Source organism: Amycolatopsis sp. NPDC049253 (assembly GCF_040678995.1).
In the GTDB taxonomy this organism is placed as follows: Bacteria; Actinomycetota; Actinomycetes; order Mycobacteriales; family Pseudonocardiaceae; genus Amycolatopsis.
Window position 1 is genome coordinate 1 of the sequence record NZ_JBFAQX010000026.1, and the last position, 53,851, is coordinate 53,851.

Annotated in this window: 61 protein-coding genes (1 of these 61 cut by a window edge); 20 read left to right on the forward strand and 41 right to left on the reverse strand. The window is 71.4% G+C overall.

Annotated elements, in window-relative coordinates; all coding sequences use genetic code 11:
- A partial coding sequence (locus AB0K15_RS37205) for a helix-turn-helix domain-containing protein (RefSeq protein ID WP_364061691.1) occupies positions 1-739 on the reverse strand: 739 nt, incomplete at its 3' end.
- A 133-nt stretch (positions 740-872) separates the two neighbouring features.
- Positions 873-1,712 (reverse strand): oxidoreductase, encoded by an 840-nt coding sequence (locus AB0K15_RS37210; RefSeq protein ID WP_364061694.1) that lies wholly within the window; start codon positions 1,710-1,712, stop codon positions 873-875.
- Positions 1,713-1,812: 100 nt separating this feature from the next.
- Here AB0K15_RS37210 and AB0K15_RS37215 point away from each other — a divergent pair, with 100 nt between their 5' ends.
- On the forward strand, positions 1,813-2,715 hold the full coding sequence (locus tag AB0K15_RS37215) for a LysR family transcriptional regulator (RefSeq protein WP_364061697.1): 903 nt from the start codon (positions 1,813-1,815) through the stop codon (positions 2,713-2,715).
- 17 nt (positions 2,716-2,732) lie between these two features.
- Here the strand turns inward: AB0K15_RS37215 and AB0K15_RS37220 are convergent, their stop codons facing one another.
- A complete protein-coding gene (locus tag AB0K15_RS37220) occupies positions 2,733-3,686 on the reverse strand; it encodes a TIGR03619 family F420-dependent LLM class oxidoreductase (RefSeq protein WP_364061700.1) in 954 nt (317 codons plus the stop codon).
- A gap of 97 nt (positions 3,687-3,783) precedes the next feature.
- On the opposite strand from AB0K15_RS37220, the gene AB0K15_RS37225 reads away from it, so the two are divergent.
- A complete protein-coding gene (locus AB0K15_RS37225; RefSeq protein WP_364061703.1) occupies positions 3,784-4,170 on the forward strand; it encodes a MerR family transcriptional regulator in 387 nt (128 codons plus the stop codon).
- A gap of 88 nt (positions 4,171-4,258) precedes the next feature.
- On the opposite strand, the gene AB0K15_RS37230 is transcribed toward AB0K15_RS37225, so the two are convergent.
- On the reverse strand, positions 4,259-4,681 hold the full coding sequence (locus AB0K15_RS37230; RefSeq protein WP_364061706.1) for a PPOX class F420-dependent oxidoreductase: 423 nt from the start codon (positions 4,679-4,681) through the stop codon (positions 4,259-4,261).
- Positions 4,682-4,964: 283 nt separating this feature from the next.
- Between AB0K15_RS37230 and AB0K15_RS37235 the strand changes: the two genes are divergently transcribed.
- The 4 genes from AB0K15_RS37235 to AB0K15_RS37250 are packed head-to-tail and all read left to right on the forward strand — an operon-like array spanning position 4,965 to position 11,492.
- Positions 4,965-7,736 (forward strand): AAA family ATPase, encoded by a 2,772-nt coding sequence (locus AB0K15_RS37235; RefSeq protein WP_364061709.1) that lies wholly within the window; start codon positions 4,965-4,967, stop codon positions 7,734-7,736.
- A 42-nt stretch (positions 7,737-7,778) separates the two neighbouring features.
- Complete coding sequence (locus AB0K15_RS37240; RefSeq protein ID WP_364061712.1) at positions 7,779-8,315, forward strand: (2Fe-2S)-binding protein; 537 nt, start codon at positions 7,779-7,781, stop codon at positions 8,313-8,315.
- Positions 8,302-9,288 (forward strand): xanthine dehydrogenase family protein subunit M, encoded by a 987-nt coding sequence (locus AB0K15_RS37245; RefSeq protein ID WP_364061715.1) that lies wholly within the window; start codon positions 8,302-8,304, stop codon positions 9,286-9,288. The genes AB0K15_RS37240 and AB0K15_RS37245 overlap by 14 nt, the downstream gene beginning before the upstream one ends.
- On the forward strand, positions 9,285-11,492 hold the full coding sequence (locus AB0K15_RS37250) for a xanthine dehydrogenase family protein molybdopterin-binding subunit (protein ID WP_364061718.1): 2,208 nt from the start codon (positions 9,285-9,287) through the stop codon (positions 11,490-11,492). The genes AB0K15_RS37245 and AB0K15_RS37250 overlap by 4 nt, the downstream gene beginning before the upstream one ends.
- A gap of 39 nt (positions 11,493-11,531) precedes the next feature.
- On the opposite strand, the gene AB0K15_RS37255 is transcribed toward AB0K15_RS37250, so the two are convergent.
- The 19 genes from AB0K15_RS37255 to AB0K15_RS37345 form a co-directional block, all read right to left on the reverse strand.
- Positions 11,532-12,110, reverse strand: coding sequence for a cation transporter (locus AB0K15_RS37255; RefSeq protein ID WP_364062019.1), 579 nt, complete (start codon positions 12,108-12,110; stop codon positions 11,532-11,534).
- Positions 12,111-12,229: 119 nt separating this feature from the next.
- On the reverse strand, positions 12,230-12,589 hold the full coding sequence (locus AB0K15_RS37260) for a metalloregulator ArsR/SmtB family transcription factor (protein ID WP_364061721.1): 360 nt from the start codon (positions 12,587-12,589) through the stop codon (positions 12,230-12,232).
- A 71-nt stretch (positions 12,590-12,660) separates the two neighbouring features.
- Positions 12,661-13,002 carry a DUF190 domain-containing protein gene (locus AB0K15_RS37265; protein WP_364061724.1) on the reverse strand — a complete coding sequence of 114 codons (342 nt, stop codon included), beginning with the start codon at positions 13,000-13,002 and terminating at the stop codon, positions 12,661-12,663.
- Positions 13,003-13,037: 35 nt separating this feature from the next.
- A complete protein-coding gene (locus AB0K15_RS37270) occupies positions 13,038-13,412 on the reverse strand; it encodes a DUF190 domain-containing protein (RefSeq protein ID WP_364061727.1) in 375 nt (124 codons plus the stop codon).
- A gap of 210 nt (positions 13,413-13,622) precedes the next feature.
- Entirely contained in the window at positions 13,623-14,540 is a 918-nt protein-coding gene (locus tag AB0K15_RS37275; protein ID WP_364061730.1) for a polysaccharide deacetylase family protein, read from the reverse strand.
- 33 nt (positions 14,541-14,573) lie between these two features.
- Positions 14,574-16,004: an MFS transporter gene (locus AB0K15_RS37280; RefSeq protein ID WP_364061733.1), complete on the reverse strand. Its 1,431-nt coding sequence runs from the start codon at positions 16,002-16,004 to the stop codon at positions 14,574-14,576.
- A 38-nt stretch (positions 16,005-16,042) separates the two neighbouring features.
- A complete protein-coding gene (locus AB0K15_RS37285; RefSeq protein ID WP_364061736.1) occupies positions 16,043-16,414 on the reverse strand; it encodes a cupin domain-containing protein in 372 nt (123 codons plus the stop codon).
- 20 nt (positions 16,415-16,434) lie between these two features.
- Positions 16,435-17,178: a GntR family transcriptional regulator gene (locus AB0K15_RS37290; RefSeq protein ID WP_364061739.1), complete on the reverse strand. Its 744-nt coding sequence runs from the start codon at positions 17,176-17,178 to the stop codon at positions 16,435-16,437.
- A gap of 382 nt (positions 17,179-17,560) precedes the next feature.
- Positions 17,561-18,259 (reverse strand): GntR family transcriptional regulator, encoded by a 699-nt coding sequence (locus tag AB0K15_RS37295; protein WP_364061742.1) that lies wholly within the window; start codon positions 18,257-18,259, stop codon positions 17,561-17,563.
- A 135-nt stretch (positions 18,260-18,394) separates the two neighbouring features.
- Entirely contained in the window at positions 18,395-19,069 is a 675-nt protein-coding gene (locus AB0K15_RS37300) for a GntR family transcriptional regulator (RefSeq protein WP_364061745.1), read from the reverse strand.
- Positions 19,070-19,177: 108 nt separating this feature from the next.
- Positions 19,178-20,326: an ABC transporter ATP-binding protein gene (locus AB0K15_RS37305; protein ID WP_364061748.1), complete on the reverse strand. Its 1,149-nt coding sequence runs from the start codon at positions 20,324-20,326 to the stop codon at positions 19,178-19,180.
- 24 nt (positions 20,327-20,350) lie between these two features.
- Positions 20,351-22,102, reverse strand: a complete 1,752-nt coding sequence (locus AB0K15_RS37310) for an iron ABC transporter permease (protein ID WP_364061751.1) — start codon at positions 22,100-22,102, stop codon at positions 20,351-20,353.
- On the reverse strand, positions 22,099-23,202 hold the full coding sequence (locus AB0K15_RS37315; RefSeq protein ID WP_364061754.1) for an ABC transporter substrate-binding protein: 1,104 nt from the start codon (positions 23,200-23,202) through the stop codon (positions 22,099-22,101). The genes AB0K15_RS37310 and AB0K15_RS37315 overlap by 4 nt, the downstream gene beginning before the upstream one ends.
- Before the next feature lie 95 nt (positions 23,203-23,297).
- The gene (locus AB0K15_RS37320; RefSeq protein ID WP_364061757.1) at positions 23,298-24,257 is read right to left on the reverse strand and encodes a PDR/VanB family oxidoreductase; all 960 of its coding nucleotides are present in this window, start codon (positions 24,255-24,257) and stop codon (positions 23,298-23,300) included.
- Complete coding sequence (locus AB0K15_RS37325) at positions 24,254-25,393, reverse strand: hypothetical protein (protein WP_364061760.1); 1,140 nt, start codon at positions 25,391-25,393, stop codon at positions 24,254-24,256. Before AB0K15_RS37325 ends, AB0K15_RS37320 begins: the two co-directional genes overlap by 4 nt.
- Positions 25,394-25,442: 49 nt before the next feature.
- Positions 25,443-26,435, reverse strand: coding sequence for a hypothetical protein (locus AB0K15_RS37330; protein ID WP_364061763.1), 993 nt, complete (start codon positions 26,433-26,435; stop codon positions 25,443-25,445).
- A complete protein-coding gene (locus AB0K15_RS37335) occupies positions 26,432-26,623 on the reverse strand; it encodes a hypothetical protein (protein ID WP_364061766.1) in 192 nt (63 codons plus the stop codon). Before AB0K15_RS37335 ends, AB0K15_RS37330 begins: the two co-directional genes overlap by 4 nt.
- A gap of 27 nt (positions 26,624-26,650) precedes the next feature.
- A complete protein-coding gene (locus AB0K15_RS37340; protein ID WP_364061769.1) occupies positions 26,651-27,931 on the reverse strand; it encodes a Rieske 2Fe-2S domain-containing protein in 1,281 nt (426 codons plus the stop codon).
- A gap of 52 nt (positions 27,932-27,983) precedes the next feature.
- A complete protein-coding gene (locus tag AB0K15_RS37345; protein WP_364061772.1) occupies positions 27,984-29,096 on the reverse strand; it encodes an alcohol dehydrogenase catalytic domain-containing protein in 1,113 nt (370 codons plus the stop codon).
- Between the two features lie 102 nt (positions 29,097-29,198).
- On the opposite strand from AB0K15_RS37345, the gene AB0K15_RS37350 reads away from it, so the two are divergent.
- The 3 genes from AB0K15_RS37350 (at position 29,199) to AB0K15_RS37360 (ending at position 31,853) form a co-directional block, all read left to right on the forward strand.
- Complete coding sequence (locus tag AB0K15_RS37350) at positions 29,199-29,900, forward strand: alpha/beta hydrolase family protein (RefSeq protein ID WP_364061775.1); 702 nt, start codon at positions 29,199-29,201, stop codon at positions 29,898-29,900.
- A 41-nt stretch (positions 29,901-29,941) separates the two neighbouring features.
- The gene (locus AB0K15_RS37355) at positions 29,942-30,277 is read left to right on the forward strand and encodes a muconolactone Delta-isomerase family protein (protein WP_364061778.1); all 336 of its coding nucleotides are present in this window, start codon (positions 29,942-29,944) and stop codon (positions 30,275-30,277) included.
- Positions 30,278-30,467: 190 nt separating this feature from the next.
- Positions 30,468-31,853: an amidase gene (locus tag AB0K15_RS37360; RefSeq protein WP_364061781.1), complete on the forward strand. Its 1,386-nt coding sequence runs from the start codon at positions 30,468-30,470 to the stop codon at positions 31,851-31,853.
- A 120-nt stretch (positions 31,854-31,973) separates the two neighbouring features.
- Here the strand turns inward: AB0K15_RS37360 and AB0K15_RS37365 are convergent, their stop codons facing one another.
- Positions 31,974-32,834: a helix-turn-helix transcriptional regulator gene (locus AB0K15_RS37365; RefSeq protein WP_364061784.1), complete on the reverse strand. Its 861-nt coding sequence runs from the start codon at positions 32,832-32,834 to the stop codon at positions 31,974-31,976.
- Between AB0K15_RS37365 and AB0K15_RS37370 the strand changes: the two genes are divergently transcribed.
- Both AB0K15_RS37370 and AB0K15_RS37375 read left to right on the forward strand, forming a co-directional pair.
- Positions 32,833-33,459, forward strand: a complete 627-nt coding sequence (locus AB0K15_RS37370) for an alcohol dehydrogenase catalytic domain-containing protein (protein WP_364061787.1) — start codon at positions 32,833-32,835, stop codon at positions 33,457-33,459. The two genes, AB0K15_RS37365 and AB0K15_RS37370, sit on opposite strands and share 2 nt — an antisense overlap.
- A 110-nt stretch (positions 33,460-33,569) precedes the next feature.
- Positions 33,570-33,806 (forward strand): zinc-binding dehydrogenase, encoded by a 237-nt coding sequence (locus AB0K15_RS37375; RefSeq protein WP_364061790.1) that lies wholly within the window; start codon positions 33,570-33,572, stop codon positions 33,804-33,806.
- A 24-nt stretch (positions 33,807-33,830) separates the two neighbouring features.
- Here the strand turns inward: AB0K15_RS37375 and AB0K15_RS37380 are convergent, their stop codons facing one another.
- The 3 genes from AB0K15_RS37380 to AB0K15_RS37390 are packed head-to-tail and all read right to left on the reverse strand — an operon-like array spanning position 33,831 to position 35,318.
- Positions 33,831-34,499 carry a hypothetical protein gene (locus AB0K15_RS37380; RefSeq protein WP_364061793.1) on the reverse strand — a complete coding sequence of 223 codons (669 nt, stop codon included), beginning with the start codon at positions 34,497-34,499 and terminating at the stop codon, positions 33,831-33,833.
- Between the two features lie 26 nt (positions 34,500-34,525).
- On the reverse strand, positions 34,526-34,897 hold the full coding sequence (locus tag AB0K15_RS37385) for a hypothetical protein (protein WP_360598572.1): 372 nt from the start codon (positions 34,895-34,897) through the stop codon (positions 34,526-34,528).
- A 52-nt stretch (positions 34,898-34,949) separates the two neighbouring features.
- Complete coding sequence (locus AB0K15_RS37390; protein WP_220247833.1) at positions 34,950-35,318, reverse strand: roadblock/LC7 domain-containing protein; 369 nt, start codon at positions 35,316-35,318, stop codon at positions 34,950-34,952.
- A gap of 845 nt (positions 35,319-36,163) precedes the next feature.
- On the opposite strand from AB0K15_RS37390, the gene AB0K15_RS37395 reads away from it, so the two are divergent.
- Positions 36,164-36,691 carry a hypothetical protein gene (locus AB0K15_RS37395; protein WP_364061798.1) on the forward strand — a complete coding sequence of 176 codons (528 nt, stop codon included), beginning with the start codon at positions 36,164-36,166 and terminating at the stop codon, positions 36,689-36,691.
- 156 nt (positions 36,692-36,847) lie between these two features.
- Entirely contained in the window at positions 36,848-37,684 is an 837-nt protein-coding gene (locus tag AB0K15_RS37400; RefSeq protein WP_364061801.1) for an alpha/beta hydrolase, read from the forward strand.
- A gap of 44 nt (positions 37,685-37,728) precedes the next feature.
- Here AB0K15_RS37400 and AB0K15_RS37405 read toward each other — a convergent pair whose 3' ends face one another.
- The gene (locus tag AB0K15_RS37405; RefSeq protein ID WP_364061804.1) at positions 37,729-38,682 is read right to left on the reverse strand and encodes an SDR family NAD(P)-dependent oxidoreductase; all 954 of its coding nucleotides are present in this window, start codon (positions 38,680-38,682) and stop codon (positions 37,729-37,731) included.
- 95 nt (positions 38,683-38,777) lie between these two features.
- Here AB0K15_RS37405 and AB0K15_RS37410 point away from each other — a divergent pair, with 95 nt between their 5' ends.
- On the forward strand, positions 38,778-39,344 hold the full coding sequence (locus AB0K15_RS37410; RefSeq protein WP_364061807.1) for a helix-turn-helix domain-containing protein: 567 nt from the start codon (positions 38,778-38,780) through the stop codon (positions 39,342-39,344).
- Between the two features lie 25 nt (positions 39,345-39,369).
- On the opposite strand, the gene AB0K15_RS37415 is transcribed toward AB0K15_RS37410, so the two are convergent.
- Positions 39,370-40,209, reverse strand: coding sequence for an SDR family NAD(P)-dependent oxidoreductase (locus tag AB0K15_RS37415; protein ID WP_364061810.1), 840 nt, complete (start codon positions 40,207-40,209; stop codon positions 39,370-39,372).
- Between the two features lie 91 nt (positions 40,210-40,300).
- Here AB0K15_RS37415 and AB0K15_RS37420 point away from each other — a divergent pair, with 91 nt between their 5' ends.
- Positions 40,301-40,918, forward strand: a complete 618-nt coding sequence (locus AB0K15_RS37420) for a helix-turn-helix domain-containing protein (protein WP_364061813.1) — start codon at positions 40,301-40,303, stop codon at positions 40,916-40,918.
- Positions 40,919-41,103: 185 nt separating this feature from the next.
- On the forward strand, positions 41,104-41,322 hold the full coding sequence (locus AB0K15_RS37425) for a hypothetical protein (RefSeq protein ID WP_364061816.1): 219 nt from the start codon (positions 41,104-41,106) through the stop codon (positions 41,320-41,322).
- Here the strand turns inward: AB0K15_RS37425 and AB0K15_RS37430 are convergent, their stop codons facing one another.
- From AB0K15_RS37430 to AB0K15_RS37450, 5 genes are all read right to left on the reverse strand, one after another.
- Positions 41,323-42,093, reverse strand: coding sequence for a GAF and ANTAR domain-containing protein (locus AB0K15_RS37430; RefSeq protein ID WP_364061818.1), 771 nt, complete (start codon positions 42,091-42,093; stop codon positions 41,323-41,325).
- A 267-nt stretch (positions 42,094-42,360) separates the two neighbouring features.
- Positions 42,361-42,645, reverse strand: coding sequence for a hypothetical protein (locus AB0K15_RS37435; protein WP_364061821.1), 285 nt, complete (start codon positions 42,643-42,645; stop codon positions 42,361-42,363).
- A gap of 64 nt (positions 42,646-42,709) precedes the next feature.
- Complete coding sequence (locus AB0K15_RS37440; RefSeq protein ID WP_364061824.1) at positions 42,710-43,309, reverse strand: hypothetical protein; 600 nt, start codon at positions 43,307-43,309, stop codon at positions 42,710-42,712.
- Positions 43,306-44,820, reverse strand: a complete 1,515-nt coding sequence (locus tag AB0K15_RS37445; protein WP_364061827.1) for a DUF4389 domain-containing protein — start codon at positions 44,818-44,820, stop codon at positions 43,306-43,308. The genes AB0K15_RS37440 and AB0K15_RS37445 overlap by 4 nt, the downstream gene beginning before the upstream one ends.
- A gap of 264 nt (positions 44,821-45,084) precedes the next feature.
- Positions 45,085-46,635, reverse strand: a complete 1,551-nt coding sequence (locus tag AB0K15_RS37450) for a GAF domain-containing protein (RefSeq protein ID WP_364061830.1) — start codon at positions 46,633-46,635, stop codon at positions 45,085-45,087.
- Positions 46,636-46,771: 136 nt separating this feature from the next.
- Between AB0K15_RS37450 and AB0K15_RS37455 the strand changes: the two genes are divergently transcribed.
- Positions 46,772-47,608, forward strand: a complete 837-nt coding sequence (locus tag AB0K15_RS37455; RefSeq protein WP_364061833.1) for a hypothetical protein — start codon at positions 46,772-46,774, stop codon at positions 47,606-47,608.
- A 113-nt stretch (positions 47,609-47,721) separates the two neighbouring features.
- On the opposite strand, the gene AB0K15_RS37460 is transcribed toward AB0K15_RS37455, so the two are convergent.
- On the reverse strand, positions 47,722-48,372 hold the full coding sequence (locus tag AB0K15_RS37460) for a response regulator transcription factor (protein WP_364062022.1): 651 nt from the start codon (positions 48,370-48,372) through the stop codon (positions 47,722-47,724).
- 105 nt (positions 48,373-48,477) lie between these two features.
- Between AB0K15_RS37460 and AB0K15_RS37465 the strand changes: the two genes are divergently transcribed.
- Complete coding sequence (locus AB0K15_RS37465; protein WP_364061836.1) at positions 48,478-48,870, forward strand: hypothetical protein; 393 nt, start codon at positions 48,478-48,480, stop codon at positions 48,868-48,870.
- A gap of 6 nt (positions 48,871-48,876) precedes the next feature.
- Here the strand turns inward: AB0K15_RS37465 and AB0K15_RS37470 are convergent, their stop codons facing one another.
- On the reverse strand, positions 48,877-49,182 hold the full coding sequence (locus tag AB0K15_RS37470; protein WP_364061839.1) for a hypothetical protein: 306 nt from the start codon (positions 49,180-49,182) through the stop codon (positions 48,877-48,879).
- Positions 49,183-49,307: 125 nt separating this feature from the next.
- Positions 49,308-49,538, reverse strand: coding sequence for a hypothetical protein (locus tag AB0K15_RS37475; protein WP_364061842.1), 231 nt, complete (start codon positions 49,536-49,538; stop codon positions 49,308-49,310).
- A 501-nt stretch (positions 49,539-50,039) separates the two neighbouring features.
- Here AB0K15_RS37475 and AB0K15_RS37480 point away from each other — a divergent pair.
- Positions 50,040-50,222, forward strand: coding sequence for a hypothetical protein (locus AB0K15_RS37480; RefSeq protein WP_364061845.1), 183 nt, complete (start codon positions 50,040-50,042; stop codon positions 50,220-50,222).
- Positions 50,223-50,232: 10 nt separating this feature from the next.
- Here AB0K15_RS37480 and AB0K15_RS37485 read toward each other — a convergent pair whose 3' ends face one another.
- Genes AB0K15_RS37485 through AB0K15_RS37495 form a run of 3 tightly spaced genes read right to left on the reverse strand, consistent with a single transcriptional unit; the run spans position 50,233 to position 51,820 of the window.
- Positions 50,233-50,832 (reverse strand): methylated-DNA--[protein]-cysteine S-methyltransferase, encoded by a 600-nt coding sequence (locus AB0K15_RS37485; protein ID WP_364061848.1) that lies wholly within the window; start codon positions 50,830-50,832, stop codon positions 50,233-50,235.
- Positions 50,829-51,323 carry an RNA polymerase sigma factor gene (locus AB0K15_RS37490; RefSeq protein WP_364062025.1) on the reverse strand — a complete coding sequence of 165 codons (495 nt, stop codon included), beginning with the start codon at positions 51,321-51,323 and terminating at the stop codon, positions 50,829-50,831. The genes AB0K15_RS37485 and AB0K15_RS37490 overlap by 4 nt, the downstream gene beginning before the upstream one ends.
- Entirely contained in the window at positions 51,320-51,820 is a 501-nt protein-coding gene (locus tag AB0K15_RS37495; protein ID WP_364061851.1) for a methylated-DNA--[protein]-cysteine S-methyltransferase, read from the reverse strand. Before AB0K15_RS37495 ends, AB0K15_RS37490 begins: the two co-directional genes overlap by 4 nt.
- A gap of 187 nt (positions 51,821-52,007) precedes the next feature.
- Here AB0K15_RS37495 and AB0K15_RS37500 point away from each other — a divergent pair, with 187 nt between their 5' ends.
- Complete coding sequence (locus AB0K15_RS37500; RefSeq protein ID WP_364061854.1) at positions 52,008-53,471, forward strand: amidase; 1,464 nt, start codon at positions 52,008-52,010, stop codon at positions 53,469-53,471.
- A 3-nt stretch (positions 53,472-53,474) separates the two neighbouring features.
- Here the strand turns inward: AB0K15_RS37500 and AB0K15_RS37505 are convergent, their stop codons facing one another.
- A protein-coding gene (locus AB0K15_RS37505; RefSeq protein WP_364061857.1) for a helix-turn-helix domain-containing protein crosses the window boundary here: on the reverse strand, positions 53,475-53,851 show its 3' end. 472 nt of this gene lie beyond the right edge of the window; only the last 377 of its 849 coding nucleotides appear in the window; its start codon lies beyond the right edge, outside the window — the gene reads right to left on this strand; it ends in the stop codon at positions 53,475-53,477.

Here is a 53,851-nt window from a genome sequence, read left to right on the forward strand (position 1 = left end):
GCGTGAAGGTCTCGCAGTCGACGGTCAGGTCACCGACGAGGGGGTGCCGCAGGCGGATCGCCCGGTAGGCGCGGTGGTGCAGCCGGCGTTCGTCCCACCACTGGCCGAACTCGGCGCTCCGCTCACGCAGATCGGTGATCAGCGCGGCCGTGCCCCGGTCTTGGGGGCCGATCTCCGTCCGCAGGGTCTCCAGCACCGCCCGGGCCTGGACCTCCCAGTCGGCGAACAGCGAACGCGCGTCCTCGGCCAGGAAGATCCACCGCGCGTAGTTGCGCTCGCCGGGCGGGACGAGCTCGAAGTCGGCGAACAGCGCCCGCGCCGTCCGGTTGGCGGCCAGCACCTCGGTGCTTCGGCCCAGGAGGAGGACCGGCCGGCGGTCGAAGGCGGCGAGGAGCCAGTCGCGGTCCGGGCGCACGCGCCGCACCGGTGGCCGGGCGCGGTTGCCCGGGCCGGCCATCCCGGCGAGGTCCTCGAGATGGGCCCGCCCCGCCGCGTCGAGGTTCAGCGCCCGGGCGAGCCCCTTGAGCACCGCCGGTGAGGGCACGGTGCCCTGTTCCAGCCGGGTGTAGTAGCCGGTGGAAATCCCGGCCAGCAGCGCCACCTCCTCGCGGCGCAGGCCGGGCCCGCGCCGGTTCCGCGAATCCGCCGGCAATCCGGCCCGGGCCGGGTCGCACCGGCTGCGGGCGCGGCGCAGGAAATCGGCGAGCTCCCGGTTCTTCTCGGGCAGGTGCCGGTCCACAATGGCCTTTCGGTCTCCAGGGCGGGCATCGACCCGGTTCGTCGCCGGAGCCGGTTTCCCGACGGGTTCGGGGAACCAGCTCCGGCGATCTCACTCACGGCAGACGACGCCATCCGTCCACAATGTCCAGCGGTCAGGAAATCGTGGTCGTCCGGCTGAGGGGCTCCCACGCCGCGACGTCGGCCAGCAGCGCCTCGTTGTGCTGGCGCAGGCCCTCGAGCGCGTCCTCACCGAGGAGGAAGTGCAGGGGCGGGTTCTCGGACTCGACGACCTTGACGATCGCCGCGGCACCCTTGGCCGGGTCGTTCGGTTCCTGGCCCACGACGTTCTTGACCATCTGCCGCAGTTCGCCCGAGGTCGCGTGGTACGCGGGGTTCTCGGGAGTCCACTGCAGACTGGTGCTGAACTGGGTGCGGAACATCCCCGGTTCCACCACCACGACCCGGATGCCGAGAGGGGTCAGTTCGAGCGACAGCGCCTCGCCGAGAGACTTGAGCGCGTGCTTGGTGGCGTTGTAGCCGCTCAGGCCCGGGAAGGTGATCAGGCCGCCGATGGAGCTCATGACCACGATCGTGCCGCTCCCCTGCTCGCGCATCACGGGGAGGACGGCCCGGGTCAGCTCCACGGCACCGAAGTAGTTGACGTCGAACATGCCGCGCAAGTACTCGACCGGGGTTTCTTCGACGGCACCGATCACGCTGACCCCGGCGTTGTTCACCAGCACGTCGATGCGGCCGAACACGGCCAGCGTCGCGTCGACCGCGGCGCGGACGGATGCCGGGTCCGTGACGTCCATCGCGGCCGTGCTGACCCGGTCACCGCCGGCCTCCGCGAGCTCGGCGAGGGTCTCCGGGCGCCGTGCGGTGGCCATCACCCGGTCACCGGCGGCCAGCGCGGCCCGCACGAGCTCGCGGCCGAAGCCGCTGGAGCAGCCCGAGATCAGCCAGACACGGCCCGGTGTTTCGTTCGTCATTCCCATGCCTTTCACGTTGGTGTCTACCGAGGTCGATGGTCGTCTCGGCAGCCGCGCGCCGTCCAACACCGGTTACCTGTCGTGGTTGTAGGCTTTTCCTGTGACCCCTGATCTTCGGCAGCTGAGGTACTTCGTCGCCGTCGCCGAGGAGTCCAGCTACACGCGCGCGGCCGAGCAGCTCCTGATCAGCCAGCAGTCGCTGTCGCAGCAGATCACCTTGCTGGAGCGCATGCTGGGCGTGAAGCTCTTCGACCGCGACACCCGCGGCACCCGCCTGACCGCGATCGGCGCGCTGTTCCTCCCCGAGGCCCGTGCCGTCCTCGCCCGGGCGGACGAAGCGTTCGACCTCGTCGCCCGGGCCACGCGCGGCGAAGTCGGCAGCCTGTGCCTCGCGTTCCTGGCGACCACCACGAACTACCTGCTGCCGCCGGTGGTGCGCGCGGTCCGGCACCGGCTCCCCGAACTGAGGCTGACCACCGAGGAGACGACGATCGCCCTGCTCGTCGAAGGGTTGCGGAAAGGCCGCTACGACGTCGCGTTCACCCGGCCGCCGCTCGTGGCCGGCCTGGAATCCCGGACGCTCGTGACCGAACCGGTGTGCGCCGTCCTGCCCGAAGGCCACCCGCTGGCCGGCCGCGCCGAAGTGGCGCTCGCCGAGCTGGCCGGCGAGCGCTGGGTCCTGACCCCGCGCAGCTCCTGGGAGCCGTGGCACGCGGCGTTCGACAACTCCTTCCGGACAGCCGGATTCACCCCGGACGTGGTCCACCGCGACGCGAGCGTTCAGGCGCTGCTCGGCTTCGTCGCCGCCGGAGTCGGCATCACCCGGCTCGCCCGGTCGGCCAGCAGCCTGCGCCGCTCCGGGGTGGTCTTCGTGCCGATCGCCGGCGAGTTCGTCTCCACCGAGATGGTCTGGTTGGCGGGCAACGACTCCGCCGCGCTGCACGCGCTGCTCGACGTCGTCACCGACGTCGCCGCCTCGACCGACTTCGCCGAAGCCGGCTGACCCGCGGGCACCGCCGATCAGGCGGCGGCCCGTTCGCTGATCTCCACCGCCTTCTCGAGCATCTGCGCGGTGCCGGTGAACCAGTCCTGCAGGTTCAGGTCCACGATGAGCTCGTCCGCACCGGCTTCTTCGGCCGTGTGGATGTCTTCCATGATCTGGTCGAGCGTGCCGACGAAGGCCGATCGGCCGGGTCCGGCCGGACGCTCGGTGAAGGTGACGTTTCCCACCACGACCAGCTCCATCCGGCTCGCGTCCCGGCCGTATCCGGTTGCCAGTTCCCGGATGCGGTCCCAGTCCGCGCGCAAGGCCGCGGCTCCGGCCGGCCCGGGCGTGGTGAGCAGCGGCAGCCAGCCGTCCGCCCGTTTCGCGATGCGCTGCAGGGCCGCGGAACTCGAGCGGCGGCCCAGATTACTGGCACCGCCGGCGAGCATCACGGGGATTTTCGAAGCCGGCTTGGGCAGGACCGAGGCGTTGTCGATGACGACGCGAGGACTCCGGAAGGTCACGGGGTCCGGGCCCCACACGGCGTCGAAGACGTCCAGCATCTCGTCGAGAAAGCGCCCGCGGTCCGCTCGGGTGGCGCCCGTGGCCCGCAGTACGTCGCTGGACCAGCCTGCGCCCAGGCCCGCGATGACGCGGCCGCCGCTGATCTGATCGACCGTGGCGAGCGCCTTCGCCAGCGGGACCGGGGTGTGCAGGGCCGCGATCAGCACGGCCGTGCCGAGGCGCACCCGCTCGGTCACCACCGCCGCGGCCGTGAGCACCGCGAGCGGGTCGGCGGTCTGGCGCCCGCTTTCCGGCCACGGCACGTTCGGCGGCGCATACGGTTCGATGGGATTCTCCGGGAACAGCAACTGTTCATAGGTCCACAAGCTCGAGTATCCGGCCGCTTCCGCCGTTCTGGCGGCCTCGACCACGTCGTGCTGCAGGTCGACTCCCAGCCGCTGGGGCAGACGAAGTCCGAGTTTCATCCGAAACCTCCGAGGTGATCGTGATTGTCGCGGGGAGGGTCCCTGTCGCGAGTCTCAACGCTCACATCGATGTGAAGGTCAAGGTAGGCTGGAACACATGAGAATCGGAGAGCTCGCGGAGCGCACCGGCGTATCCCGTCGGCTGCTGCGCTACTACGAGGAGCAGGGACTGATCACACCCACCCGGTCCCCCAACGGTTACCGCGAGTACGGCGAGCCGCACGTGGACGTCGTGCAGCAGATCAAGGGCCTGCTCGACGCCGGCCTCCCGACCCGCATCATCCAGCAGCTCCTGCCGTGCCTGGACAAGCCGCACACCATCTACGCGCCGTTCGTGACGCCCGAGATGATCGTCACGCTGCAACACGAACAAGCCCGGCTGTCCGAACGCATCGAATTCCTGACCCGCAACAGGGACGCCATCGCGGACTACCTCGGCACCGTTCTCACCGTCAGCGAACGCCGGGAACAGGTCACGTCCTGAATTGCCGAGTGCGCACCGGCGGGTCGCGCAGAGGCCGGGAACCGAAAACGCGACCGTGAAAAGTTTCTCGGTCGACAGGCAACCCGAGTCAGGCGATGGCCGCGTAGGCGCTGACGTGCTCGATGCGCATCCGCACGAGCAGCATGCCGGGGACACTGTTGCGTTCGCCGAACTCACGGGCGCGGTCTTCGCCCATGTATCGCGCCGCGATGCTCGTAGCCCAGGTGCGCAACTGCCCGGGGTCCTCGGAGATGTCCGTGTGTCCCCAGAGGACAGCGTGGGAGTAGGGCGCCACTTCGTCGTCGACGCAGATCGCCGCTCGTCCGTCGCGGACGAGGTCGTGGGCTTTCACCGTCGCGTTCTCGGTGGTGAACACGAGATCATCGCCGTCGAGGAGGAACCACACGGGTGCGATGTGCGGGCTGCCGTCCGCGCGCACGGTGGCCACCTTGCCCGTGCGGGTGCCTTCCGCGATGAAGGCTTTCCATTCGTTCTCGCTCATTTCGGTCATGCCGGCCAGCATCCGTCCGGGACTGCGGCAGGCGCAACGCCGCCACCTCGTTGCTCCGCCCCGACCTGCGAAAACGCGTGATGTGGAGCATTCGGCGCCGGTCGGCCGTTCCAGGCGGGCGCCGGGCGGGACCGCAGAGTCCACAATGGACCTCGGCAACGCGGCCGCGGTGCCTGCGGCAACGCGATCACCTCGGGGAAACTCCCCCGCGGCCCCCTGAGCCATAAACTGGTCGTCCCGCGGCGGCGCCCCGGCGCCGTCGGGCAGCCGTGGCCGAGAACCGGTGGACGGAGGCGATCAGGTGCTACTGGGCCGGCACCGCGAGTGCGCAACGCTCGACAGGCTCGTCGGAGCCGTGCGGGCGGGGCAGGGCCGTGCCCTGCTGCTGGTCGGCGAACCCGGTGTGGGAAAGACGGCGCTGCTGCGGTACGCCGCCGCCCACGCCGCGGACTGCCGGGTGTTGCGCACGGCCGGCGTCGAGGCCGAGAGGGAGCTGCCGTTCGCCGGCCTGCACCAGCTGTGCGTGCCCCTTCTGGACCGGCGGGACCGGCTGCCGGTCCCGCAGCGCCAGGCGCTGAGCACGGCCTTCGGCCTGACCGCGGGTCCGGCGCCCGACCGGCTCCTCGTCGGGCTGGCCGTGCTGGGCCTGCTGGCCGACGCCGGCGCGGAGCGTCCGCTGGTGTGCCTCGTCGACGACCTGCAGTGGCTCGATCACGCTTCGACGCAGGCGTTGACGATCGCGGCGCGCAGGCTGTTCGCCGAATCCGTGGGCTTGGTCTTCGCGACGCGAGAGCAGGTGCCGGTGTTGCCCGGACTCACCGAGCTGCCGGTCCCGGGTCTGCCCGCCGGGGACGCCCGGGCCCTGTTGCGGACGGCGCTGCCGGCACCGGTGGACGAGCGGGTGGCGGAGCAGATCGTCGCGGACGCCGGGGGAAATCCGCTGGCGTTGCTGGAGTTGCCGCGGAGCATGTCGCCCTCAGAGCTCGCCGGCGGCTTCGGGTTGCCGGCCACCCGGGACTCGCCGGGCCGGGTCGAGGCGAGTTTCCAGGAGCGGGTCACTCGATTGCCGGAAGCGTCCCGATGGCTTCTGCTGGTCGCGGCGGCCGACCCGCTCGGCGACGCGGTGCTGGTGTGGAGTGCCGCCGAACGGCTGGGGGTGGGGGTCGACGCGGCGGCCCCTGCCGTGGCGGCGGGCCTCGTCGACTTCGGCGCGCGAGTGGGGTTCCGGCACCCGCTCGTGCGGTCGGCGGTGTACGACGGCGCCACCGGGGAGCAGCGGCAGCGGGTGCACCGCGCGCTGGCGGAGTGCACGAACCCCGCGTCGGATCCGGACCGCCGAGCGTGGCACCGGGCCCGGTCCGTCGCCGGGCCGGACGAGGAGGTCGCGGCCGAGCTGGCCCGGTCGGCGACCCGCGCGCAGGCCCGAGGCGGCCTTCCGGCCGCGGCGGCGTTCCTGGCTCGCGCGGTCGAGCTGACCCGCGACCCGGTGATCCGGGCTGAGCGGGCGCTCGCCGCCGCGCGGGCGGCGTTCGACGCGGGCGCGCCCGAACTGGCGCTCGGTCTGTTGTCGGTGGCGCAGGCGGGCCGCTTCGACGACCTGCGCCACGCGAAGGCCAACCTGCTGCGAGCCGAGGTGGCGTTCGCGGTGAGCCGGGGCGCGGAGGCACCGATGCTGCTGCTCAAGACCGCTCAGCAGCTGGAGTCGTTCGACACGCGCCTGGCCAGGGACACCTATCTGCAGGCCCTGTCTGCGGCGCGGTTCGCGCTCCACCTCGCGGTGGGCGGCAACGTGGTGGAGGTGGCGGAAGCGGCGCTGCGCGCACCCACTCCGCCGGGTCCGCCCACCCCGGCGGACCTGCTCCTCGACGGACTGGCCGCTCGCGACACCGGCGAGCTCGCCGCCGGCAGCCATCTGATGAAACGGGCCTTGCGGGGGTTCTGCGACGAGGCCGACGCCGGCGTGGACGAACTGCGCTGGCTCTGGCTCGCCGGCACCACCGCACCCGACCTGTGGGACTACCTCAGCTGGGAGCGGCTCGCCACGCGCCATGTCGATCGAGCCCGTGCGGCCGGGGCACTCACCACGCTGCCGCTGGCCGTGACCTCGCGGGTGGCGGTGCACGTGGTCCTCGGTGAGCTGGCCGAGGCGGCCGCGTTGGCCGGCGAGATCGACGTCCTCGCCGAGGCGATCGGCGTCGGCCTCGCACCCTACGGAGCGGTCATGCTCGCCGCCTGGCAGGGCCGTGAAGAAGAGACTTCGGCGATGATCGCCGCCACCCGCGGCGAGGTGCTGGCCCGCGGTGAGGGCGCCGGGGCGCAGATCTACGCGTGGGCGAAGGCACTGCTGGGCAACAGCACGGGCCGCTACGCCGACGCGGTCGCCGCGACCGACCTCGCGGAGCAGGAACAGCTGCTGGTCGGAGCGGGCTTGTGGATGCTGGCCGAACGCGTCGAAGCGACGGCCCGGAGCGGGCAGCCGGGTGAAGCCGCCCGGGCGTTCCGGCGGCTTGCCGCGCACACGACGGTCAGCGGCACCGAATGGGCACTCGGCATCGAGGCCCGCTGCCGGGCACTGGTCACCGAAGGCTCGGTCGCCGAGGACAACTACAGGGAGTCCGTCGACCGGCTCGGCCGGACGCGCGTGCGCGGCGAACTGGCCAGGGCCCACCTGCTCTACGGCGAGTGGCTGCGCCGGAACCGGCGGCGACGGGCCGCGCGCGAGCAGCTGCGGACCGCACATGACCTGTTCACCGAGATGGGCATGGCCGCGTTCGCGCGCCGGGCGGAGCGGGAGCTGCGGCCGGGCCGGGAACTGCCGCGCCGGCCCGCCGCCGAAGGAAGTCCCGAGCTCACCGCGCAAGAAGTCCAGATCGCCTGGCTGGTGCGGGAAGGGCTGTCGAACGCCGAGATCGGGACCCGGCTGTTCCTCAGTCCGCGCACGGTGGAATGGCACCTGGGCAAGGTGTTCGGCAAGCTCGGCGTCTCGTCGCGCAAACAGCTGCGCACGCGGGCGTGGCCGGCCCACCCCGGGCCCGACCGGGGCCGACCGGGGTGACTCCCGGGTCCGGGGACGGCCGCCGCGGCCCACTCTGGACGGATGACCTCCACGCCCAAGCTACGCACGGCGTCGCGGCCTCTCGCCCCGGACGCCACCGAGATCACCACAGCACTCGTCGTGAACGGCGAACCGAGAGTGGTGGTCGCCGACTCGCGCGTCACGCTGCTCGACGCGCTGCGCGACCGGCTGGACCTCACGGGTACGAAGAAGGGCTGTGACCAGGGTGCGTGCGGCGCGTGCACGGTGCTCGCCGACGGGCGCCGGGTGCTTTCGTGCCTGACACTCGTCGCGCAGTGCGAAGGCCGTGAGGTGACCACCGTCGAGGGGCTCGCCCGCGACGGGCGTCCGCACCCGATGCAGGAGGCGTTCGTCCGGCACGACGCTTTCCAGTGCGGCTACTGCACACCCGGCCAGATCATGTCGGCCGTGGCGCTGCTGGCCGAAGGCCGCGCGAAGACCGACGAGGACATCCGCGAGTTCATGAGCGGGAACCTCTGCCGCTGCGCCGCGTACCCCAACATCGTGGCCGCGATCCGTGAAGTGGCGGACACCGGAGGTACCGATGCGCGCGTTTGAGTACGTCTCCACGTCCGAGGTGGAGGACGCGCTGGCGGCATCCGAGCGCGCCGGCGCCGCCTACCTCGCCGGCGGCACCACCCAGGTCGACCTGATGAAGGACGGAATCCTCACCCCCGAGCGGCTGGTCGACATCACCCGGCTGCCGCTGCGCGGGGTCCTCGGCACCGGGAGCTCGCTGCACGTCGGCGCGCTGACCACCATGGAGGAACTGGCCGCGGACCCGCTCGTCAAGCACCGCCTGCCCGTCGTGCGCGAGGCGCTCGTGCTCGGAGCGTCCGTGCAGCTGCGGAACATGGCCACGATCGGCGGCAACCTCCTGCAGCGCACGCGCTGCCGCTACTTCCGCGACCCGGCGGTCGCCGCCTGCAACAAGCGTGCGCCGGGGTCCGGTTGCGCCGCCGTCACCGGACCCGCCCGGATGCACGCCGTCCTCGGCGTCAGCGAGCGGTGCATCGCCCTGCACGCGTCCGACCTCGCCGTGGCCCTCGTGGCGCTCGACGCCCTGGTGCACCTCCAGAGCGCCCGCGGAACACGGACCGTGCCGCTGACGGAGTTCTACCTGGAGGCGGGCACGTCACCGGACCTCGAAACCGTGCTGGCCCACGGTGAGCTGATCACCTCCGTCGAGATCCCGCTGCCGGCGAAGACCACGCGCTCGGGCTACCTGAAGGTGCGAGACCGGGTGTCGTACGAGTTCGCCCTGGTCTCGGTGGCGGCCGCGCTCGAGATCACCGACGGGGTCGTGCGCACGGCACGGATCGGCCTCGGCGGTGTCGGCTCGAAGCCCTGGCGGGCCCGGGCGGCCGAGGAGGTGCTGAGGGGCGCACCGGCGACGGTGTCGAGCTACCGCGAGGCCGCGGACGCCGCGGTCACGGGGGCGTGGACCGTGCCGGGCACCGCGTTCAAGGTCGAGCTGGCCGAGCGGGCCGTGGTCCGGCAGCTCCAGACGGTGGCGGAGATGTCGCGATGACCACCTTCAAAGCGCTGCCGTTCATCGGCGCCGGGCTGAACCGGGTCGACGGGCCCCGCAAGGTCAGCGGCCGGGCGCCCTACTCATCGGACTTCAGCGCGCGCGGCCAGGCGCACGGCGTCCTCGTCCGCAGCACGGTCGCGGCCGGGCGGATCACCGCGATCGACTCGGCCGCCGCCGAATCGGCACCCGGCGTGGTCCGGGTGTTCAGCCACCTGAACGTGCCCCCGCTGGTGCGGGGACCGATGACCCCGCTGGGCTCGTCGCCGCCGGCTCCGATGCAGGACGACCGCGTGCTGCACCACGGGCAGCACGTCGCGCTGGTCGTCGCGGAGACCCGCGAACAAGCCGAGGCGGCCGCGACGCTGGTGCGCGTCGAGTACGCGGCCGCCGATCCGGTCCTCGACCCCGACGATCCCCGCGCGGTCATCGTCGACAACCCGTGGGGCCTGGACCTCGAGCGAGGTGACCTCGCGGCGGGTCTCGCCACGGCGCACGTGACGGTCGAGGCCGAATACACCACGTCGGACAACACCAACAACCCGCTGGGCCTGTTCGCCACCCTCGCCGAGTGGGAGGACGACCGGCTCACGGTGCACGACTCGACGCAGTGGCCGTCGATGGTGCAGGAGACGCTCGCCGTGGTTTTCGGGCTGTCCGAGGAGTCGGTGCGGGTGCTCAGCCCGTTCGTCGGCGGCGGGTTCGGTGCCGGCCTGCGGGCGTGGCCGCACGTGATCCTCGCCGCGATGGCGGCCCGGGAACTGGGCCGGCCGGTGAAGCTCGTGCTGACGCGGCCGCAGATGTTCACCGCGGTCGGCCACCGGCCCCGGGGTGTCCAGCGGGTGCGGCTCGGCGCGAGCGCCGACGGCCGCCTGCTGGCGCTGGAGCACCGCAGCCGCTCGCTGCTGGCCGTCGAGGACGACGACTACGAGCCCTTCGCGGCGGGCTCGGCCGTGGCCTATGCCTGCCCGAACGTCCGCACGTGGGACCAGCAGGTGCGGGTGAACATCCCGGCACCGGTGTCGATGCGGGCACCGGCCGAGGCACAGGGGAGCTTCGCGCTCGAATCGGCGATGGACGAACTGGCGCTGGCCCTGCGGATGGATCCGCTGGACCTGCGCCTGCGCAACTACGCCGGCACGCATCCCGGGCTGGGCCTGCCGTGGTCGGGCAAGGCGCTGCGGGAGTGCTACACCGTGGGGGCCGAGCGGTTCGGGTGGTCCCGGCGCCCGGCCGAGCCGCGCACTCTGCGCGACGGGCACTGGCTCGTCGGCCAGGGCATGGCGGGGGTGAGCTACCCGTGGTACCAGGCACCGTGCTCGGCACGGGCGACGGTGGCGGCCGACGGGCGGGCCACCGTCAGCAGCGCGGCCATCGACATCGGCACCGGGACCTCCACGGTGATGACCCAGCTGTCGGCGGAGCTGCTCGGCTTGCCACTGGAGCGAGTGCGCTTCGACCTCGGCGACTCGGCCCTGCCGAAGGCACCCCAGGCCGGCGGGTCGGGGCTCACCGGCGCGCTCGGCTCGGCCGTCCACGACGCGTGCGCGCGGCTTGTCGGCGCGGTGCTCGACCTCGTGCGCGACGACCCCCGATCACCGTTGCGCGGCAGTGATCCCGCGGACGTGGTCGCCATCGGCGGCCGGATCCAGCGGCGAGACCAGCCGGAGCGCGGCGAGACCTACACCGCCGTCCTCGCCCGCCACGGACTGCCGGACCTGTCCGCCGAAGGGCGCAGCACCCCGGCCGATCCCCATGACCTCGGGATGGCGCCCGCGGGCGCGTTCGGAGCGCACTTCGCCGAGGTCCGGGTCGACGAGGACCTCGGCCTGGTCCGGGTGACGCGAGTGGTGTCGGTGATCGACGGCGGCCGCATCCTCAACGAGAAGACGTCCACCAGCCAGATCATCGGCGGCGTGATCGGCGGGATCGGCATGGCGCTGTTCGAGGACACGGTCACCGACCCGGCCACCGGTCGCATCACGAACGCGACCTTCGGCGACTACCTGATCCCCGTGCACGCGGACATCCCCGACATCGACGTCACCTTCGTCGGCGAGCCCGACCGGATGAACCCGATCGGGACCAAGGGCGTCGGCGAGGTCGGCCTGGTGGGCGTGGCGGCCGCCGTGGCCAACGCGGTGCACCACGCGACCGGCGTGCGCGTGCGATCCCTGCCGATCACCCTGGACGCACTGCTGTGAGGGCCGCTGGGAGACCTGGCGGCGTGCCCGGGTCCGGGTTCAGCAGCAGTGGTCGCCGCGCCAGGCTTCGCGGCCTTCCTTGACCGCGACCGCGGCGATGACGAGGCCCACGACGGGATCGGCCCAGGACCAGCCGAACACCGCGTTGAGCAGGAGCCCGACCAGCAGGACGCCGGACAGGTAGGTGCACAGCAGGGTCTGCTTGGAGTCGGCGACGGCGCTGGCGGAACCGAGTTCGCGGCCGGCGCGGCGCTGGGCGTAGGACAGGAAGGGCATCACCAGCAGCGACACCGCCGCCAGCACGATGCCCACCGTGGAGTGCTCGGCCGGCTCCGCGCCGAACAGGCCGCGGATCGACTCGACGCTCACGTAGGCGGCCAGCGCGAAGAACGACAGCGCGATCACCTTCAAGGCGGTGCGCTCGCGGGCTTCCGGATCGCGGCCGGAGAACTGCCACGCCACCGCCGCGGCAGAGGCGACCTCGATGACCGAGTCCAGCCCGAACCCGACCAGGGCCGTCGACGACGCGAGCGACCCCGCGGAGATCGCCACCACGGCCTCGACGACGTTGTAGGTGATCGTGGCCCCGACCAGCAGCCGCACCCGGCGGGACAGCACAGCGCGACGTTCGGCGGGGACCTCGGCCGTCGGCCGGGGTGCCGGCGCGCAGCAGCCGTCCGTGCACCCGTCCGTTTCGGGCGTGGCCAGTGGCGGGTTCAGGCGCTCGCGGGCTTCGCTCACCGGGCCGCCTCCACACTCGCCGAAGACGCCGTGGGGGCAGCCTCGTTCAGGCACACCTCGTCGGTGTCCACCGCCAGCACCACGTGCACCAGCTCGCTCAGCGCCTTCGCCAGGTGCGCGTCCGCCAGCTCGTACCGCACCTGGCGCCCCTCGTAGGTCGCGACCACGAGGCCACAGCCGCGCAGGCACGCCAGATGGTTCGACACGTTCGAACGGGTCAGGCCCAGCTGCTCGGCCAGCTGCCCGGGATACCGGACCCCGTCCAGCAGCGCCACCAGGATCCGGCACCGCGTCGGGTCGGCCAGCGCCTTGCCCAGCCGGGCCAGCGCCGCGCCCCGCGTCTCGCACGTCAGCATGCGCCGAACAGTACAGCCAGCACTGATACAACAGCAAGGGCTGAACAGTGCCGCGGACGCCGGCGCGATGGTCAGGTTCGGCGGAGCCCTTCGGGACGGAGTACCTCGACCTCGTCGAGGAGCACGGTGCCGTCGGTGATGATCTCGTCGAGCTCGGGCAGGAACGCGCGGATCTTGTCTTCGGCATCGACGATGATCACGACCAGGGGAAGGTCCTCGGTGAGGCTCAGGATCTCGTCGGTGTGGATCAGCGACGTCGTGCCGAAGCCTTCGCAGCCGTGCAACACCGTCGCGCCGGCCAGCCCTGCTTCCCGGGCGCGTGTCACGATTTCGTGGTGCAGCGGCCGGTGCTGCCAGGTGTCGCCCTCACCGAGGAAGATCAAGGCACGCAAGGCCTTTCCGACGAGCCGCATCGGTCGCACCTCCTGCCGGGAGTACTCGTGCCGGGCTACCCGCGGTGATGCCACCAGTGGGCGTGGGGCCGCTCGGGCGCGAGGTAGCGGATGCCTTCGACCTCGTCGAGGGTCACCAAGCCGCTCATGTCGAGGTCGTCCAGTTGCGGCAGGAACGCCCTGATCCGCTCTTCGACGTCGGCGATCGTGATCAGCAAGGGGAGGTCGTCGCCGAGCCGGAAGGCGTGCTGGGTGTGGATGCGGGAGGTGGCGCCGTAGCCCTCGATGCCGCGGATGACGGTCGCGCCGGCGAGACCGGCGTCGTGCGCACGGTGGACGATCTCCGCGGAGAGCGGTTTGTGGTGCCAGAGGTCGCCGTCGCCGATGAAGATCGAAAGCCGAAGGACCCGCTTCGAGGTCTTGGTGTTCATCCGCTTCCTCCCGGCACGAGTGGTCGTCACACGTGTGCACCAGGAAGCCATCAGCCCCATGCGAGGCGGTTCGGCCCGGACGGCCCGGCGGGATCCATCGCCAGCTCAAGTACAACCCCGGGAGCCCGATCGCGTCAAGCTCCCCGGCACCGGGTGCGGGGCCGGCCGAAGGTGGTCTCCGGCCGGCCCGATCGCCGGTGGAGCCGGGGCCTAGGCCTGCCCGTCGACGAACTCCGCCGAGTGGTCATTCCACCAGCGGGCGATGTCGGCCCGGCGGGCGAACCAGACGCCACCCTTGGCCTGGGCGTATTCGATGAACTCCCGCAACGCCCCGGTCCGCGCCGCCTGTCCGACCAGGCGGGGGTGAAGTCCGATGGACATCATCTTGGGACGGCCCCGCGAGCCTTCGAGCCACAGTTCGTCGAAGCCGCGCTTCAGGTAGTCGAGAAAGAGGCTCGGCGAGCGGGTTCCCTGAATGTCGTTGTAGGTCAGCGAATAAGGGACGACGAGATGCCGGACGCCCTTGACGTCGACGTAATACGGGAGATCGTCGTTGTAGGCGTCCGAGTCGTACAGGAAACCGCCGTGCTCCACGACGAGCTCTCGCGTGTTGACCGAGGGGCCGTAGCGGCAGTACCAGCCGCTGGGTGCGTCCCCCCACGTCTGCTTGAACGACTCGACGGCCTTCTTGATCCGGTTCGCTTCTTCCTCGCGCGACAGGCGCCATTGCTCTTCCCAGCGCCACCCGTGGCCGAGCAGGTCGTGCCCGGCTTCCCGGGCCGCCGAGGCGACCTCCGGATTGCGCTCGAAGGCCACTGCGCAGCCGAAAAAGGTCGCCTTGACGTCGTACTCGTCGAAGAGCCGAAGCAGCCGCCACACGCCGACGCGGCTGCCGTACTCGTACATCGACTCCTTGGCCAGATCCCGCAGATGAGCCGGAAAGGCGTAGTCCACTTCGGCGAGACTGTCGTTCTCGCCGTCTCCCATCTCGTGGGAGTACTCGGAGCCCTCCTCGTAGTTCACCACGAGGTTGACGGCCACGTTCGCGTCATTCGGCCACCGGACGGCCGGGACGTCCTTGCCGTAGCCGACCAGGTCTCGGCTGAGATTGTTCGAAATGTCTTGCATCGACCGCAAATCCTCACTCACGAAGTTTTCGTTTTACTTGGCGGACCCGTGAAGAACCTCGAGCGGAACCCGATGGGTTTCCGGAACGAACAGCGCGGCCAAGCCCAGCCCCAAATACATCACCGCCACGATGGCGAACACCCAGAACTCGCCGACACCCTGCAGCAGAGAGCTGGCGATCAACGGCAGAAGGGCTCCGCCGACGAATCCGGTGTTGACGACGACGGCCGTGCCGAAACTGCGGACCCGGGTCGGGAAAAGCTCCGGGGCCCACGTCCAGATGGTGGTGTTGACGAGGAGCACGAAGATCTGGAACACGAAGCCCAGGGTCAGGATGAGCCCGTCGCCTTGGGCGAAGACGGCGAAGGCGAGCACGGCCACGGCCGCGCACACCGCACCCACACAGACCACGGTCCGGCGTGAAATCGCGAATCCGCCGTACGAGGCGATCGCGCAGCCGAGAAGACCGCCCAGGTTCTGCAACATCGTGAACGTCACGCTGCCCTGCACCGAATAACCCCGGTCGACCAGCATGATGGGCATCAGCAGCACCACGCTGAACTCCGCGCCCCACGCCAGGAACGCCGCGATCCCCAGAGCGACGGTGCGCCGGCGAAGTGGCTTGGCGAGCACGCTCTTCAAGGCCCGGGACGCGGGGCCGTCACCCTGCGCGCTCTCCGAGACGGCAGCGGTCTCGCTGTCGACGTAGGAGTGGACTTCACCGCTTCGCAGGCGCAGGCGTCCGGTCGCCAGCCGGGTGAGGGCCTCGTTCGCTTCCAGGATCTTGCCCCGGCTCAAGAGATAGGCCGGCGTCTCGGGCAGGTACCGCCTGAAGAAGAAGATCAAGATCGCGGGAAGGCCCAGCAGGCCGAAGGCCCACCGCCAGTCGTTGTGGCCGGCGCCGACCAACGAGGCGACGGGGCCGATCACGAGCAACGTGTAGGCGTAGGCCAGAAACAAGCCGACGCCCGCGGAGATCGTGTTGAACAGCGAGACGAACACGCCCCGGACCTTGGTCGGCGTCAGCTCGGACAGGTAGGTGAGCCCGACGGCGATCTCGCCGCCGACCCCCAGACCGGTCACGACCCGGGTGACGCCGAGAATGGTCGAGTTCGGCGCCAGGGCCGAGAGCACCGAGCCCAAGCAGTAGATTCCCAGGCTGACGGCCAGCAGGCTCCTGCGGCCCAGCAGATCCGCGACCACTCCGCCGACGATGCCGCCGATCACGATCGCGATGAGACTTACCGTGGAGAGCAACGCCAAAGCGGAGGCATCGATGCCGAGATCTTTTTGGAGTGAAGGGCCGAGCGCGGAGAGAATGAGCTGCTCGAAAACCTCGAAGAGGCCGCCCAGCACCACAAGGGTAAGCGCCAGATAATGAGTTCTGGTGAGCCCCATGTCATCGATGATTTCACCGAGTGACCTGGGTTTTCTGCCCATGGCGGCTTTCGCATCGAATGCCATGATTTGCACTTCCTACGTTCGAGTTGGTGATCCGGTGCTCAGGACACCCTTTTGGCGCGCGTTGACGGCCGCGAAGGAGTGGGGAAGGAGAACACGGAGACGAGGTCTTCGCCTCCGGTGTTTTCGAGCGCGTGCCACGAAGCCGCCGGGATGAAGATCGCCTGGCCTCGTTCGAATTCCAGCACGCCCTGGTCGGTGTGCAGGCGGCCGGCCCCTTGGGCGACGTACATGACCTCGGAGGTGGCGTGCGCGATCGTGTCCGTCTTGGGCGATCCCGGCGGGATCGTCACCACTCCGAGGCAGTTCTGGATCTCGGGGACATTGGCGGCACTCAGCAACAGGCCGTCGGCCGGCGGATTCGCGGGATCGTAGGTGACCTGGACGTACTTTCCCGTGACACTGTCAGTCATGATTCTTCTCCCGGATTCGGTCAGAGACCTGGCCACTCGACCCCCGCCTGTCCGGGGAAGAGCTGTTCCTTGTTCAGCCTCAGGTGATCCCTCATGGCGTCCTCCGCACTGCGCGGTCCGTCATGGCGAATCGCGTCGAGGATGCGCTGGTGGTCGTTGATCAGCTTGAGGCGGTTTTCGCGGTCCTGCAGCACGATCTGGTTGATCAGGACCCACAGGGGCTGCCGGTCGATCTCGACCAGTTCCAGCGCGAAGTGGCTGAGAATGTGGTTCGGGCACATCGCGGCCAGGTCGGCGTGGAACGCCATCGAGTGGTTGACGAAGTCGGGAAGCTGCGCCGGCTCGTCGATCAAGCGGGCGGCCAAGTCGAGCTCGTGCTGCACCTTGTCCAGGTCGAGATCCCCCGGATTCGCCGCCAGCAGCCGGGAAAGCGGTGGCTCGACCACCAGCCGAGCGGCGATGACGTGCTCGGGCGTCGAGCCGATCTCATGCCCGGAACGCTTGAACAGCCCCCGGCTCAGGTCCGCCACGTAGGTCCCGTCGCCGTGCCGCACCACGATGGCACCGCTCAGCTCCAGCGCGAACAGCGCCTCGCGCACACTCGCCCTAGACACCTCGAACTTGACGGAGAGATCGCGATCGGACGGCAGCCGAGCCCCGGCGGTCAGACCCCCCTGCTGGATCTCACTCAGAAGCGCCTGGGCCACGCGCAAGTACCGCCGCTGCGGCAGAGAGGTCCGCTCGGAGTGGTCTGAAGACTGCATCCTGAGAGGTTAGACCAGTGCCTCAGGGCGCACAAGAGCCGGTTCCTCGGTCTTCCGGCACCGCTTCCGACCGCCTGGAACTGCGGGTATTACGGAAAGTGGGTGCCGGATCGCGGACCGGAACCGGGTCGTCAGCCCGGGCCCGGCGTATTCGACGGTCCGGCGCACTTCCCGTGGAACCATCCGGCGGCACCCGCCGTCGGCGCGTCGCCCGGCGCGGTGCTCCGCCGCCGACTGAGTCAGCGCCGCGGAGTAGCCACCGATGATCACGACTTACCGGAACCAGCGTGAAAGCAGGGAAGCGGGCGGTCGCGGAAAGCGCTTGCTCAGCACCAAGATCGACGCACGGCCCGATCGCCGGAACGCACACTGAACGGGATCGTCAATTTTCCCTACCGGTCAGTTCCCGTGCTTCGCCCGCCGGGCTCTCGGTCGTCTGCTGCAGAGCCGAGAGCACAGCGCGCAAGTGGCGGCGCGTCGCGTCGGCGGCCCGGTCCGGGTCTCCGTCGCAGATCGCGGAGATGATGGCGAGGTGCTCGGTGAGGGATTCGCGGGCTCGCCCCGGCCGGGTGGTGAGGCGGAAGCGGTGCAGCACGGACTGCGCTCGCAGGCGTTCCAGGATGTGCGTCGCCGTGTGGTGGGCGCTCAGCTTGCGCACGAGCGTGTGCAGCTGGTGGTTGAGCTCGGACTGCCCGGCCAGATCCACGTCGTCGACGGCGGTGCGCATGGCCTCCCCGAGCGCGTGCAGTCGAAAACGCTCGGAGGCGTCGGCCCGCGTCGCGGCGAGTGACGCGCACAACGGTTCGAGCATCAAGCGGACGTCGCAGATCTCGACGGCCTCGTCCAGCGACACGGCGCGGACGCGGGCTCCCCGGTTCCGGACTCGCTCGATCAGCCCTTCGTTCATCAGTTCCAGCAGTGCGAGCCGGACCGCACTGCGGCTCGCGCCGAACTGGTCGGCCAGGTCGCTTTCGACCAGCCGCTGGTTCGGCACGAACTCACCGCGGAGGATCGCGTCACGGATGGCGTCGCTGATCGCGGGGGCCGCCGCGGTTCCGGTGTCCGCCAGGTCAGCCCGCACGCGACATCACCGTCCCGATCACGGACCCCGACAGGTCCTGTGTCCGGGCAGCCGCAACGCCACCGGTCCCCGCTTCGTGCTCACCCAAGCCGATCACCTCGTCGAACGGAACTCCACGCGGCCCGGCCGCACGCGTCACGAAGCCGGCGTGCGACCGAGCGTCGTCCTGGGCAGGCCGCCCAGCTCGCTGAGCTTCTGCAAGGACCCGACCAGGCTCGACAAGTGGGCTCGCATCGCGGCCTCGGCCCGGTCCCCGTCCCCCGAGGCGACCGCCTCGATCACGCTGACGTGCTCGGCGAGCCCTTCCTCGATCCGCCCGGGCAGCAGCGACACCTGGAACTGGTAGCGCACGCTGGGGTAGCGCAGCCGTTCCAGCACGTCGGTGGCCGTTCGCTGGTCGCCCAGCTCGCGGATCACGTGGTGCGACTCCTGGCTGAGGTCGTTGTAGGCGGCGATGTCGCCGGCCTTCACGGCCGCGCGCATCGCCTTGGCGAGCTTCTGGAGGCGGCGCCGGTCTTCCGCACCGATCACCGACGCGGCCTTGCGCGCGCACAGCCCTTCGACCACGGCACGCACCTCGGTGATCTCGATCGCCTCGCGCAGCGAGATCGGCCGCACCGACGCGCCGCGGTTGCGCTCACGGATCACGAGGCCCTCGTTCTCCAGCATAACCAGGGCCTCGCGCACGCTGCCGCGCGACGATCCGAACGTGGCCGCGAGATCGACCTCGACGAGCCGCTGGCCGGGAAAGAGCTCGCCGTGGACGATGGCGGTCCGCAACCGGTCGACGAGCGCTTCTCGGTTTTCCACAGGCGGCCGCCCTCCTTTCAAGGCCGGCCGTCCAGCCGGATCGTTGCCATTTTACCCTAACAGGATCGTTGGCAATCTGAGCGGACGATCGGGTGTTTCACCGACCGCTCAGTGCGGTTCGTCCTGGGCGTCGACCACCGACAAAGCCCGTCCGGGCACCGGGACCGACACCTCGTCGCCGGGACGCACGTCCGAGTGCCGGGCGGACCGGCACTCGATGCGCTCGTCGCCGACCGCCACGATGTGCCGGATGCACTCGCCCTCGAACGACTGGGCGATCACGGTGCCGGACAGTTCGTTGGCCTCCGCCGATCCGGGAGCGCCGTCGACGCGGCGCCGCGGCTCGAGATCTTCGGGGCGCAGCACGAGGACGACGTCGGTGAGACCGGCCGGCACCGCTTCGTCCAGCACGAGCGGACCGATGTCCGTGAGCACGGTCCGGCGGCCGGAGCCCTCGTCGATCTTCGCCGGCAGCAGGTTCGGCGACCCGATGAACCGCGCCACGAACAGGTTCTCCGGGTGGTCGTAGATCTCGCGCGGGGTGCCCTGCTGCATGATGCGCCCGCCGCTCATGATGGTGATCACGTCGGAGATCGCCAGCGCCTCGGCCTGGTCGTGGGTCACGTAGAGGGTGGTCAGCCCCAGTTCGCTCTGCAACCGCTTCAGTTCCAGGCGCATCGACGCGCGAAGCTGCGCGTCGAGGTTGGACAGCGGCTCGTCCAGCAGCAGCAGGCGCGGCCGGCCGACCATCGCGCGGGCGAACGCGAGGCGCTGCTGCTGGCCGCCGGAAAGCTTGGTGGCCGAGCGGTCGATGGCCTCGCTCAGCCCGACCGATTCCAGTGCCGCCACCACCAGCTTGTCGACCTCGGCCTTGGGCCGCTTGTCCCGGCCCACCCGCATCGGGAACGCGACGTTCTGCCGCACGGACATGTGCGGCCAGATCGCGTAGGACTGGAACACCATGCCGAGCCGGCGCCGGTCCGGCGAAAGGTCGACGGAGCGCTCGGCGGAGAAGAGCGTGTCGCCGCCCAGCTCGATCTCGCCGGAGTCCGGGTGCTCGAGCCCCGCGACCGACCGCAGCAGCGTGGTCTTGCCGCACCCCGAAGGGCCCAGCAGCGTGTGGAACTGCCCTTCCTCCACCCGCAGGCTCACCCCGCCCAGTGCGGGACGGTGCTTGTCGGTGTCGACACCCCGCCGCCGCAGCCGGCCGGATGAGGCGGGATCGTACTTCTTCACCACGTCGTTGATCTTGAGCATCACTTCGACCGCCTTGGGTTCGGGCTACTGGTTGCGCACGCCACGGCGCGCCGCGATGAGCTGCGAGATGACGACCAGGACCGTCAGCACGACGACGAGGACCACGCCGATCGCCGACACGAGGGTGGTGTTGCCGTCCTGGTACTCCTGGAAGATCGTGACGGAGAGGACTTCCTTGCCCGGGGTGTAGAGCAGGATGCTGCTCTGCAGCTCCCGGAAGCTGACGATGAGGATGTAGACCCATCCGCCGATCAGGCCCGGCGCGGCCAGCGGGAGCAGGACGCGCCGCATCGTCTCGAACCAGCGGGCCCCGGAGACGTGGGCCGATTCCTCGAGCTCGGCCGACACCGTGGAGAGCGCGGCGCCCGCGTACCGCATGCCGTAGGGGATGAACCGGGTCGTGTACGCGATGAAGAGGATGACCAGCGTCCCGTAGATCGGCAGTGACGTCCGCAGGTACACCACCGCCAGCGCGACCCCGAACACGAGGCCGGGGATCACCAGCGGCGAGAACGCCAGCGCGTCGAGCAGCCGCCGGCCCGACGATCTCGTGCGGACCACGACCCAGGACGCCACCGCGGACAGGACCATCGCCGCGGTGGCCGCGCAGACGGCGACGACCACGGTGTGCTCGAACGAATGGATGATCCCGCTGTCGCCGAACAGCGTGCGGTAGTTGTCCAGGTTCAGGTCGCCCAGGGCCTGGAGGCTGGGTTGCTCGTAGTTCTTCAGCAGCGAGGAGTAGAGCAGGATCAGCAGCGGCAGCACGACGGCGAGCACGAAGTAGCCCAGCACGAACAGCGCCGCGACCCACTTCCCCCGGCCGAGTTTCTCGCGCCGCGGCCGGAACGCCTTGCCGCTGATCGTCCCGGACTCACGCAGTGACCCGCCCGCGCGCCCCGCCAGCCAGACGCCGACGCACGCGATCACCAGCAGGCCGATCCCGATCGCCCCGATCGCCTGGTAGTCCGTGGGGTATTCCTGGTACAGGTAGTACAGCTTGCTGGTGAGCACGTAGTGACCACCCGAGAGCCCGAGGAACGTGGGGATCTCGAAGACTTCCAGCGACTGCACGAAGACGATGAGCGCGGCGCCCGCCAGCGCGGGCTTGACCATCGGCAGGGTGATCCGGGTCAGCACCCGCCACCGGCCGAGCCCGGCGACCCGGGCCGCCTCCTCCATCGACGGGTCCGCGGCGCGGAAAGCCGCCGACAGCAACAGGAAGACGATCGGCGCGGAGTGCAGGCTCTGCACCCAGATCATGCCCCACACCGAGTAGACGTCGAACGGCCGGATGCCGAACAGGAACCCGGTGACGTTGTTGAGCAGGCCGATGTTCGAGCTGCCGAGGAAGATCCACGCCGGCGCGTACAGGATCGCCGGGATGATCAGCGGGATGAGGGCCGAGAGGCTCAGCAGCCGCCGGAACGGGACGTCGGTGCGCTCGGCCAGGTAGGCGAACCCGCCGCCGATCACCATCGACACGACCATCGAGCCGAAGGCGAACGCCAGCGTGTTCCCGATCATCGCCCAGGTGTCGGAGTCGTTCGGGAACGCCCGCGCGAAGCCCCCGAGGCCGGCCGAGCCGTCGTCGGCGACGAAGGTCCGCCAGAGCAGGAAGCCCAGCGGCACCAGGACGAGGTAGCCGAGCAGCAGCACGACCACCGCCACGACCACGTGCTTGGCCTCGACGCGGGCGAGCACCCGGCGCAGCATCCCGGGGCCCGGCCCGGGGTCGTGACCGGCGGGCGGCCGGTCGAGAAGGGTCTGGGTCATCGCGGAAGCACCGGATCCTTGCCCTTGAGCAGGTTGCTCCACGCCTCTTGCCACGCGTTGCCCCGGTCGGAGGCCAGGGTCCGCCAGTCGTCGTACACGAAATCGGTTCCTTCCGGCAGGCGCGGCTGGTAGCCCGGGATCGCCGCGGGGTTGGTGGGGATGTACCCGGCGTCGTGCAGGTACTTCTGCGCCTCGGTGAGGTAGAAGTCGCAGAACAGCAGCGCGGCCGCCGGGTGGGCGGCGCCCTTCATCGGGTCGGCCCCCAGGATCTGCAGCGTGACGGGTTCCATGGCCGGCTGGAACGAAAGGTCCTTCGCCCGGCTGGGGACGTACTGGAGGAAGTCCGAAAGGAAGACCGGGAAGTCGCCCGCCTGCAGCAGCGTGGTGTTGGAGACGTGGCCGTCGACGACCCGGAAGTTCTTCGCGACGCCCTTCATCATGGCGGCGAAGTCGTGGTCGGACATGCCTTTCTGCTTCGTGTAGTAGTTGTACACGTCCTCGTACCAGTTGAAGTCGCCTTGGTCGACCGCGACCTTGCCGCGCCACTTCGGATCGGCGTAGCCCGCGAGATCGGGCGGCAGCTGGCCGGGCTGGACCAGCCGCACGTTGTGGATCGGCAGGGTGGCGATGTAGTAGGCACCGACCATGTCGTCGGTCTTCGCCTCGGCCGGGATCGTGCCGGCGATGTCGCTCTCGTACGGGGCGATCAGTCCTTGCCCGCCGAGGATCGCCATCTCGGAGTCCTTGGTCTCGACCACGTCGTTCAGGACCCGGTGCGCGCCCGCTTCCTGCAGGATCCGCCCGCGGACCTGTTCGGTCGTCGCGCGGTAGACCGCGACGTCGATCCCGTATTCCTTCTCGAAGGCGGGGACGATCTTCTTCTCGATCGCGGTGTTGGTGACGTAGATGACCAGCTGGCCCTCGGCCTTGGCCGCGTCGACGAGCTGGTCGTGGCGCGATTTCCCCTTCAGGGCGGCGAATTTCGCGTAGACCGCGACCGCCTCGGTGTTCACAGGGGGAAATCCGCACGCCGCTGTCAGGCCGCCGAGGCAGGCCACAGCGAGCAGGCAGGCAAGACGCTGCCGCGGCTTCTCGAGCATCGTTGCTCCTCATTCCGGTGACGGCTGCGCGCCGCGCACCCGCGTACAGAGACTACGTGATGTCGAACAATCTGACTAGCAATATTGTTGGACAATCAGAGGTCGACGACGAGCTCCGAGGTGGCCGCCCGGCTGCAGCACAACGTGATGACCGATCCGGACGCCTTCTCCCGCGGAGTCAGCACGACGTCGCGGTGGTCCGGCGTCCCCGAGAGCACCCCGACGACGCAGGTGCCGCACACGCCCTGCTCGCACGCCGTCGGGACGAACACGCCCGCCCGGTCGAGGACTTGGGCCGCGGTCTCGGTCGCGCCGACCTCCACGGTCACCCTGCTGCGAGCCGCGGTCAGCACGAACGGACGTCCTTCGGTGTCGGCCTCGTGCTTGAAGTGCTCGACCCGGAACGCCTCGGCCCCGATCCCGGCGGCGAGCGCGCCCTTGCGCGCGTACTCCATGAACGCCTCGGGCCCGCACACGTAGACCGTCGACTGTGGACCGGCCGCGCGCAGGACCTCCTCCGGGGCGAACGTGCTCCCGTCGGAGTCCGCTCCGACGTGCAGGGCACCGGGCGGGACGAGCGCCTCGAGCTCGGCGGTGTAGACCGCCCGGTCGGGCGTGCGCACGCGGTAGTGGAACTCGAAGCCGGCCCGCCGCGCGGCGAGCCGGCGCGCCATCGCCAGCAGCGGGGTCACGCCGATGCCCCCGGCGATCAGCACCGCGTGCTCGTCGTCCTCCCCCAACTCGAACGTGTTCTTCGGCTCGCTCACGAGGATCCGGTGCCCCGGCCGGAGCCGCTCGTGCACGAACCGCGAACCGCCCCGGGAGTCGACGGTCTTGAGCACCGCGATCTTCGCCGTCCCGGCCCCCGCGGACGCGGACAGCAGGGAGTACTGCCGGATCAGGCCGTTGGGCAGGTGCACGTCGACGTGCGCACCCGGCCCGTGGCCGGGCCACGGGCTGCCGTCGACCGGGCGCAGCTCGACCTCCAGGACACCGTTCCCGACGATGCGCCGCCCGCCGACCTCGACCTCGATCGTCCCCTCCGGCGCGGTCACGAACCCGTCCCCATGCGGTCGGCGGCCAGCCGCACGACCTGGCGCGACGACAGCGCCAGCAGCGGGTGCGCCCCGGCTTCGACGAGCGCGTCGAACCCCGGCCGGCGCAATGCGTCCTGGAAGCGGGGGTCGAGGCCGCTGGCCGCGATCACCGCGTCGGCGTCGCGGGCGTAGTCGTCGCGCAACTGCTCCTCCACGATCAGGCGGTGGAGGAAACGGTTGAGCGGCAACGACTCCGGCTCGGGGAACTTGTAGTACACGAAGTCCTCGCTGGTGAACTCGTACCCGCCGTATTTCGGCACCGCCACCTCGCGGCTCGCCTCGTGCACGGTGTCCTCGGCGGCCTCGGGCAGGAATTGCACGACGCCCTGGCCGTGGTGCGCCAGCTCCTGGTACGAGAGCAGGTGCCCGGGCTGCTCGCCGATGATGCCGAGCAGCACGAACCAGGTCAGCAGCTCGCTCTCGCCGACCTCGTCGAGGTTGACGGGGGTGAGGTCGAGCAGGTCCTGGTAACGGCCGGCGGCGGTCTCCTGGATGACCCAGCGGTCGAACTCGTAGTTCGGCGCCATGTACCGGGAGGTGCCCGGGAAGTGGGACATGCCACCGCTCGCGATGATCGCGATGCGCTCGTCGCGGGTCTCCAGCGCGCGGCCGATGGCCCGGCCCAGCTCGTAACAGCGGCGCGGGCTCGGGATCGGCGGCAGGTAGGTGTTCACCAGCAGTGGCACCACCGGAGCGTCGGTCTTGCCGAGGATGTACTTGAACGGCGTGAGGAACGCGTGTCCCAGCACGGCTTCCTGGGAGTAGGTGACGTCGAACCCGTCGGCGATCACCTTCTTCAGCAGGTCGACGGCGACCTCGGTGTGCACCTTCTTGTGCATCTGCTGTTCCATGTAGTGCGCCTCGCACTCCTGCGAGACCACCATCGTGAAGGTCGGCACCGCCTCCAGCCAGAAGGTCTCGAGGTGGTCGAGCCCGATGACGAGCACCGCGTCGGGCGCGGCTTCCTCGATGGCGGCGCCGAACGCCACCAGCGCGTCCGTGCTCTTGTCGAGCTTGTCGAGCTCCTCGTGCCGGGGCCGGCTCAGCAGCTGCGGCGCGTGGACCGCGGCCGCGGCCGCGACGATCTCAGCCATGCGTTTCTCCTTCGGGGGGATGTCGGGGGTGCGATCGGGGCGCGGTGGCCTACAGGTCCAGGGTCTGCTGGGCGAAGACTTCGTCGAGTGGCACCTCGCGCACGGCGATGCCCTGCTCGACCACGTACTGGCGCAGCCGGTCGAGCATCGTGCGGTTGGCCTCGATCCCGTACGGCACGGGGTCGGTGGCGGCGAGCCGGCGGGTGGCGTCCGCGGTCGCGGGATCCAGCAGCCGCCACGGTTCGAAGCTCCTCGCGGCCTCGGCCAGCACGGCCGCCTTGGCCTCGGTGAAGGCCGAGTACAGGTTCAGCACCAGCCACGGCAGCTCCTCGGCGAGCTCCCGCCGCACGGCGACACAGTGCGTGGCGTGCAGCCCGGTGCCACCGGCGAGGTAGCGCGCCCGTTCGGTTTCGGGGTCGAACAGCCGGCGCACCTTCAGCTCGGCTTCGCTGCGTTCGGGCGAACGGTCGACGAGGTTCTTCTCCGACAGGTACAGCAGGGATCCGGCGAGGTAGTCCTCGGCGAGCAGGGTCCCGATGTTCTCCTCCGGGGACATCACGTCGACGCGCACGCCCTCGGGCGGCCGGAAGTCGGTCGCCGCACCGTGGCTGTGGGCGGCACCGCGTTCCATGACCCAGTGGACGTCGGCGGGATCGACGCCGAAGTCGTGCTGCAGCACGCCGCGGCTCCACACCGCGGAGGTCTGCTGGTACTCCGGCACGCCGATCTTGCGCCCGCACAGGTCCGCGGGGCTCTCGATGCCGGAGCGCTCGCCGACGACGATGCCGAGGTGGCACAGCGTGCGGGTGGTGAACACGGGCAGGGCCACGAACCGCCGGTCGTCCAGCGAGGCCAGCCGGAAGCAGGTCGACAGCGACGCCTCGAAGACGTCGAACTCGGCGAAGTGCAGCTGCCGCCAGAACAGCTCCGACGGGTGGTAGGCCAGCAGTGTCGGGTCGACGCCGGCGATCCCGGCGCGACCGTCGAGCAGCGGGCGGGTGAACGTGTTGTCGGTGAGGGCGACGGTGAGCCGGCGCGTCATGCGCGCTCCCCCGCCTTGGTCAGGATCAGCAGCAGGTAGCCCGTGGTCGAGGAGTTGTAGATGATCGGCTGGATCCGGTCGAAGGTCCACCCCTCGGCGACGGCGTCGTTGAGCTCGCGTTCGAGCTCTTCGGACACGGCCTCGGGCGTGAGGCCGGTGGCGCGAATGGTCACGATCTTGTAGGTCATGGCTCGCTTTCGTGAGTTCGGCGGGGCTCAGTACCAGGCGGACTGCAGATCCTTGGCGGCCTCGCGCCAGGCGTCGCCCTCGGCCATGAGCAGGTCGGCCGCGCGGGTGTCGCGGTGGTCTTCGGGAGAGGCACCGACCATCGGCTCCCCTCGCCCGGCGCGGTCGGTCGCCTCGAGCAGCAGCTTGCGGGCGGTCGAGATCGCCAGGTCGGTGCTGCCGAGTGCTTCCTTGCTGCGGTCCACGATCCGGCCCATGCCGGTCTGGATGGCGAAGTCCTGGGTGTTGACGCCCTCGATACCGGTGAAGGTCCGCGTGCGCTGCACCTCGCGGTCGATCATGAAGTCGTTCTCCGGTTCGCGGACCAGCCAGTACGTCCCGGGTTTGAAGTCCTGCGGGCCGCGGCCCATCTCGTCCTCGTGCTCGGCGAACCACCCGTGCGGCATCGGCTGCTCGGGCCGCGCGGAGTAGGCGAAGTTGTAGATGGCGGTGTTGTGGTCGTCGATCGGCACCCAGATGTGGCCGTGCAGCGCGGGGTACTCGGCGTCCTCGCCCTGGCCGTGCCAGCTCAGCAGCACGCTGCGGATCTGCATGAACGGCATGGCGAACTGGTAGACGCGCAGGTACCGGCGCCCGCCGCCGACGCGGCGCAGGCTCGCGTAGGTGAAGCCGTGTGGTCGCAGCTCCACCTCGAGCTTCGGGTGCCGGTCCAGCGCCCGCAGCGACTTGGTGTTGGACAGGTCGTTGTTGTGCGCGAACGACGAGTGGGCGGTGTCGATGCCGCCTTCGATCGCCTGCAGGTAGTTGCACGGCTCGTTGGTCTTGGAGACGCCGCGGTGCGTCGCGGGCGCCCGCAGCCATTCGTAGTCCGGCGGTTCGGGCATCGTGTCGACCGGTCCCATGTAGGTCCACACGATCCCGCCGGCCTCGTACACCGGGTAGGCCTTGATCCCGGCGCGGAAGCGCAGCCGCGCACCGGGTTCCTCCGAGGGCGTGTCGAGGCAGTTGCCGTTCACGTCGAACTTCCAGCCGTGGTAGACGCAGCGCAGACCGCATTCCTCGTTGCGGCCGAAGAACAACGGCGCCCGGCGGTGCGAGCAGTAGGCGTCGAGCAGGCCGACCTCGCCGTTGGAGTCGCGGAACGCCACGAGGTCCTCACCGAGCAGCCGCACCCGCACGGGCGGGCTGTCGGGCTCGGGGACCTCCTCCGACAGGACGGCCGGGATCCAGTACCGGCGGAAGACCTGCCCCATGGGGGCCTCACCCTCGACCCGGGTGAGCCGTTCGTTCTGTTCTCGCGTGATGCGCATCTTGCCTCCGAGGGGAACTGTCAGGCTGCGGTGTCCGCAGCAGCGCGGGGTGTCACGGCCGCGCGACGGTGACGGTCGCGTGGATGACGTCGGCGACGGACCCGTGGCCACCGGTGGAGAGGATGGCGTCGGCCACCCGGTCGTACGGCACCGTCATCGTCGCGAGTGGACGGACGAGCTCGAGGTTGTCCTGCAGGATGCCGATGGCCGACTCCACCGCGTCGAAACTGTGCCCGCGCATGCCGACCACGGTCAGGCACTTCCGGGACAGGGCCCCGAGATCGATCCCGTCCTGCGGCTTGCGCTCGCGCACGGGCATCACCAGCCGGCCGGACTTGCGCAGCACGGCGATCGCGTCGTTGAACACCGCGGCGGTGCCGGACGCGGTGTTGACGACCAGGTCCGCACCCTCGCCGCCGGTGGCGTCGCGGATCCGCTCCACCAGGTCGGGTCCGCTGGTGAGCGTGTGGGTGGCGCCCAGGGACCGGGCCGCGTCCAGCCGGGCGCCGTCGCGTTCGAGACCGACCGCGACGATCACCGACGCGCCGGCGATCCGGGAAGCCAGGACGGACCCGAGGCCCTGCTGTCCCGGTCCGATCACGACGACCGCGGAGCCGGTGCCGACGCCGCCGCTGCGGTAGGCCCACTCGTACCCGTTGGCCACCGGCAGCGCGAGGGTCGCGATGTCGGACGGCAGTGAGTCCGGCACGCGGTGCAGCACCGTGCGCGGGTGCAGGTACTGCAGCTCGCTGAACCCGCCCCAGAGTCCCGGCGCCACGGTCAGCGAGGTGGTCCCGTACCGCAACGCGTCCGGCGTCGCCGATGGGTCGGATTCGAGGCACCACCGGAACTCCGAGGTCCGGCAGAACCGGCAGTGTCCACAAGGGAGGTACTCCTCCAGCAGCACGCGGTCCCCCGGCGCCACACCCCACCTCGCGACCGCGGACGCCGTCGCGTCCGCGACGACCCCCACGGTCTCGTGACCCATGATGCGAGCGGGCTCGTCGACCCGGTCGAAGGAAACCACGTCGGAACCGCAGATCCCCACCGCCTCGACGGCGAGCAGGCCGTCGCCACCGGTCAGGTCGGGGACGGGGAGCTCGCGGAACTCGACGGTCCGGCGGCCGGTCGTCACCGCGGCTCGGGCCAGACGCTCGTTCGGCACTGAAGGTGTCCTTCCCTCGTCGCTGATCTGGTTGTACTTTATTGTTAACAATCCTGTCGCGCAATCTGCGTGAGGATGTAGTTCGCATAACGAAGGGGCGGGATGAGCACCTACGTACTGGTTCACGGGGCCTGGCACGGCGGCTGGTGCTGGCAGCGGGTGACAGCCGAACTCCAGCGTCTCGAGCACCGGGTCTTCGCGCCGACGCTGACGGGGATCAGCGACCGGCGCCACCTGATCTCCCCGGACGTGGGGCTCGAGACGCACACCGAGGACGTGCTCGCGCTGCTGGAGGCGTGGGACCTGACGGACGTGATCCTGGTGGGACACAGCTACGCCGGGCAGGTCGTCACCGAAGTGGCGGCGCGCAACCGCGCCCGGATCGGGCGCGCGGTGTACCTGGACGCCTTCGTCGCCGACGCCGGCGAGCGCGCGATCGACCTGTTGCCCGACCATGTGGCCGGGCACTACCGGGAATCCGTGGCCGGACCCGGTTTCGGGTGGCTGATCCCGCCTCGCTCACTGGAAGTCCTCGGAGTGACGGAACAGGACGATCTGGACTGGCTGACCCCGCGGCTGTCACCCCATCCCTGGAAGACCTACCTCGACCCCGTGAGCGCCGCACTGCCCGGCGACCTGCCGGCGACCTACCTCGACTGCACCGACTGGATGGCCGTGTTCGCGCCCTACGCCAAGCGAGCCGCGGAGCGCGGGTACGACGTGCAGGAGTTGCGCACCGGGCACGAGGCCATGGTCACGGCTCCTGCCGAGCTCGCCGGCTCACTGCACCGCATCACCGTCTGAACCGGCCCACGCCGAGTCCACTCCGAACAGAGAGAACCTCCATGGAGTTCCTGGTCCGATCGACCACCAGCTTCCCCCCGCACCTCACCGCGGACCACATCGGCGAACTGCGAGCACAAGAGCGCGCTCTCGCCCTGCGGCTGCGCGCCGAGGGCGTCCTGACGAAACTCTGGCGGCTGCCCGGCAAACAGGGCACGCTCGCCCTGTACGAGGTCCGGGACGCCACGCACCTGCACGAGATCCTCACCTCGCTGCCGCTGTTCCCCTACCTCGACGTCGAAGTCGAGGCCCTCGCGACCCATCCGCAGGAGCTGCTGCCCGAGGTCGTGAACCTGGCCGCCGCGCCGGCCGGGACGAACGGCACAAGCAGGGCGTGACCACCGCCGGCGGATGGCGCCGACCGGCGGCGAGCGCGTCGTGCCCATCCGCCCGGCCGCCGTGAACATCACTCCGGCGATCCGCCACGATCGTGGCGTCTTCCCGTCCCGTGGCGCAGGATGTGGGCATGCTTGCGAATCCGATGTGGCACCGGTGTGGGACGAACGTCGAGACCCCGGAGGTGCACGCGTGACCGAACCGACGATGCCCGGGCAGCGGCTGCGGGGCTATGTGTCGCACGGCGAGGATCTGCGGTCCGGCCGGCTCAGCCCCCGTACCTACCTCGAAGAGACGCTGAACCGCATCGACCAGCTCGACGGCACGGTGGCCGCGTTCGTCGTCGTCAACCCGGAGGGGGCGCGGCGGGCCGCGGACGAGTCGGCGGAGCGGTGGGCCGCCGGGAAGCCGCTGTCGCCGATCGACGGCATGCCCGTGGCGGTCAAGGACATCATCGAGACCGCCGACATGCCGACGAGCCAGGGCTCGCCGCTGTGGGAGGGCACCGACTGGAAGCGCGACTCGGCGAGCGTGCACGCGTTGCGCGAGGCCGGCGCGGTCATCGTCGGCAAGACCACCACGACGGAACTGGCCTCGAAGCACCCGTGGCACGAGACCACGAACCCGCACGACCCGGGCCGCACGCCGGGCGGCTCGTCCAGCGGCTCGGCGGCGGCCGTCGGTGCCGGCATGGTCCCGGTGGGCCTCGGCACGCAGCTGCTCGGCTCGATCCTGCGCCCGTCGAGCTTCTGCGGCGCGGTGGGCTTCAAGCCGAGCGTCGGCGCCGTCAACCGGAGTGGCTCGCACGACCACTTCAGCCAGAGCTGCCAAGGCTCGATCGGCGCGACGCTCGCCGACACCTGGGCGGTGCTGCGCGCCATCGCCGACCGTGCGGGCGGCGATCCGGGGTATGCCGGCCTGGCCGGCGACGTGGACTTCACCCGGCGCACCAAGCCGGTGACGCTCGCCGTCCTCGAGACCGGCGGGTGGAGCGAGACGACCGAAGGCGCGCGCCGGGCGTTCGCCGCGGTGCGGCAACGCCTGCAGGACCACGGCGTCCAGGTGGTGGACCGGACTCGGGACGACCGGGTCGAAACCGTCGAAAAGGCGGTCGCCGACGCGCTGCGGCTGACGCAGGCGATCGTCGCGTGGGAAGGCCGCTGGCCGCTCAACACCTACGCCGACATGGACGCCACCAAGCTCAGCCTCGACGCCCGCGACCGCCTGAAAACCGCCGAAGCGATGACCCAGCAGGAATACCGCGAGCTCCTCGACCAGCGCGCCACGGCGCGCGCCGCCTACGAGAACGCCGCGGCGAACTACGACGCGATGATCACCCTCGCCGCTTGTGGCGCCGCCCCGACCGGCCTCGACTCGACCGGCAATGTCGCCATGAACGTGACCGCTTCACTGCTCGGCTGCCCCGCCCTGACCCTCCCGGTGCTGGCCGACGAAGACCTGCCGCTCGGCCTGCAGATCATGGGCCGCACCGGCCAGGATGCCGCGCTGTTCGACGTGGCGGCCTGGATCGCGGGCGAGGCGCTGGACCGGCCCGACCTGGTCGGCACGGTGGGGTGACCTCGCACCTCGCACCTCGCTCGGCGAGGTCGTCCGCGGTGTGGACGGCCTCGCCGAGGGACACCGGAGTCGGTGGCCCGCCGGGAGGACTCGCTGCCCGCACCCCACCCGGGCACGCACTCAAGCCCCTGCGGACGCCCGGCCCTGCTGACCGGCCCGGTGCCGGCCCGGTGTCGTGCCCACGAGGGTGGTGAACGCGGCGATGAAGTGGCTCGGATTGGCCCAGCCGCAGGCGTGCGCGACGTGGGTCGTGTCGTGGCCTTCGGCGAGCAGGATGAGGGCGTGGCAGATGCGCAGCTGGGTGCGCCACTCGTAGAAGGTCATGCCGAGCTCGTTGTGGAGCAAGCGGCTCAGGGTGCGGGCGCTGGCGCCGACCGTGCGCCCGAGCTCGGCCAGAGGCGTGTTGTCCGCGGGGCAATCTTGGAGCGCCCGGGAGAGGGCGCGCAAGCGGTCGTCGTGGGGTTGCGGGAGGTGCAGGGGCTGTTCGGGGGCCTCGTGGAGCTCGTCGACCAGGACGCGGCGCAGGCGGGCGCGCGCGGCGGGGTCGAGGGGGCGCGCGGCGGGGTCGTAGTTGCGGGGCCCGGTGAGGGTCAGCAGGGCGCTGCGGGCGAGGTCGGAGGCCGCGAACACGGCGGGGTGGTCGGGCACGAGCCGGGCCAGCGACGGGGGCAGGAAGACGATCCGCATGTCCGTGTCGCCGTGGGCGCGGTGGTGGTGGGTGGTCCCGGCGGGAGTCCAGGCGACCCGGTTGGCCGGGACGATCGAGGTGCCCTGTCCGGTGTGGACCGACAGGACGCCGCGGGCGGCGTACACCAGGTGGCCGCGCGGGTGGGATTGCACGGCGCTCGTTCCGCCTGACGGCCAGAAGTGCGCGCCCCCGGACGGCCAGACGTGCGAGCGGGCAGGTTGGCGGCCGTCGGGCATGGATTGGCATTCTACTGGTGGCCGGTCAGCCCGCGTCCGGGCGAGAGTGCACGGCATGGGTGCGACGATGAGAGCGGCGGTCTGCGTCCGGGCGGGCGGGCCGGAGGTGCTGGAGATCCGTGAGGTGCCGGTGCCGGCGGTTCGCGAAGGCTGGAGCCTGGTGCGGGTGCGCGGCGCGGGCCTGAACCGGTCGGAGCTGAGGACGCGTCAGGGGCACTCCCCCGACGTGACGTTCCCGCGGGTGCTGGGCATCGAGTGCGTGGGAACCGTGGCGGTCTCCACCGATGCCCTGCTGCCCGAGGGCACGACGGTCGCGGCGGTGATGGGTGGGCTCGGGCGGGAGTTCGACGGCGGCTACGCGGAGTACGCCCTGGTGCCGAACCCGCTGCTGATGCCGGTCACGACCACGTTGCCCTGGGACGTCCTGGCCGCGCTGCCGGAGACCTACCTGACCGCCCACGGCGCACTCGACACCTTGGCGGCCACGCGGGGACGGCTGCTGATCCGCGGCGGGACGTCCTCGGTGGGGCTGGCTGCCGCGTCGATCGCGGCCGCCCGCGGGATCGAGGTCGCGGCCACGACCCGGCGGCCGGACCAGGCCGGCGCCCTGCGCGACGCCGGCGTCGACCACGTGCTGCTCGACACCGGCGGCTCGCCGGCCGCGAGCGTGCGCGCGCTCTGACCCGAAGGCCCCGACCATGTGCTGGACCTCGTCGGGGCGAGCACGGCGGTCGACTCGCTGCGCCTGGTCCGGCGCGCCGGGACGGTGTGCGTGGCGGGTTCGCTGAGCGGGTGGGTGATCCCCGACCTCGAACCGATCGCGATGATCCCGTCCGGAACGAAGCTCACGGCGTTCCACAGCGACGACCTCAAGGGCAGCACGCCCGTGCTGCAGGCGTCGTCGACGAGGTCGAGGCGGGCGTCTACCGGCCCAACGTCGACCGGGTCTTCGGTCTCGAGGACGTCGTCGCGGGGCACCGCCACAGGGAAACCGACCGAGCCACCGGGAAACTCGTCGTGCTGCCCTAGCCGCGGGGCACCCGCGACGTCCACTCAGGACGGCAGCTCCACCTCGAGCCCCATGATCGTCGCGGTGCGGCTGCGGCGGAACCACCTGCGGGCCGGGGCGATGTCGGGCAGCTCGTCGAGCAGGGCCTTGCGCTGCGCCGGGGTCACCGCGCGCCAGCGCAGTTCCAGCACGGGCCGGACCGGGGACACGAAGGCGCGCACCCGCTCGTGGACCTCGGCGACGCGGGTGCGGTACTCGCGGTCCGGCTCGTAGGACAGTTCCAGGTCGATCAGCGGTTCGGCGCCGCCGGCCCGGTGCCGGCACCGCGACAGCATCCGCGCGATCTCGTCCACGGCGAGCTGCACCGTGGTGGTCATCCGGTCCTGCCAGGGGCCGGGTTGCGGCGCGTTGACCCCGGCCGGCGCCAGGTCCGCCAACGGCACGATCAAAGCGCCGATGGCGGTCCCGGTGAGCTCGACCCGGAGCCGGCGCCCGCCCGCGTCGGCGGTGAAGCGGGGCACCCGGCCGGCCAGGCCCACGCCGGACCGCAGCCGCACCCACTCCGAGACGTCGCCGGGCGGGTGGCCCGACAGCACGAACGTGAACTCCAGCTCGTCACCCGCGAGGTTCATCCTCGCCGGGAACGGGGACCCGAGGTCGGTCATGAACGCCGAGCCGATGGTGAGAGCGACGCTGGACCCGCCTCCGGTCATCACCGCCTCCTCGTGTGCGGGTGGAGCTAGACCTGCAGGTCCGTTTCGATGCGCTTGAGGTAGTGCCGTGCCAGCGCCAGGTTCGCGCGTTCACGGTCCAGCACCAGGTAGAGGAACAGCGAGTTCCGGGAACCGACCGAGTTCAGCAGGCGGATCAGGTGGTACTGGCGGTGCAGCGTGATCAGGATGTCCTCGATGCTGTCGTTGAGCGCGAGCGACGCCATCACCCGCAGCTTGGACCGCACCACCTCGGTGTTGCCTGCCGCGGCGACCTCGAGGTCCAGCCAGTCGCCGCCGCCGCTCGTGCCGAGCGACATCCCGCTGTCGTAGTCGACCAGGGCGACGCCGATGGCGCCGGCGATGGACATGGCTTCCTTCAACGCGGTGTCGATGTTCATCATCACTCGAACTCCTCCTGTGAACTGGTGGTGGGTGGGGTGCCGGGTTCGGCTAGGCGGCCAGGATCGCGCCGAGCCGCTCGATCACGGGGCGGGACTCGAACAGCAGGCGGCCGACGTTGAGTCCCTTGTCCCCCATGACGACCAGCACCGCCACCCGGCCGATCGCGTAGACGGCCATGTAGCCGTCACTGCTGAAAACCACGGTCTGCTTCAACGTGCCTTGCCCGCACACCTCCGACGCCTGGCGCGCGATCCCCAGGTCCGCGGCCGCCAGCGCGGACAGTTTCGCGGGATCGAGGTGGTCGGCCGCGTCGGCCATGATCGGTATCCCGTCGACCGCCGCGAGCACCGTGTCGGTGACGCCGGCGACGTTTTCCCGGAGTTTTCTCAGCTCGGCGGCCAGCGCGTCGAAATCCACTATTCTTTCTTCCTGCATCGAAAAGGACGAACGGATCGGATGGAATTCCGAAGACCCGGTGTACCCCGGTGACCGGGTGGGCAAGATCCGCGCACAGCACAATCGGAGTCGATCCGATGATCACGTTCCAGCAATGACTCCGAGTTAGATTCGTGGTGCGAAACCCGGCCGGCCGATCGATCATCGCCCATGGGGGTCACTCTTGCGAGCGCAGACACTACCCACACGATCACTCTGGGCCAACGGGCGGCCCAAGATCACTTGCAGCACTACACGATCAGCTCAACCACGGTGCGTCACTCCGGCGCAGAACCCGCGAAATGGTCTGGTGGCGGTTAAAAGATCACCGAATCGCGGTTCGGGCCGTTCCCCGTCTTCGACCACCCGCGCGAACTGCCACGACACAGCCGGCGAATCGCGGCCGCCGCCTCCGGTTTTACCGTCGGATCACCTGCCCGCGCGCGCACCGGTTGACGGATCACGCAGTACTGGTACAACTGTGAAACACACCACTTCGCCTCCCCGGCCGCGTCCATTCGGCCGCCGCGAATACGGCATTTCGACGAGTTGGATTGCGCCTTCGTGTGCGGCGTTCCCGGCAGTCTCCCGGCGCCGATTCGACACTCCGATGTGGACGCTGCCGGACCGTCCCGGCGCGGATTAGCCCGAATGGCGGCCACAGCACGTCTCACCCGAGTGAAAAATTCAGCGACAGGCGGGCGACCCACCGGCGGCGAAGGTGTCCAGAGCCGTCCAGCTCACCCGGACCGGGCGAGGCGGGCGAACGGCCCGTGCCGCGACGATGGCGGACAGACCACCGTCGGCGCGCAGACGAGGAGGCGGACGTGGCCGAGGAAACCGGCGCCGGACGCCACACCGGGGCGCGGCGAGCCGTCGCGGCCGTCGCGGCGCTGCTCGGCGCGCTCGCGGTCACCACCGCGTGCTCGGGCGACCAAAGTGGACAGACGCCGGCGCCGTCGGGCGCGGTGTCCGCTCCGGCCTCGCCCGCGCCGACCTCGGGCGGCGGGAACGTCGAGTGCACCGCGGTCGCCACGGCGGCCCGGAACCTCGCGACCAAGACGGCCTCGCTCGTCGCCGGTCAGGCGAGCCGCGACGAAGTGAGCACCGCGGCGCGTGACCTGCGCTCGTCCCTCGACGCCGCCCGTGACACGCTCGGGCCGCAAGCGCGGTCCGACGTCGACGCTGCGGGGACGGCGCTCCAGCAGCTGCAGGACGTGCTGACGACCCAGCCGCTCGACGTCACCGCGCTGCGCACGGCCGCGACGCAGGTCGCCACGGCCGTCGGCGCAGTCGTCTCCGTGTGCGGCGGCTCGAGCGCACCGAGCACCCCGAGTACCCAGGCGACGACGTAGCCGGCACGCGCCCTCCGCCGCGGAAGTCCACCGATCGCGGTACTCCCGCCGCGGCACCGCGCCGGACTACCGTTCACCTCGGCAGTACCGGTGCCGGCGACGACGCCACGACCGGAAGCTCCGCACCCACCCGTTTCGCCAACGAGAGGACAGCTCATGCCCAAGGTGACAGTCGGGGAAGAAAACGGCGCGCCGATCGAGCTCTACTACGAGGACCACGGCGCGGGCCGTCCGGTCGTGCTGATCCACGGCTGGCCGCTGTCGAGCCGTTCGTGGGAGGGCCAGGTGCCCGCGCTCGTGGAGGACGGCTACCGCGTGATCACCTACGACCGCCGCGGGTTCGGGCAGTCGTCGCAGCCGTGGGACGGCTACGACTACGACACCCTCGCCGACGACCTCGACAAGCTCCTCACGGCCCTCGACCTCAGCGACGTCACGCTCGTCGGCTTCTCGATGGGCGGCGGCGAGGTCGCGCGGTACGTCGGCCGCTACGGCACCGGCCGCGTCGCCAAGGCCGTGTTCGCCGCGGCCGTGCCCCCGTACCTGTTCAAGGAGGACGGGAACCCCGGCGGCGGTCTCGACGAGGCCGCGCTCACCGGGTTCCACGACGGGATCCGCGCCGACCGCCCCGCCTTCGTCGAAGGGTTCGTCACGAACTTCTTCTCCGTGAAGGGCCGCACCGACCTGGTCAGCCCTTCGGTGCACGCCTACAACACGGTGATCGCCGCGTTCGCCTCCCCGAAGGGCACGCTGGACTGCACCACCGCGTTCACCAAGACCGACTTCCGCGACGACCTGAAGTCCTTCACCATCCCGACGCTGGTCATCCACGGCGACTCGGACGCGATCGTGCCGTTCGAGGTCAGCGGGAAGCGGACGGCCGAGGCCATTCCCGACAGCAGGCTCGTGCTGGTCGAGGACGCCCCGCACGGCCTCAACGTCACCCACGCGGCCACCTTCAACGCCGAGCTGCTCACGTTCCTGCGCGAGTGACGGCCCGCGCCGGTGTGGTGCACGGGCACCACACCGGCGCCGAGTCACCCGGCCGGATACCCCGCTTCGGCGAGCAGCCGAGCCGAGAGCGTCCACAGCTGCCGCGCCTTCGCCGGGTCGAGCGCGAAGTCCGCGACGCCGCGCCGCACGCCCTCCGTGAACGGCTCGGCCTCCTGACAGTCCTCGAAGTACTTCCCCGTGACTCCTTCCAGCAGGGGCGACGCGGCGAGCAGCACCGAGGTCGCGGCACCCTGCGGGATGTCCTTCACGGAAACGCCGGTCGCGCCGGAGGGATCGAAGGCCGAAGGCGGGTTCTCCATGTGCCGGCCGAGGTTCGTGGACCAGATGCGGCCCGGGTTGAGCGCGTTCACCGTGATCCCCTCGGCCGCCCAGAGCCGGGCGGCCTCGACGGCGAAGAGGATGTTGGCCGTCTTCGACTGGCTGTAGGCCGCCCACGGGTCGTACGGGGTGCGTGTGAAGGAGACGTCGTCGAAGAGCACCTCGCCGTTGACGTGCCCCACCGAGCTGACCACGACCACGCGGGCGTGTCCCGCCGCGAAGAGCGCGCCGTGCAGGCCGGTCGCCAGCTGGAAGTGCCCGAGGTGGTTGGTGGCGAACTGCAGCTCCCAGCCCTGGGCCGTCCGCCGCTCGGGTGTGGCCATCACGCCGGCGTTGGCCACCAGGATGTGCAACGGCTCTTGCCAGGCCGCCGCGAACGCGCGCACCGAGGCCGGGTCGGCGAGATCCAGCGTGGCCACGTGCACGGCCGCGTTGCCCGTGCTCGCCACGATCTCGCGCGCCACCCGCTCCCCCGCCGCCGCGTCGCGCACGGCCAGCGTCACCTCCGCGCCGGCCGACGCGAGCGCACGGGCCGTCTCCTCGCCGATCCCCGACGCCGCCCCGGTCACGACGGCGCGCCGGCCGCTCAGGTCGACCCCGGCGACCACCTCGGCCGCCGTGGACGTCGCGCCGAAGGGCGTGATCACTCGCTGGGTCATGGTGCTGTCCTCTCTGCTCCGCTAGTCTCGTATGTGGAGCCGGTTCCACTTACGACTATAAGCGGATGCGGGTCCACTTAGCAAAGAGGAGTGGCGTGACGAACACCGGACGGTCACTGAGGGCCGACGCGCAGGAGAACCAGGACCGCATCCTCGAGGCCGCGGCGCGCGCGTTTTCCCGCCAGGGCGCCGACACCTCGCTCAAGGCCATCGCGAAGGAGGCCGGCGTCGGCATCGCCACGCTGTACCGGCGCTTCCCGGCGCGGGAGGACCTCGTCGAGGCGACCTACCGCAGCGAGACCGAGCGCCTGGCCGGATCCGCCGCGGACCTGCTCGCCGAGCGGGCACCCGACGCCGCGCTGCGCGCGTGGATGGACCGGTTCGTGGACTACATGCTCACCAAGAACGGCATGGCCGAAGCCCTGCCCGGCATCCTCGCCGCGCGCGAGGGCCTGCGCACCCACAGCCGTGACCTGCTGCGCTCGGCGATCGAGCGCATGCTGACCACCGCGGCCGAGGCCGGGACGCTGCGCGCCGACGTCCCGGCCGACGACGTGATGATGGCGATCGGCGGGGTCACCCTGATCGCCGGCCACGAAGACCAGCGCGAGCTGGCGTCGCGGCTGCTGGACCTCGTCGTGGCCGGGCTCCGGCCCCGCTGAGCCTGCCGCCTGAGCCTGCTGAACCTCAGGCGGTTTTCACCCCGACGAGCTCGGCCGAGCGGTCCCACAGCCGGCGAGCGAGGTCGTCGTCGTTCGCCTGCGGGTTCACGCGCCGCGCGGGCTTGCCGCGCTCGTAGTACGCGCCGGACTCCCACTCGACGCCCGGCGCCGTCGTCGCCAGCCAGACCAGCTGGCGCGCGCCCTTCTCCGGGCTCACCATGGCCATCCGGCCGAGCGGGTTGTTGTAGACCAGCCGGAAGAAGCTGGAGCTCTCGGTCGCGAAGGCCGTGGCGACGGCACCGGGATGGAACGCGGCCGCCGACAGGCCCCGGGCGCGGAACCGGGCGTGGAGCTCGCGGGTGAACAGGATGTTCTCCAGCTTGGTGGTGCCGTAGGCCTTGTGCGGAGTGAAGGCCGCGTCGTGGTCGAGGTCGTCGAGACGCAGGTCGCCGAAGAGCCGGGCGCCGGAGCTCGAAGTCTGGATCACCGACGCGCGCGACGCCAGCAGCTTGTCCAGCAGCAGTGTGGTGAGCAGGAACGGCGACAGGTGGTTGACCTGCAGGGTCTTCTCGAACCCGTCGGCGGTTTTCGCCCGATCGCCGAAGACGCCGCCGGCGTTGTTCACGAGCACGTCGATGCGCGGGTGTGCCGCGTCGAGTGCGGCGGCCAGGCCCCGCACCTCCGCGAAGCTCGCGAAGTCGGCGATGTGGTGCTCGGCCCCGAGCTCCCCGGCGACGGCCTCGGTCTTGGCGGGCGAGCGCCCGACGACCACGACGCGGTGGCCGTCGGCGTGCAGGCGGCGGGCCGCGGCCGCACCGATGCCGTCGCTGGCACCGGTGATCACGATCGTCTTCGGTTCGGACATGACGCTCCTCGTTCTCGGACTCCTTGATCGGCACCATACGCCACTTGTGGCACTCAGTGCCAACTCTGCCGCCCGCTGCTAGTGTGGCCCGGTGAACGACCACCGCCCCGGCCTGCGCGAACGGACCCGCCGGGCCGTGCAGCAGGACATCACCGAGGCCGCGCAGCGGCTGTTCGTCGAACACGGCTACGAGCGCACGACGATGGACGACGTCGCCGAAGCCGCGGGCCTGTCCCGGCGCAGCCTGTTCCGCTACTTCCCCACCAAGGAAGACCTGATCGTCGGCAAGTTCGAGGTGCTGGCCGAGACGATGGTCGAGCGGCTTCGCGAGCGCCCGCTCGACGAACCGGCGTGGACCTCGCTGCGCCGGGTGTTCGACCTGCTCGTGCCTTACGTCGACGCGCCCGGCAAGCACGAGGTCGCCGAGCCCATGCAGCGCATCGTCTTCGCGACGCCCGCCTTGCTGGCGAGCTACCTCGAAAAGCTGCACCGCATGGCGGCCGCGGCCGAGACCGTGCTGCGCGAACGCGCCGAATCCCGGGGCGCGCCGTCCGACCCCACCGACCCGGCGCTCCCCGCCGTCGCGGGCGCCGCGTTCTCGTGCCTGCTCGCCGCGCAGCACGCGTGGCTCGCCGGCGGGGCCGCGGAGACGTTCGCCGCGTGCCTCGACCGGGCGATGGCCGCCGTCGCCCCGGCCGGGAAGGCTTGATCCGTATCGGTTTTCCCCACGTCGGCGGGGATTTTTCCTGCCAGCGCTGCCCTACGGCGGCCAGGGTCGCTGAAATCGTTGCCGCAGAAGGTGACTCCGGGGCCCGCACAACGGCGCACCGAGCGCGTAGGGTGCGAAGAGCCGCCCCGGCCCCTGGCGGCGAGCCAGCGGAGTGAGGGGCCGCCGTGGATTCCATGGATTTGACGGGCATCGCCGAACCGCACCTGAGCACCGTGGCCGCGATCGTCGGCTACGTGCGTCAGGGCCGGTTCACCGAGGCCGAAGCGCAGAGGATGATCGACCGCGTCCGGGTGCGGGACCCGGAGAGTCCACACCGGACAGTCGCCCCCGGGCTGCCGCCGGCCGCCGGGGAACAAGCTCCGGCGGAGCGGGGGAACCCGTGATCAGTTGTCGCGGAACACCCGCGTCAGCACCACCGCCGGGTCGAGCTCGCGTTCGGCCAGCGAGCGGGCGACTTCGCTGAGCCGGGCGTTGTTGCTGCGCGAGTAGCGGCGCAGCGCCGTGAACGCGTCCGCCATCGACAGGCGGCCGCTGACCGACAGCACACCCTTCGCCTGCTCGATGACCACCCGGCTGTTGAGCGCCGACTGCAGCTGGCCCGAGAGCACCTCGCCACGGCGGATGGCGCGTTCCTGCAGGATCCCGATCGTGGCGGTGTCGGCGAGGCCCTGCGCCAGCTCGACATCCTCGGCCGGCACGTTCGCCCGGCCGAACAGTTTCAGCGTGCCGATCGTCAGCCCGCGCAGCCGCAGGGGCAGCGCGTGCACCGAGGCGAACCCCGCCCGCTGCGCCGCCGCGGCGAATCGCGGCCACCGCGGGGTGTACGCGCCGATCGGGACCGCGTGCACCGCCACCCCGGACCGGAAGCAGTCCACACCCGGCCCCTCGTCGACACCGAGCTTGAGCAGCTCCCGCAGCGCGTCCTGCTCCGTCGAGGACGCCCGCACTTCCAAATTGCCCCGCTCGTCCGCGAGTGTCAGCCCGGCGGCGCCGACGCCGAGCAGCTCGACGCAGCGCTGTGCCAAGGTGTGCAGCAGTTCCGTGACGTCGTACTCGTCGACCAGTGTGTCGGCCATCGACACGAACGCGTTGATCATCAGCCGCTCTCGGTCACCCACGTCGGCCACCTCCCCCATCTCGCCCTTGGTACTCATAGTGGTCCCTTTTCCACTGCCACGTCCAACTCCGGGTGATCGGCACGCCGGTCGTCCGCAGGATTTCCCGGCGCCGAACGGCAACGAGGCCGGGCACCGGCAACCACGGTCCTCACCCAGTGAGAGCCGCGGCGCCGTCGAGCGGTGCCGGGGCGACGCACGCACGGCACACCGGCGCCGCCGCAGCGCTCACCCACACCGGCGCGCGATGCGTCGGTTTCCGCCGTCGGGACTCATTTCGGCGCGGGGAACCGCGGTCCCCCGGCGTCACCGGTGAGCGTTCGCGATCAGGAACGTGTAGTGGCCCTCCAGGTCCTCACGGACGTCGAGGACCTTCTCCGCCAGCCCCACCCTGGCCTCGCGCGAAAGGAACAGCTGTGTGTCGTCGATCGCGACGACATCGTCACCCTTGGCCGGGCACGTCGCCACCTCCATCTCGACCGCCGCCCCGGCCCGGGGCGGCCCGTCGAGAACCAGGCGGCAACCGCCTCGCCGCCCGACGTGGTGTGCCTCGGTGATCCGGTCGATCGCCGCGATCGCCGATCGGGTCATGGTGAGCATCCGCCATCCCGCCTTTCTCCGGTCGTTTCTCCGGTCCTGCTCAGTCTCCGGCCGGTCAGGACCGCGTCTTGCGGTCCAGCTCCAGCGTCCACTCCTGCTGCCAGCGGGTGAGCCGCCGGCGGTCGAGCCCGAAGACGAGAGCGCCGTAGAGCAGGCTCAGCAGCGCGCAGAACCCCGCCCACGTCCCGAATCCCGTCATCGCGCCTTCGACCGAGGCCGTGCGCGGGTCGAGCGGCGGCGGCACCGGGTCGCCGGCCCGGTCGAGCCACACCACGACCGCGTCCCCGGCTTTCGCCAGTGGTTCCGCGTCGACCTGCGCCACCCGGAATCCACCGCCGGGCAGCGGCCACCGGGCGTCGCGCGGCTGGGGGCCACCGGGCACGCCGTCGGGGCCGACCGCCTGCGCCGGCGGCCCGTCGACGAGCAGTGTCGCCTCGACACGGTGGCGGCTCGCCGCTTCCTCGGCGGCCTGGTTTCCACGCTGTGCGGCGGTTTCCGATCCGAGGACGCCGGCGAACGGCACCGCCAGCAGCGCGAGCACCACGAAGACCGCCACCACCACCGCCTGGAACCGGTCCGACGGCCGGACCACCACGCCGCCCCGCGGGAGCAGGGCGTGCCACATCCGCCTGAACCACTCGGCCGAACGGGTCACGGTGCTCGCCCCCTGTCGCCGGGATCTCCTCCGGCCACCGGCACGGGCGTGCGGGCCCGGTGCCCCGAAGCGCCGCGAGCCGCGAGCCAGATGCACGCGACGCCACCGGCCAGGAACACCACGCCGGCCACGACGAGCAGCACCGACAACCAGCCGATCGCCGGCACGGTCGCGCCGGCCTCCGCGTCGACGGCGACGCCGCGGGAGCCGTCGGAGTTCATCACCACGACGGTCCAGTCCCCGTCGCGCACGGGCCACGCCACGGACTGCGTGCCAGGGCCCGACGCCTGGCCGGCCCAGATCCCGGCCAGCTGCGGCGGGGTCGCGAGCGCGCCGCCCGGGTTGTCGACGCCGACCGCGCCGCGGTCGCCGAAGTCGGTCACGGTCGTGTGCTCGACGCCGGCGAGGTACCGCGCCGCACTCGCGGCGGGCGCGATGCCGATGAAAACGCCCTGCGCGGCGTCGACGGCGGTGGCGCGGATCCGCGTGTCGCCGACGATCGCCGCGAGGTCCGGCCCGCCGGTGCCCAGCCCGTGCAGCTGCACCGGGTCGCTCGCGAGCGCGTAACCCGAAGCGTTGAACGGTGCCGAGGCGGAGAAGTAGCCGTCGGCGTCACGCTGGTTGCGGTCGGCCCACATCAGCGCGCTGCCACCGGAAAGCAGGCCGGTGGAGAACAGCACGAGCACCGCGCCGCACACGGCGGCGGCGATGCGGCCGCCCGTCCAGCCCGTGGCCGCCGGACCGGATCCGCTCGGGGGTGGTGTCGTGGGCGGGCTGAACGGCGGTGTCCCCGGCTCGGCCGCGGAACCGGGCGGCGGCTGGGTCAGCGGTTCCGGCGAAGGCGCCGGTCCGCTCGGTTCGCTGCCGCCGAGGTCGAGCCGGAACGGCGGGTACCGGTCGGTCAGCAGCGACACGTAGGCGGCCACCCGCAGCACCCAGCGGTCGAGCCCGAGGATGAAGTCGAACAGCGGGCGCGGGTATTTTCCGGTGAACAGCAGGATGATCGCGGCGATCAGGACCAGGATGCCGACCAGGCCACCGGCCGCCCAGGTGAAGTCGTCCCGGCCCGGCCGCGTGAACAGCCACGTGCCGCCGCCGACGAAGAGCCCGACGATGATGAGCTGCGGCAGCGCCAGCAGCCACCACTTCACGAGCACGAGCCCGCGGGAGAGCCGTTGCGGGTACTCGACCTGCAGCCGCGCCGGGTACTCGGGCACGTCGCCGAAGGTGAACGGCGGGTACCGGTCGGTGCCGAGCGCGGCGTAGGAGTAGTACTGCACGCGGAAGCTCCACCGCAGCACGCCCACGGTGAACTCGAACAGCGAACGCGGGTAGCGGCCCGTCACGAGGATCGCGAAGAACGCCGCGAGGCCCACGAACGGGTAGGCGATCCACAGGAGCGCCAGGATGAGGTAGTGCGGCAGCGCCAGCAGCCACTTCACGAGCCAGAGCCAGCGGGACAACGGCTCGTCCAGCTCGGCGTCGACGCGGACAGGGTAGGCGGTGTTCACGGTCGTACCTCCTTCACCTCGGCCACCGGAGGGGCCGCGGATGCCCGCTTCGGTCCGAAGTGGACGTTCCGCACGGGAACCGCCGGAGGTGGGCGGGTGACGCACCGCGGGCGCGCCCCGTGCGGAACCTCCCGGCCGCTCGGTGGTGGCGTCCCACCTCGCCGAGGTCCGGAGCCCGCGCCGGGCAGCGCCCGAAGGGGAAGGACAGGCTTCGAGTGTTGCACGCTGTGACCGCACCCACCAGGGCCGCGGCCCTCGGCGGGTTCACCGTAACCGTCCGGAGACCACCGCGTGAGCCGGGCTCACGGGGACCGTCCACACGAGACGGGTGCCGCCCGAGGACGGGCACTCCACGCGAAACGCGCCACCCGACTCCCTCGCGCGCTGTTCGAGGTTGCGCAAGCCACTGCGCGCCACCCCGGCCGGCAGGCCCACGCCCGTGTCGGACACCTCGACCACGAGGTGCTCGCCGAGCGCCACGGTGAGGGCGAGCTCGCCGGCGCGGGCATGGCGCAGCACGTTGCTCACGGCTTCGCGGACCACGGCTTCGGTGTGTTCGGCGAGGATCGGCGGCACCCGTTCGAGCGGGCCGGACAGCCGCACGGTGGTGCGGATCGCCGAGTCGCCCGTGGTTTCGGTGACGGCGTGCCGGAGGCGCGCGCGAAGGCCGCCACAGCGCCCCGGGGCCGGGTGCAGCTCGAAGATCGCGCTGCGGATCTCCTCGATGACCTCCTGCAGCTGGTCGATGTGCCGGCCCAGCCGCGAGGCGACGGCGGACGTTCCCGCCCGGCGCAGCGTGTCCTGCATCTGCAACCCGACCGCGAACAGCCGCTGGACCACGTGGTCGTGCAGGTCTCGGGCGATCCGGTCGCGGTCGGTCACAACGTCGAGCTCGCGGCGGGCGGCCTGGTTTCCGGCGTCGCGCAACGCGAGCGCGGCCTGGTCGGCGAACGCGGACACGATCTGCAGCTCCTGCTCGTCGAACCGCGCCGCGCCCGGAGCGCGCACGGCGAGCAGGACACCCGCGATCGACTCGCCCGAGCGCAGCAGCACGACGAGCGCGGGGCCGAGGTCGACGCGCGGGCCGTCGGCGAGATCCACGGCCAGCCCGGAGACGCTGCGCGGCACGTGGTCGCGCAGCACGGCACCCGCCGTCGAGCCGGCGACGGGGATCCGGCGGCCGGTGAGGGCGTCGGAGTCCGGACCGGCGCACACGGTGACGACGAGCGCGTCTTCGCCGGCGGGCACGGCGATCAGCGCGTCGACGGAGCCGGTGAGACCGGCGGCGCGGCTCGCGATCAGGCGCAGCACCTCGCTGATCTCGGTGCCGCCGAGAAGGGCGGCGGAGATTTCGCCGGTGGCTTCGAGCCAACGCTGGCGGTTGCGGGCTTCCTCGTAGAGGCGCGCGTTGTCCAACGCGATGCCCGCCGCGGCCGCGAGTGCGGCGAGGGCTTGTTCGTCGTCGTCGGTGAACCCTGTGCCGCTGCGTTTTCCGGTGAGGTAAAGGCGTCCGAGCAAAGCGCCGCGCGCTCGCAGGGCGACGCGAAGGGAACCGCGGCCGGCACTCCGGGTGCGCGAGCGGTCGAGGTGGTCGAGTTCCGTGACGACGAAGCCGGTGGTGGCACCGTCGGCGTCGAGCACCGCGAGCGCGCCGTAGCGGGCGTCGACGAGGTCCGCGGCGGTCGCGACGATCCTGCGCAGCGTGCCGTCCAGCTCCAGTCCGGCCGACAGGCCGAGGACGGCCGTGAGCAGCGCGTCCAGCCGGTCGCGGTCGCCGGCCGGAGCGGCGGCGGATACCCGGTCGACGTCCGGCATCCCGTCACTGTGGCACACCGATCCGGGGCCGGGGTCACCCGTGAACGGCGACCTTGGACCCGGTTCGCGGGACGTTCGGCACTAGACCCGCAACGGCGCGCGGGCGCAGCGTGGGACCGAGGCGCGGAGGTGACCCATGAAGGCCGGAGTCATACCCGTCGGGCGGCTGAGCGCGCGCCAGGTCCGATCCGTGCTGCTCGCCGCGACGAACCCGCCACCGCTGCACGACACCCGGCCGTGGCGGTTCCTGTGCACGCCGGGGTCCATCGAGCTCCACGCCGGCCCGGCCGCGGGCGGCCGCCGCGGGCAGCTGCTGGACTGCGGCGCGGCGCTGCTGAACCTCCGGCTTGCGGTCAAGGCCCAGGGCTGTCACCCCGACGTGCGGCTGTTGCCCGCCGCCACGCGGCCCGACCTGCTCGCCGTGGTGCGCCCGCGCGGGCTCGAACCGGTGACGCCGGTAGACCGCCGCCTCGTCGAGGCCATCCGGCTCAGGCGCGGCAACCGCAGCCCGTTCAGCTCGGCCCTGGTGCCTCCTGCGGTGCAACGCGAACTCCGCAAGGCAGCCGAGCTCGAACGCGCCTGGCTCGCCACGATCGGCGACGCGCAATTGCCGCAGCTGTGCGAAATCATGCTTCCCCAGGGCACCGCGTGCACCGACTTCGCCGTAGCACCCGGCCGGCTGCTGGTCGCCGTCGGCTCGCTGCACGACACCCCGCTCGCCCAGCTGCAGGCCGGCCAGGCCGTGCAACGCGTCCTCCTCACGGCGGCGGCCGCCGGGTTGTCCGCCGCCCACTGGTCCGACACCCTCACTCCCGTCCGGCGCCGCGAACTGCGCCGCCTCCTCGGCGGCGGCGTGTGGCCCCAGGCCCTGCTGCGCCTCGGCCACGGCGCCCCCGTCCCGTTGCGACCCCACACCGACCTCGACACCGTGGTCGCGAGCGACGAACGTCCGTTCTCCCGCGGCTGGCCGTGACCCGGCTCCGATTCCGAACGCATCACCTTCGCGCGGAGAACTTCCGTTCTCTTTCCGGCAGACAGGATCACTCGCCCGCGCAACGCTTTGCGCCGGGCAGCGCGGCAGCGTGCTCAGCCGCCGGCCCGGCGTTCCTCGTCGCGGACCGCCGTCACCAGGACCGCCGCCTGCGTGCGACGTTCCACGCCGAGTTTGGCCAGTAAGCGGGAGACGTAGTTCTTCACCGTCTTCTCCGCCAGGAACATCCGTTCGGCGATCTGCCGGTTGGTCAGCCCTTCGCCGATGAGGTCCAGCAGTACGCGTTCCTGGTCGGTCAGCGCGGCGAGCGGACCGGGGCCGCGCGTGCTCTCGCGCAGCTTCGCCATCAGGGCGGCGACCGCGCGTTCGTCGAGCAGGCTGAGGCCGGCGGCGACGCGGCGGATCGCGTCGACGAGCTGAAGTCCCTTGATGTCCTTGATGACGTAGCCGTCGGCGCCGGCCAGGACCGCGTCGACCATCGAGCGCTCGTCGGTGAAGGACGTGAGCATCAGGCAGCGCAGCCCCGGCAGGGCGGCACGCAGGTCGCGGCACAGGCGGACCCCGTCGCCGTCGGGAAGGCGGACGTCGAGCACCGCGACATCCGGGCGCACGGCGGGAATCCGGGCCAGCGCCTCGGCAACCGAGGCGGCCTGGCCCGCCACCGTGAGGTCGTCCTCGTCCTCCACGAGCTCGGCGACGCCGCGGCGCACCAGCTCGTGGTCGTCGACGAGGAAGACGGTGATCACCCTCGGTCCCTCCACGGATCGAGGTTACGCCCCGCGCGGCATAGACTGTGGGCATCCACGTGGACCCCAGTCCCCGGCCACCGCGGGTTTCCGGAGAGGCGCAGGATGTCCGTGGAGAATCAGCCGAAGGTCGATGTGCCGCAAGTCCTTGCGCTGCCCGGGGTTTCACGGGTGCGCACGCTCGTGAGCGGCGGGCTCGTGACCGTCGAGGTCTCCGGCGAGCTCAGCCCCGCGGGTGACGCAGTGCTCGTCGCGCACCTCGCCGAAGCCGTCACCCTGCGGGCGACCGCCGTGGTGGTGGACCTGACGGCGTGCACCGGCCTCGGTCCGGATTCCGTGGCCGCGCTCGGCGGCGAGCGGTTTCGCGTGCGCGCCGGGAACCCCGGTGTGACAGCCGTCCTCGACCGAGCGGGAGTCGCCCACGAAGCCCCCGACGACTCCGTGGAATCTCCCCCGCCGGGCCCGGCGACCGTCATCCGGTCCGGCGCCGCACGCTGAACCCGCTCAGGCGCGCCGATGGCGCCCGACGTGAAAAACCCGCCACGGCAACGAACGCGGCCGGTTGCCCGCCGAATGGCGGTTACGGCCCTGCGCCGCGTCGGTGACGTCCGTGACCGGAACCAGCTTGCTGGAGCGCGGATCCGGGGTTTCGGCGTCCACGATCGGCACGTGCGAAACCGCGGCCGCGTCGACGCATTCGCCCGCGACCACCCCGGTCCGCACTGTCACCCCGTCGTCTTCCCGGGCCAGATAGGCGAACTTCCGCCCCACCGCGAACGGCCCGGTTTCCGCCTCGAGTCCGTTGGTCATCCGCCTCCACCCTTCGCCTGCCCAGGACTGCGAAGCCGGGTCCGGGGCCTCGTCGGCGAATCTACCCCATGATTTCCGGTTCCTGGGTTTTTCACCCGAACAGGCGCACCGTCCTCAGTGGATCATCAGGTCGGCCAAGGTGCTTCCCCGGCCCGGCTCGCACTCCCGGCCGGCGGGCAGGCGTCGAGGATGTCGGTGGCCCGCACCAGGCTCACCGGGGTGTCGGCAGCGGTACCGCGCGGACGCACCGGGACCCAGGTGGTGCTGGTGTGCTCGTCGCGCAGGCTGCGTCCCGCGATCGTGCCCGTCTTCTCCTGCCACGAAGGTTCTGCGGATTCCCGAGTGGCACGCCGCACCCGGCACCGATACCGCACCCGCCAGCCCGGTGGATACCCGCCACCGTGGCGCAACGGCCAGTCTCGGAAAGCGCTTCCGGTCTTCAGATCGCCGCCCTCTACGGACGGATTGCGCGGACTCTCGTCCCCCGCCAACCCGGTCACCCCGATCCCGCGTGAAAACCATCGCCGTCGCCGGGGTCCTGGGCAAGAAGTTCACAGATTAGGCGCGTGCAGGCCGGTGGTCGCTCGGCCACCCGGGTGGTTCCGGCGAGCGGCCGGGCACAGTCCGTGTCCGAATCGAAGATCCACAGTGGACCGGAGCCCCGCCGGGTCCCACGGGGAAGCGTTTTCCCGCCACTCGTCACCCCACCGGGCAGGCCGGAACGGGATATGCTGAACGGTCCCCGCCCCGGCCCCCGGCGGCGGCCCCCGAGGCCGAAAGAACGGAGGCTCGATGACCGCCCCTGCCCCACGCACCCCTCCCCCACGCGCCCGCGCCGGCACCCCTGGCGGGCAGCCGTGAAGCGCACGACGGTGCCGTCCGTCGCCGACCTGCACAGCGCCCGCGACCTGCCCGACGACCAGCGCCGCCACGTGGTCCGCCTGGTCGCTTCGGCGGCCGAGGACGTCGACGACTGCGCGCTGCTGCTGGCGATCCTCGGTCTCGACGCCGCCGACGGCCTCGCCCAGGACGACCGCTGACGAAGCCCCGTCAGGCCGTCGTTTCCAAGGCCAGCAACGCCAGTTTCGCGTCTTCGCCGCCGCGGTACCGCCCGGAGCTGCCGTCGGACCGCACCACGCGGTGGCACGGCACGACCAGCGGAACCGGATTGCGCGCGCACGCCGTGCCGACCGCGCGCACCGCCTTGGGGCTGCCCGCCGCGGCGGCGACCTCGGAGTAGCTGCGCGTGCTGCCGTACGGGATCTCGCCGAGCCGCCGCAGCACCTCGCGGCGGAAACCCTTGGCCAGCCGCAGATCCACCGCGACGTCGAACGTGTGCCGCCGGCCGGCGAAGTACTCGTCGAGCTCACGAGACACCGCGTCCAGACGGGCCGGCGCGGCAAGTACCCGCGGGCTGATGGCCGCGGCCAGCTCGGTGAGCACGGAACCGTGGTCCTCCACGGAGAACGCGACCCGCACGAGGCCGGCACCGGTCGCGGCCAGCAGCAGCGGGCCGACGGGCGAGTCGAGGGTGCGGTAGGCGACGTCGAGCAGGCCGTCGCGGTCGGCCGCGGCGATCAGTCGCGCGCGCAGGCGGTCCTGCGTGGCTTCGTCGTCCACCGGCAGCGCGGCGAACAGATCGGTGGTCATGGCGCTGCTCCTTCCAGCTCGCCTCGGCGGGACGCCGCGCGCAGGGCCTTCACCCCGTCGGCGGCCGCGCGGCGGGCGGCGGCCGCGGTGCCGCCCGTGATGGCGGCGACCTCCTCGTACGGGAACCCGCCGAGGTAGTGGTACGCGACGGCCGCCCGCTGCTTGTCCGGCAACGCGGCCAACGCGTCCCACAGGTCGCTGTCCCAGTCCTCCGGCCGGCCGGTGCGGCTCGGCTCGTCGGGGGTCCGCTCCACGGGCACGGCGTGGCGCGCGCGGGCGCGGGTGATGTCCACGGCCTTGCGGTGCGCGATGGTGACCAGCCACGCCGCCACGTTCGCACCGGCCGGCAGGTCGGGGTAGGCCTTGAGCGCGGCCAGGAACGTCTCGGACCACGCGTCCTCGGCGTCGTGCGGGCCGACCACCGCCCGGCAGACCCGCAGCACCATGGCCCCGTGGTCCGCGACGAGCTCGTCGAACGGGCGCGGGCTCAGAACAGCCTGCCGTCGTCCTCGGCGGGCGGCTCCTCCAGGCTCAGCAGGAACCGCTTCCGGTCCACGCCACCCGCGTACCCCGTCAGGCCCCCGCTCGCGCCGACCACGCGGTGGCACGGCACGACGATGCTGATCGGGTTCCAGCCGTTCGCGTTGCCCACCGCCTGCGCGGCGCCGGGGTCGCCCAGCTCGGCGGCGAGCTCGCCGTACGTGCGCTTCTCGCCGTACGGGATCTTCGTGAGCAAGTCCCACACCTTGCGCTCGAAGCCGGATCCGCGGGGCGCCAGCTCGAGGTCGAACTCCCGGCGTTCGCCCGCGAAGTACTCCCCCAGCTGCCGGATCGCCTCGGCGAAACCCTCGTCCGAGCGCGGCCCCAGGCTCGCCAGCCGCGGTTCCCGCCGGTGGCCCTCGAAGTAGAGCCCGACGAGGGCCGTGCCGTCCGCGACCAGCGTGAGGTCGCCGACCGGCGACGCCGTGACCGTGTGCCGAACGCTCATGTCCCCGTTCCCTTCTTCTCGCCTCTCACCGGGTAGACGCGCGGGCGCGCCGAAACGTGAGATCCGCGAGGCGGGCGATTTCCCCGCCGCGCCACGATAGTCCGGCGAAATCCGGGACGACCGGCCGGACGAGCCGCTAACGTCGCCGTCGGGCGCCGTCGAACGCCGACGCCGCGGGGAGGAACGCATGGACCCGAACCTGCTTTCGGCCGGGCAGCTCGCCACGGCCCTGCGCGCCGGTGAGGTGACCGCCGTCGAGCTGGCCGAGTCGGCGATCGAGCGCATCGGGAAGCACGACGGGGCCGTCAACGCGATCTGTGTTCCCGATTTCGGCCGGGCGCTCGACGCCGCCCGGGCGGCCGACGCGGCGCGTGCCCGCGGTGAGGACGGTCCGCTGCTCGGCGTGCCGATCACCGTCAAGGAGTCGTTCAACGTGGCCGGGCTGCCGACCACCTGGGGCCTCCCGCCGTTCGCCCGCCACGTCCCGACCGAGGACGCGCTGCCCGTCGCCCGGCTCAAGGCGGCCGGCGCGGTGCTGCTGGGCAAGACCAACGTGCCGCAGGCCCTGGGCGATCTGCAGACCTACAACGACATCTACGGCACCACGGCCAATCCGTTCGACCTCGCCCGCACGCCTGGCGGTTCGTCCGGCGGCTCGGCGGCCGCGCTGGCCGCGGGGTTCGGCGCGCTGTCGATGGGCTCGGACATCGGCGGCTCGCTGCGCACCCCCGCGCACTTCTGCGGGGTCTACGCCCACAAACCGTCCTACCGGCTGCTGCCGTCGCGAGGCCACACGCCGCCGCCGGCTCCCGCGTTGCCGATCGAGGTGGACCTGGCCGTGATCGGCCCGATGGCACGCAGCGCCGCCGACCTGAGCGTGCTGCTCGACCTGCTCGCCGAGCCGGATCCGCTCACGCTCGGGGTCGCCTACGAGGTGCGCCTGCCGCCGGCCCGCCACGAGCGCCTGGCGGAGTTCCGCGTGCTCGTGCTCGAAGACCACCCCGACATCCCGACGTCGGCGAGCGTGCGCGCCGGCCTCGCCCGGGTGGCCGGCGCGCTGACCGCGGCCGGCGCCCGCGTGGACCACGGCAGTGGGCTGGTGCCCGACCTCGCCGAGTCGGCGCGGCTGTACCTGCGGCTGCTGTTCGCGACCTTCGGCACGAACTTCCCCGCCGAGGTCTACGAACGGTTCGGCAAGCTGCTGGCCGACCTTCCCCCGGGCGAGGACAGCCTCGACGCCGCCCGCGTGCGCGGGGCCCGGCTGAGCTACCGCGACTGGTTCGCGGCCGACCTGGCCCGCGAACGTCAGCGCCACGCCTGGCGCACGGTGTTCGCCGAGTACGACGTGGTGCTCTGCCCGGCCTCGCCGACGACCGCGTTCGCCCACGACCACTCGCCGCACCAGGAGCAGCGGCGCGTCCTCGTCGACGGTGCCGAGCACGCCTACGGCGACCAGCTGGTGTGGGCCGGGCTCGCCACGCTGCCGGGCCTGCCGGCCACGGTCGTGCCCACCGGTCTCGACCCCGCGGGTCTGCCGGTCGGGGTCCAGCTCGTGGGGCCGATGTTCGAGGACCGCACTCCCCTGCGCCTGGCCGAGCTGCTGGAGCGGGAGATCGGCGGGTTCACCGCGCCGGACCTCGACCGCGGGTAGCTGTCAACCCGGCGGGGCCATCGACTCGAACTCGAGGGCGCCGAGCAACGCGAGCCGCGCGGCCGACTCCGTTCCGGGCCGGGCCGTGCAGACGACGATCCGCAGGTCTCCGTGGCGGCTGGCGAGCACGTCGCGGTCGAGGTCGAGCCGCCCGACGTCGGGGTGCACCACGGTCAGGCACGTCGGCTGGCGCGCGAGGTCGTCGACGCCGGGTGCGTCCCACCGGCTGCGGAACCCCTCGCTCACCGAGCCCACCCGGCCGACGAGCGCCGGCAGGTCCGGGTCGCGCGGGTAGCGCGACTGCGCGAGCCGCAGGTCGGCGACCAGCGCCGACTCGTAGTCCTCGCGCTCGGCCGCGGTCAGCACCGTGCGCGTCGAGC

What these genes read in the sequence shown, in the direction of transcription:
- AB0K15_RS37380 (WP_364061793.1), bottom strand. Translation starts at nt 34,499, where the DNA reads ATGACCGGAGGCGGGTCCAGCGTCGCTCTCACCATCGGCTCGGCGTTC.
- AB0K15_RS37340 (WP_364061769.1), bottom strand. Translation starts at nt 27,931, where the DNA reads ATGCGCATCACGCGAGAACAGAACGAACGGCTCACCCGGGTCGAGGGT.
- AB0K15_RS37305 (WP_364061748.1), bottom strand. Translation starts at nt 20,326, where the DNA reads ATGCTCAAGATCAACGACGTGGTGAAGAAGTACGATCCCGCCTCATCC.
- AB0K15_RS37330 (WP_364061763.1), bottom strand. Translation starts at nt 26,435, where the DNA reads ATGACGCGCCGGCTCACCGTCGCCCTCACCGACAACACGTTCACCCGC.
- AB0K15_RS37310 (WP_364061751.1), bottom strand. Translation starts at nt 22,102, where the DNA reads ATGACCCAGACCCTTCTCGACCGGCCGCCCGCCGGTCACGACCCCGGG.
- AB0K15_RS37450 (WP_364061830.1), bottom strand. Translation starts at nt 46,635, where the DNA reads ATGCCGGACGTCGACCGGGTATCCGCCGCCGCTCCGGCCGGCGACCGC.
- AB0K15_RS37250 (WP_364061718.1), top strand. Translation starts at nt 9,285, where the DNA reads ATGACCACCTTCAAAGCGCTGCCGTTCATCGGCGCCGGGCTGAACCGG.
- AB0K15_RS37365 (WP_364061784.1), bottom strand. Translation starts at nt 32,834, where the DNA reads ATGCCGTGCACTCTCGCCCGGACGCGGGCTGACCGGCCACCAGTAGAA.
- AB0K15_RS37325 (WP_364061760.1), bottom strand. Translation starts at nt 25,393, where the DNA reads ATGGCTGAGATCGTCGCGGCCGCGGCCGCGGTCCACGCGCCGCAGCTG.
- AB0K15_RS37400 (WP_364061801.1), top strand. Translation starts at nt 36,848, where the DNA reads ATGCCCAAGGTGACAGTCGGGGAAGAAAACGGCGCGCCGATCGAGCTC.
- AB0K15_RS37355 (WP_364061778.1), top strand. Translation starts at nt 29,942, where the DNA reads ATGGAGTTCCTGGTCCGATCGACCACCAGCTTCCCCCCGCACCTCACC.
- AB0K15_RS37470 (WP_364061839.1), bottom strand. Translation starts at nt 49,182, where the DNA reads ATGACCAACGGACTCGAGGCGGAAACCGGGCCGTTCGCGGTGGGGCGG.
- AB0K15_RS37370 (WP_364061787.1), top strand. Translation starts at nt 32,833, where the DNA reads ATGGGTGCGACGATGAGAGCGGCGGTCTGCGTCCGGGCGGGCGGGCCG.
- AB0K15_RS37405 (WP_364061804.1), bottom strand. Translation starts at nt 38,682, where the DNA reads ATGACCCAGCGAGTGATCACGCCCTTCGGCGCGACGTCCACGGCGGCC.
- AB0K15_RS37220 (WP_364061700.1), bottom strand. Translation starts at nt 3,686, where the DNA reads ATGAAACTCGGACTTCGTCTGCCCCAGCGGCTGGGAGTCGACCTGCAG.
- AB0K15_RS37430 (WP_364061818.1), bottom strand. Translation starts at nt 42,093, where the DNA reads ATGAGTACCAAGGGCGAGATGGGGGAGGTGGCCGACGTGGGTGACCGA.
- AB0K15_RS37465 (WP_364061836.1), top strand. Translation starts at nt 48,478, where the DNA reads ATGTCCGTGGAGAATCAGCCGAAGGTCGATGTGCCGCAAGTCCTTGCG.
- AB0K15_RS37210 (WP_364061694.1), bottom strand. Translation starts at nt 1,712, where the DNA reads ATGACGAACGAAACACCGGGCCGTGTCTGGCTGATCTCGGGCTGCTCC.
- AB0K15_RS37275 (WP_364061730.1), bottom strand. Translation starts at nt 14,540, where the DNA reads ATGCAAGACATTTCGAACAATCTCAGCCGAGACCTGGTCGGCTACGGC.
- AB0K15_RS37225 (WP_364061703.1), top strand. Translation starts at nt 3,784, where the DNA reads ATGAGAATCGGAGAGCTCGCGGAGCGCACCGGCGTATCCCGTCGGCTG.
- AB0K15_RS37240 (WP_364061712.1), top strand. Translation starts at nt 7,779, where the DNA reads ATGACCTCCACGCCCAAGCTACGCACGGCGTCGCGGCCTCTCGCCCCG.
- AB0K15_RS37245 (WP_364061715.1), top strand. Translation starts at nt 8,302, where the DNA reads ATGCGCGCGTTTGAGTACGTCTCCACGTCCGAGGTGGAGGACGCGCTG.
- AB0K15_RS37455 (WP_364061833.1), top strand. Translation starts at nt 46,772, where the DNA reads ATGAAGGCCGGAGTCATACCCGTCGGGCGGCTGAGCGCGCGCCAGGTC.
- AB0K15_RS37280 (WP_364061733.1), bottom strand. Translation starts at nt 16,004, where the DNA reads ATGGCATTCGATGCGAAAGCCGCCATGGGCAGAAAACCCAGGTCACTC.
- AB0K15_RS37335 (WP_364061766.1), bottom strand. Translation starts at nt 26,623, where the DNA reads ATGACCTACAAGATCGTGACCATTCGCGCCACCGGCCTCACGCCCGAG.
- AB0K15_RS37285 (WP_364061736.1), bottom strand. Translation starts at nt 16,414, where the DNA reads ATGACTGACAGTGTCACGGGAAAGTACGTCCAGGTCACCTACGATCCC.
- AB0K15_RS37290 (WP_364061739.1), bottom strand. Translation starts at nt 17,178, where the DNA reads ATGCAGTCTTCAGACCACTCCGAGCGGACCTCTCTGCCGCAGCGGCGG.
- AB0K15_RS37495 (WP_364061851.1), bottom strand. Translation starts at nt 51,820, where the DNA reads ATGAGCGTTCGGCACACGGTCACGGCGTCGCCGGTCGGCGACCTCACG.
- AB0K15_RS37350 (WP_364061775.1), top strand. Translation starts at nt 29,199, where the DNA reads ATGAGCACCTACGTACTGGTTCACGGGGCCTGGCACGGCGGCTGGTGC.
- AB0K15_RS37415 (WP_364061810.1), bottom strand. Translation starts at nt 40,209, where the DNA reads ATGTCCGAACCGAAGACGATCGTGATCACCGGTGCCAGCGACGGCATC.
- AB0K15_RS37385 (WP_360598572.1), bottom strand. Translation starts at nt 34,897, where the DNA reads ATGAACATCGACACCGCGTTGAAGGAAGCCATGTCCATCGCCGGCGCC.
- AB0K15_RS37270 (WP_364061727.1), bottom strand. Translation starts at nt 13,412, where the DNA reads ATGAACACCAAGACCTCGAAGCGGGTCCTTCGGCTTTCGATCTTCATC.
- AB0K15_RS37435 (WP_364061821.1), bottom strand. Translation starts at nt 42,645, where the DNA reads ATGACCCGATCGGCGATCGCGGCGATCGACCGGATCACCGAGGCACAC.
- AB0K15_RS37485 (WP_364061848.1), bottom strand. Translation starts at nt 50,832, where the DNA reads ATGACCACCGATCTGTTCGCCGCGCTGCCGGTGGACGACGAAGCCACG.
- AB0K15_RS37265 (WP_364061724.1), bottom strand. Translation starts at nt 13,002, where the DNA reads ATGCGGCTCGTCGGAAAGGCCTTGCGTGCCTTGATCTTCCTCGGTGAG.
- AB0K15_RS37315 (WP_364061754.1), bottom strand. Translation starts at nt 23,202, where the DNA reads ATGCTCGAGAAGCCGCGGCAGCGTCTTGCCTGCCTGCTCGCTGTGGCC.
- AB0K15_RS37500 (WP_364061854.1), top strand. Translation starts at nt 52,008, where the DNA reads ATGGACCCGAACCTGCTTTCGGCCGGGCAGCTCGCCACGGCCCTGCGC.
- AB0K15_RS37260 (WP_364061721.1), bottom strand. Translation starts at nt 12,589, where the DNA reads ATGCTGACGTGCGAGACGCGGGGCGCGGCGCTGGCCCGGCTGGGCAAG.
- AB0K15_RS37230 (WP_364061706.1), bottom strand. Translation starts at nt 4,681, where the DNA reads ATGACCGAAATGAGCGAGAACGAATGGAAAGCCTTCATCGCGGAAGGC.